The sequence below is a fragment of the Caulobacter sp. CCH9-E1 genome (assembly GCF_001556515.1).
Taxonomy (GTDB): Bacteria; Pseudomonadota; Alphaproteobacteria; order Caulobacterales; family Caulobacteraceae; genus Caulobacter.
On the sequence record NZ_LSJA01000385.1, the window covers coordinates 1 to 55,185 of the forward strand.

Genomic DNA, 55,185 nt, shown 5'->3' on the forward strand with positions numbered 1-55,185 from the left:
GTTAGCCCCCTCAGTCGCTCCGCGACAGCTCCCCCGCATCGCGGGGGAGCATCTTGCCGGCTCTACCCCTCCAGCTCCCGCGCCTCTTCCGGCAGCATGATCGGCACGCCGTCACGGATCGGGTAGGCCAGCTTGGCCGAGCGGCTGATCAGTTCGCCGGCGGCGCGGTCGTATTCCAGCGGGCCGCGGGTCACCGGGCACACCAGCACTTCCAAGAGGCGCGGATCGACATCGACGGGGGGAGGGGCGGCTTGGGTCATGGCGCCTGTCTACTGAATCGAAGTCGGTTCGTCATCGTCGCTTCCGGCCGCGTCGATCTCCAATAACGCCGTAAGGGTCGCCTTGCGCTCGAAGATGGTCTCGGCCTCGAGCAGGGCCTGCTTTTCCATCGGGTCGAAGGGCAGGGCCATGGCCAGGCTGTTGATCAGGGCGTCGGAGGGGGCGCTCTCGGCGTCGCCCCAGTCGATGGCGAGGCCTCGGTGGTCCAGATAGCGCCGCAGCGCGGCCAGCAGCCGGTCGATGTCGGCGGCGGTGCGCTCGCCCGCCCCGTCCTCGCGCAGGTCGGGCTCATAGGGCGAAAAGTCCGCGCGGACCTGGCGATAGGGCGTGCGCACGGGCAGCTCCTCGCCGGCCTTGAAGCGGCAAAGGCCCGTGAGGGTGATCAGGTAGCGGCCGTCGCTGGTCTCGGCGAAGCTGGTCACGCGGCCGGCGCAGCCGACCGGCGCCAGGGCCGGCCTTTGATGATCGCCGCCCGGTCGCGTCTGGATCATGCCGATGATCCGCTCGCCGGACATGGCGTCGTCCAGCATGTTCAGATAGCGCGGCTCGAAGATGTTGAGCGGCAGCTGACCGCCCGGCAGCAGCAGCACGCCGTCCAAGGGAAAGACCGGGATCACCAGGGGTAGGTCGCCAAGCTTTCGGTAGACGGCCGGCATGGACTCTCCGTGGGCTGAAACCTTAGCTGAACAGGATCGAAGACAGTTTTCGCCGCCCTTGCTTGGCGACTTCCGAGGTCGGGCCGGCGGCCTCGAACACGGTCAGCAGCTGCTTGCGGGCCGCCTCGTCGTTCCACGTACGGTCGCGGGCGATGATGGTCAGAAGATGGTCGGCGGCCGCCTGCAGCTGGCCGCCGCCGGCCAAGGCCTTGGCCAGCTCGAAACGGGCCTCGTGGTCGTCGGGATCGGCGGCCAGGCGCTGCTCGAAGGCGGCGGTCTCGGACGGGGCTTCCTGGGCCAGGGCCAGGGCCGCGCGGGCGGCGTCGAGGTCGGGGTCCTTGGCGTCGGCGGGGGCCATGGCGACCACCTCGGCCGCGCCTTCCAGGTCGCCGCCGATCAGATAGGCGCGGGCCATGCCGCCGATGGCCTTGATGTTGGTCGGGTCGACTTGCAGGGCCTGGGCGAAGGCCTGGGCCGCGCCGCCGATGTCGCCGATCTCCAGCGATTCCTTGCCCAGCGCGATCAGCTCGTCGAGCGGGCTCTCGCCGCCCCCGGCCTTGGCCAGCTTCTCGACGAAGGCCTTGACCTGGCTCTCGGGCAGGGCGCCTTGGAAGGCGTCGACCGGGCGGCCGTCGACGAAGGCGTAGACGGTCGGGATCGACTGCACGCGCAGCTGGCCGGCGAAGGCCGGATTGGCGTCGACGTCGATCTTCACCAGCTTCACCGCGCCGTTGGCTGCGCCAACGACCTTCTCAAGAGTGGGAGTCAGCTGACGGCAAGGGCCGCACCACGTCGCCCAGAAGTCGACGATGACCGGCTGGGTCTTCGACGCCTCGATGACGTCGGCCATGAAGGTGGCGTCCGAGCCATCCTTGATGTGTTCGCTCTTGCCCGAGGCGGGGGGCTTTTCGCCGATCAGGGACATCGGGTCTCTCGCATTCGGTATTGGGGCAGGAAACGCTTCAGCCGCCAAGATGGTCCCTGGCGGGCGCGCGCGCAATGATGTGATCGCTTGACGACGGGCGGATCAGACGACGGCCATCGCCTCGAAGTCGACGATCATCGGCTCGATATCGAGAGCGGCCAGGAACTTGCGGAAGCCCGCCTGGCTGACGGCGGTGGTGGCGTCGTTCTTCAGCGGGTGGAAGTTGACCGGGTCGCTGTCCGCCAGGGCCTTGTCCAGCACGAAGCGCACGCGCTTGTCGCTGTCGTTGATCAGGCCGAAGGCGGTGACCGAGCCCGGCGTCACGCCCAGGGTCTCGACCATCATCGCCTCGGGACCGAACGACAGCCGACCCGAGCCGATCACGTGGTGCAGCTTCTTCAGGTCGATTTTCGTCTCGCCCAGGGCCGAGATCAGCCACAGCTGGCCCTTGGCGTCCTTGAGGAACAGGTTCTTGGTGTGGCCGCCGGGCAGGGCGGCCTTGATCTCCAGTCCTTCCTCGACGCGGAACACCGGCGGGTGGTCGAGGGTCTTGTGATCGACCCCGTGGGCGTCGAAGAAGGCGAACAGGTCGGCGCGGGTCTTCATGCGGCTCTACTAGACGGCCTCGGGTCTTGCCCGCTAGACCTGATCCACAAGGGGCAGGAAACCGAGCAAAGGACCGGCATGGAACTGGAGTGCTATCCCACCGAGAACCGTCCGCCGGAGATCGTGCCGGGCCGGCCGCAGCGCGCCTGGATGGACCGGTTCGCCGAGCGCCACCCCTATCGCTGTTTGCCGCTGACCATGGCCAACACCACCGGCTGGGATATCCTCTGTCCCGTCGGCTTCTCGATGACCTGGGACGGCGGCGCGCACCAGGAGTGCATCAAGTTCCAGCCCGACCACCCCTATCCGGGCTTCACCGACTTCGTGAAGTCACACTTCACGCGGGGGGTCGTGACCTTCCACACTGGCTATCTGTTCCGCACGCCGCCGGGCTGGTCGATGATGGCCATGGGGCCGCCCAACCACGTCAAGGACGGCATCCAGCCGCTGGCTGGCGTCATTGAAACCGACTGGCTGCCGTTCCCCTTCACGATGAACTGGATCTTCACCCGCCCCGGCACGGTGCGGTTCGAGAAGGGCGAGACCTTCTGCTTCTTGATGTTGCTGCAGGACAAGGCGATCGAGTCGTTCCAGCCGGTGATCCGCTCGATGAACTCCAATCCCGAGCTGCGCCGCCAGTACGACGTCTGGGCCGAGAAGCGCACCGAGTTCAACAACCTGATCTTCAAGCGCGACCCCGAAGCCACCAAGGAGGCCTGGCAGCGCTTCTACTTCAAGGGCGAGTACCCCGAGGAGATCCAGGCCGAAGCGCCCAGCCACCACGTCAACAAGCGCCGCCTGAAGTCGCCCAAGCTGGGGGTTTAGGCGCCCGCCTGATCCTTCCACCCGAGCGCCAAGCGCCGCCGTGACTTCGTTCGCCTTCCCCCTTAGGGTCGCGACCAAACGCACCTTGAGGGTCTGGGGGAAATCGAATGGATCGTCGGCTGACGGCGCTGGCCGCCTTGTTGCTCATGTCGGGATCGGCCTTGGCTCAGACGGCCGGGACCCAGACCACGCCGGCCGTCGCGGGCGCGGCCAAGCCCGACAAACCCGAGAAGTGGAACGTCAACGCGCCGCCGGGCGTCGCCACCCGCGAGGTGCGCATCGCCGTCGACAACGGCACCTGGATGAACGTTGACGTCTCGCGCGACGGCAAGCTGATCGCCTTCGACATGCTGGGCGACATCTATGTCATGCCGATCGCCGGCGGGACGCCGACGCGGATCGCCGAGGGTCTGGCCTATGACCAGCAGCCGCGCTTCTCGCCGGACGGCAAGCGCATCGCCTTCACCTCGGACCGCGGCGGCGGCGACAACATCTGGGTGATGAACGCCGACGGCAGCGACAAGCGCCAGGTGACCAAGGAGGACTTCCGCCTCCTGAACCAGCCCAGCTGGAGCCCGGACGGCCGCTTCATCGTCGCCAAGAAACACTTCACCACGGGCCGCTCGCTGGGCACCGGCGAGGTCTGGGTCTACCACGTCTCGGGCGGCGGCGGCGTCCAGCTGGTCAAGCGCGCCAGCGAGGCGCTGCAGAAGGAGCTGGGCGAGCCGATCTACGCGGCCGACGGCAAGAGCGTCTTCTATACCCGCAACGTCACGCCCGGGCCGATCTTCGAATACGCCCAGGACTCCAACACCGCCCTGTTCGACATCGAGCGCTACGACCTGGAGACCGGCGAGGTGACGACCGCCGTGTCCGGCCTGGGCGGGTCGGTGCGGCCGACGCCGTCGCCCGACGGCAAGAAGATCGCCTTCGTCCGCCGCGAGCGGACCAAGTCCAAGCTCTATGTGAAGGACCTGACCTCGGGCGAGGAGCGCAAGGTCTATGACGCTCTCGATCAAGACGTGCAGGAGACCTGGGCGGTCACCGGCGTCTATCCGAACATGGCCTGGACGCCCGACGGCGCCAGCGTGGTGTTCTGGGCCGGCGGCAAGATCCGACGCGTGAACGTGGCCGATGGCGCGTCCACCGTGATCCCGTTCAAGATCGACGACACTCGCGTGGTGGTCGACGCGACCCACCCGCAGATCGACGTCGCCCCCGATCGCTTCGCCACCAAGATACCGCGCTGGGCCAGCGTCTCGCCGGACGGCAAGTCGGTGGTGTTCGAAACCCTCGGCAAGCTCTGGATCAAGTCCACGGCGGGCGGCGAGCCACGCCGACTGGTCTCGGGCGACGAGGCCGAGTTCGAGCTCTATCCGTCGTGGTCGCGCGACGGTCGCACGATCGCCTTCGTCGGCTGGACCGACGCGGGCCTGGGCCGTCTGCGCACGGTGGCCGCCAGCGGCGGCGCGGCCAAGGACGTGATCGCCCAGCCGGGCCACTATGGCGCGCCGCGTTTCTCGCCGGATGGCAAGACCATCGTGTTCGAGCGCCGGGGCGGCGGCGGCCTGACCTCGCCCCGCTGGTCGCAGGATCCGGGCGTGTACCGCGTGGCCGCCTCGGGCGGCGTCCCGGTTCGGATCTCGCGCGGCGGAGCCGATCCGCAGTTCGGCGCCGCCAACGACCGCGTGTTCATGCTGATGTCCGAGAAGGACAAGCGCCAGCTGGTCAGCACCGACCTGAACGGCCAGGCCAAGCGCGTCCACGCCAGCGGCGACATGGTCACCGCCTACCAGGTCTCGCCCGACGGCCGGAACGTGGCGTTCCGCCAGAACTACGAGGCCTTCGTCATGCCGCTGATGCCTGGGACCCAGGAGGTCGCGGTCGATCAGAAGGGCGGGCCGCTGCCGGTGACGCGGGTCAGCGCCGAGGGCGCCGACTTCATCAACTGGTCCAAGGACGGCAAGCAGGTCCACTGGAGCATGGGGCCGACCCTGTTCACGGCCGAGACCGACGCGCTCTACGCCAACGCTCCCGCCGCCGAAGGGGTGGGCAAGGACGAGGGCAAGTTCAAGCCGGTCAAGACCGGCCTGTCGCTGTCAATGGAGGCCGTCGCCGACAAGCCGACCGGCGTCGTCGCCCTGACCGGCGCGCGCATCGTCACCATGGTCGACAAGAGCGGCGGGATCATCGACAACGGCGTGATCGTCATCAAGGGCGACCGCATCGTGGCGATCGGTCCGAAGGCCGGCACGCCCGTGCCCGCCGACGCCAAGGTGGTCGATGTCGCGGGCAAGACCATCATCCCCGGCCTCGTCGACGCCCACGCCCACGGACCGCAGGGCGATGACGACCTGGTGCCGCAGCAGAACTGGTCGTCGATGGCCAACCTGGCCATGGGGACGACCACGATCCACGATCCGTCGTCCCGCGCCGCCGAGATCTTCGTCGCCGCCGAGCTGCAGCGCGCGGGCAAGATCCTGGCCCCGCGCACCTTCTCGACGGGCGAGGTCATCTATGGCGCCAAGGCGGCCGGGGTGTATGCTGAGATCAACAGCCTGGACGACGCCCTGGCCCATGTGCGCCGGCTGAAGGCCCAGGGCGCCCACAGCGTCAAGAACTACAACCAGCCGCGCCGCGAGCAGCGCCAGATGGTGGTCGTCGCGGCCCAGAAGGAGGGCATGGAGGTCGTGCCCGAGGGCGGGTCGCTGTACGCCATGGACGTGACCCTGGTTCAGGACGGCAACGCCACCGTCGAGCACAACCTGCCAGTGGATCGCTTCTACGACGACATCGTCAGCCTGTGGTCGCAGACCAAGACCAACTACACCCCAACCCTGGTGGTCGCCTATGGCGGCCTCGCGGGCGACCCCTACTGGCGCCAGCACATGGACGTCTGGGCCCACCCGCTGCTGTCGAAGCACGCGCCGCCGGCCCTGCTGGCGGCCCGCAACGTGCGCCGCCAGGCCGCGCCGGAAGAGGACTATGTCGACGGCGCCACCGCGCGCGAGGCCAAGAAGCTGGCCGATCGCGGCGTGCAGGTGGCCATCGGCGCGCACGGCCAGCAGGCCGGCCTCGGCGCGCACTGGGAGCTGTGGTCCTTCGTGCGGGGCGGCTGGAGCCCGGTCGAGGCTCTGGCGGCGGGGACGATCAACGCGGCCCGCTCGCTGGGCTACGCTAAGGACGTGGGCTCGCTGGAGGCGGGCAAGCTGGCCGACCTGCTGGTGCTGGACGCCGATCCCACCGTCGACATCCGCAACAGCGACAAGCTGTACCGCGTGATGCTGGGCGGGCGGCTCTACGATCCGGCGACCCTGAACGAGACGGTGACCGGCAAGCGCGTCCGCCAGCCCTACTGGTGGGAGCGTTCGGGCGAGACCTGGAGCGGCGGCCAGGGCGGCGCCGATCACACCGACGACGTCGGGTAGGAAGCCGGGGGGGGGGGCGGCCTTCTAGGCCGCCTTCACCGCGCCGGCGATCGACTTGACCACCTTCTTGACCAGGGCCGGGTCGTCGCCCTCGGCCATGATCCGGATCAGGGGCTCGGTGCCGGAGGCGCGGACGACGATGCGGCCCGAGCCGTTCAGTTGGGCCTCGCCGTCGGCGATGGCTTCCTTGACGGTCTTGGCCTCCAGCGGCTTGCCGCCGGCGAAGCGGACGTTTTCCAGGAGCTGCGGCACCGGCTCGAACTGGCGGCTCAGCGCGCTCATCGGCTGGCCGCTCTCGACCATCACCGCCAGCACCTGCAGGGCCGCGATCAGGCCGTCGCCCGTGGTCGAGAAGTCCGACAGGATCAGGTGGCCCGACTGCTCGCCGCCGACATTGAAGCCGCCCTCGCGCATGCGCTGCATGACATAGCGGTCGCCCACGGCGGTGCGCTCCAGCGACATCCCGAGGGCGTTCAGGTGGCGCTCGAGGCCGAGGTTCGACATGACGGTGGCGACCACGCCGCCGCCCTTCAGCGCGCCGTCCTTGGCGAAGGCGCCGGCGATGATGGCCATGATCTGGTCGCCGTCGACGACCACGCCCTTCTCGTCGCAGATCACCAGGCGGTCGGCGTCGCCGTCCAGAGCGATGCCGATGTCGGCGCGGTATTCGCGGACCATCTTGGCCATGGCCTCGGGATGGGTCGAGCCGCACTCCTCGTTGATGTTGGTGCCGTCCGGCGACACGCCCAGCGAGATGACCTCGGCGCCCAGCTCATAAAGGGCGGTCGGGGCGACCCTGTAGGCCGCGCCGTTGGCGCAATCGATGACGATGCGCAGGCCCGAGAGGTTGCGATGGCGCGGGAAGGTCGCCTTGACGATCTCGACATAGCGCGCCTGGGCGTCGTCGATCCGCTTGACCCGCCCCAGTTCGCGCGGAGCGGCCAGACCCTCCTGCAGGCCCTCGTCCATCAGGGCCTCGATCTTCAGCTCCTGCTCGTCGGACAGCTTGTAGCCGTCGGGACCGAACAGCTTGATGCCGTTGTCGGCGAAGCTGTTGTGGCTGGCCGAGATCATGACGCCCAGGTCCGCGCGCATCGAGCGGGTCATCATGGCGACGGCCGGCGTCGGCAGCGGACCGAACAGGCGCACGTCCAGGCCGACGCTGGTCAGGCCCGCGACGAGAGCCGGCTCGATCATGTAGCCCGACAGGCGTGTGTCCTTGCCGATCACCACCAGGTGGCGGCGCTCGTCCTGCGAGCGGAACAGCTTGCCGGCCGCCAGGCCCACCCGCAAAGCGACCTCGGCCGTCATCGGGTGCTTGTTGGCCTGACCGCGGATGCCGTCGGTGCCGAAATAGGCGCGCTTGCTCATGTGATTTCGTCGTCTCTTGGCGAGCGTAAAGTCGTTGGGTCGCTCATTGCCCCAATTCTGAGCCATTCAGAAGGGATTGGCTCGCTGAAATTCGGCTCGCGAAACGATCCGAAATGCAGATTTATCAGAGCCAATCCAGGACGAGTGCTAAACGCGGCTTCGCAAAGCTAGCGCCCGCGCACGATCCGGTGACGCGTTCTACAAGGGATCATGGCCCATGTGCGGCATTATCGGCATCGTCGGCAAGCAACCGGTCGCCGACCGTCTGATCGAGAGCCTCAAGCGCCTGGAGTACCGCGGCTACGATTCGGCGGGGATCGCCGGCGTGGTCGGCGACCACATCGAGCGCCGTCGCGCCCAGGGCAAGATCAAGGCGCTGGAGGCCGTGCTGGCCGAAGAGCCGCTGAACGCCGTCACCGGAATAGGCCACACCCGCTGGGCCACCCACGGCGCGCCGAACGTCAGGAACGCCCACCCGCACACAGCGGGCCGGGTCACTCTGGTCCACAACGGCATCATCGAGAACTTCGCGGAGCTGAAGGCCGAGCTGGCCGCCGCCAGCCGCGCCTTCGAGAGCGACACCGACACCGAGGTGATCGCCCAGCTGATCGACGCCCAACTGGCGACGGGCCTGGCGCCCCTGGACGCTTTCAAGGCCACGCTGGACCGCCTGACCGGCGCCTACGCCCTGGCCGTGCTGATCGAGGGCGAGAAGGACCTGATCCTGGGCGCCCGCCGCGGCAGCCCGCTGGTGGTCGGCGAGGGCCAGGGCGAGATGTTCCTGGGCTCGGACGCCCTGGCCGTCGGCCCCTTCACCAACCGGGTGATCTATCTGGAGGAGGGCGACTACGTGGCCCTCGACCATGACGGCTGCCGCATCTTCGACGCCTCGGGCGCGGAGGTGACGCGCCCCGTCCGCGTGGTGCCGACCTCGTCGGTGATGCTGGAGAAGGGCAACTATCGGCACTTCATGGAGAAAGAGATCCATGACCAGCCCGAGGGTTGCCAGCGCACGATCGCGGCCTATGTCGACACCCTGACCTCGCGCGCCTCGGTCCCCGGAGACATCGACTTCGCCAAGCTGGAGCGCATCCAGGTCGTGGCGTGCGGCACGTCCTATATCGCCGGCGTCGTCGGCAAGTACCTGATCGAGCAGTTGGCCGATCTGCCGGTCGACGTCGAGATCGCCTCGGAGTTCCGCTATCGCACCCCCGCCCTGCGGCCGGGCTCTCTGGTCGTCGCCATGTCGCAGTCGGGCGAGACGGCCGACACCCTGGCGGCCCTGCGCTACTGCAAGGCCAAGGGCATGAAGAGCGCGGTGGTGGTCAACGCCCAGGAGTCCACGATGGCCCGCGAGGTCGACGTGGTCTGGCCGATCCACTGCGGTCCCGAGATCGGCGTGGCCTCGACCAAGGCCTTCACCGCCCAGGTCAGCGTGATGATCGCCCTGGCGATCGCGGCGGCCAAGGCGCGGGGGACGATCGACGCGGCCGAGGAGCAGCGCCTGGTGAAGGTGCTGCTGGAAGCCCCCCGCCTGATCGCCGAGGCCATCGGCCTGGAAGACGCCATCAAGGAAATCGCCGCCGACGTCGCCAAGGCCCGCGACGTGCTCTATCTCGGCCGCGGTCCGATGTCGGCCCTGGCCCTGGAAGGCGCGCTGAAGCTGAAGGAGATCAGCTACATCCACGCCGAGGGCTACGCCGCCGGCGAGCTGAAGCACGGGCCGATCGCCCTGGTCGACGACCAGACGCCAATCGTGATCCTGGCGCCCTACGACAGCTATTTCGAGAAGTCCGCCTCGAACATGAGCGAGGTGATGGCGCGCGGCGGCCAGGTCATCTTCATCACCGACACCGAGGGGGTGAAGCACGCGCCGGCGGGGGCCAAGGTGGTGGTCACGGCCCCGGCCTCGGACCCGCTGGTCTCGACCCTGGTCATGTCGGCCCCGATCCAGCTCCTGGCCTACCACGTCGCCGTGGTGAAGGGCGCGGACGTCGATCAGCCGCGGAACCTGGCCAAGTCGGTGACGGTGGAGTGATCTAGCCGTTCAGGCGCGAGTGCTTGCGCGAATAGCCGAAGTACACCGCGCACGCTCCCGCCACCCAGGCCGCGAACAGCGCCCAGGTGTCCAGCGGCAGGCCGATGATCAGGTAGCCGCAGAAGGCCACGCTGGCGATCGGCAGCAGCGGATAGAGCGGCACGCGGTAGCCGCGCGGCAGGTCCGGCTGGGTCCGGCGCAGGATGATCACGCCCAGCGAGACGATGGCGAAGGCGATCAGCGTGCCCATGCTGGTCAGGTTCACCAGCACGTCGAGCGGCACGAACGCCGCCAGCACGGCGATGAAGGCCGCGACGATATAGGTGTTGAGGTCCGGGCTGCGGGTCCTGGGGTGCAGGCGCTGGAAGACCTTGGGCAGCAGGCCGTCGCGGCTCATGGCGTAGAGGATCCGCGTCTGGCCGTACATGACGACGAGCGTGATCGAGAAGATCGAGACGATCGCGCCCACGCACAGCACCAGCGAGGTCCAGGCTTGGCCCGTCAGGTTGCGCAGGATCACGGCGAGACCGGCTTCCTGGCCCTTGAAGGCGGTCCAGGGCTGGGCGCCGACGGCGGCCAGGGCGACCAGGATGTAGATGGCCGTGACGATCAGCAGGGACAGCACGATGCCCAGCGGCAGGGTTCGGCGCGGGTCCTTGACCTCCTCGCCCGCCGTCGAGACCGCGTCGATGCCGATGTAGGAGAAGAAGATCGACGAGGCGGCCGCGCCGACGCCGGCCACGCCCATCGGCATGAACGGCGTCAGGTTGCGGACGTGGAAGCCGCTGAAGGCGATCACGACGAAGAACAGCAGGACCAGCAGCTTCAGCACCACCAGCACGGCGTTGGCCGTCGCCGACTCCTTAACGCCGCGCAGCAGCAGCACCATGCAGGCGCCGACCAGGACGACGGCGGGCAGGTTGACCACGCCGCCCGCCCCCGGCGGCTTGGCGATCACGTCGGGCAGCCGCCAGCCGACCAGGTCGACCAGCATCTCGTTCAGGTACTGGCCCCACCCCACGGCGATCGCCGAGGCCGAGACGGCGTACTCCAAGAGAAGGCAGGCGCCGACGATGAAAGCCACGAACTCGCCCAGCGTCGCGTAGGCGTAGGAATAGGACGAGCCCGACACCGGAATGGTCGAGGCCAATTCGGCGTAGCACAGGGCGGTCAGGGCGGCGGTGATCCCGGCCAGCACGAACGAGACGATCACGGCGGGACCGGCGGCCGGCACGGCGGTGGTCAGGGCCACGAAGATGCCGGTGCCGATCGTGGCGCCGACGCCCAGCATGGTCAGCTGGAACAGGCCCATCGAGCGGTGCAACGCTTCGGGCGGATGCTCGCCTTCCACCTGGGCGACGGGCTTGCGGCGCAGAAGGTCGGCCGCGCGGAACGGGGCCATGGCGGCTCCTTCACGGAAAATCAGGCGGCGCCTATGAACGCCGCCTGTCTCGCCGTCAACCGCGCGGCTTCAGCAAATAGTCCCGCGTCAGCGGAACGGCGTCGCGCTTCTTGGCCAGCTGGATCTGGAAGACCATGTGGCCGCCGTGCCGGAAGCCCAGCTCCGCGCCCGCCAGATAGAACTCCCACATCCGTCGGAACCGTTCGTCGAACATCTGGGGGATGTCGGGATCGGCCAGGAACCGCTCGCGCCAGATGCGGCAGGTCTCGGCGTAGTGCAGCCGCAGAATCTCGATGTCGGTGATCCAAAGCCCGGCCTTCTCGATCGCCGCGACGATCTCCGAGAGGCCCGGGATATAGCCGCCGGGGAAAATGTACTTCTGGGTGAAGGCGTTGGTCGCGCCGGGCCCGTGCATCTTGCCGATCGAATGCACCAGGGCGACGCCATTCTCGTCGAGCAGGCGGGCGATGGTGTCGAAATAGGTCTGGAAGTTCGGGGCCCCGACGTGTTCGAGCATGCCGACCGAGACGATGCGATCGAACGGTTCGTTCAAGTCGCGATAGTCGGTCAGGCGGAAGTCGATCCGATCGGAAAGGCCCGCCTTCTCCGCGCGTTCCTTCGCCAGCGCCAGCTGTTCGGTCGACAGGGTCACCCCGGTCATCCGCGCGCCGAAATCCTTGGCGAGCGTCATGGAGAGACCACCCCAGCCCGAGCCGATGTCCAGGGTCTTCATGCCCGGTTGGATCAGCAGCTTGCGGCCGATCAGCGCCTTCTTGGCTCCTTGCGCCTCCTCCAGCGTCATGTCCGGACGCTCGAAATAGGCGCACGAGTACTGCATGTCGGCGTCGAGGAAGCGCCGGTAGAGATCGTTGGACAGGTCGTAGTGGTGGGCGACGTTGCGGCGCGAGGCGACGCGGTCGTTGACCTGCTGGATCCGGCGCTTCAGGGCCTTGCGGAACCGGCTGAACGCCGAGCCGCGCTTGGGTTTGCGGCCCCCGCTCTCGCCGACGATGGTCAGGAGGTCCGAGATCGTCCCCTGCTCGAAGACGACGTCGCCTTCCATGTAGCCTTCGCCGAGGCCCAGGCTGGGATTGGCCAGGCGCCGCAGGCCGCGGCTGTTGATCCGGATGACGACGGGCGGGCCCGAGCCGTCCCCCGCCTTGAGGATGCGGCCGCCCGGCAGATGCGCCGTCAGGTCGCCGGTCTTGATCATCTTCGCGAGGAGAGCTTCGATCATCCGAGCAACTTAAGTGGTCCTGGCCCCGCGACAACCTGTCGCACACGAAGGAGAGCGCATGACGATCGAAATGATCCCGATCGGGCGGGTCGAGGGCGGCCGCGACGTTCCCGAGGACGATGACTGGGGCGAGAGCCGCGCCCGGATCGTTCTGGACCCGGCGCGGTTCGACGACGAGGCGCTGATGGGCCTCGACGCCTTCAGCCACGCCGAGATCGTCTATGTCTTCGACAAGGTGACCGACGACCAGATCGTCACCGGCGCGCGCCATCCGCGCGGCAATAAGGCTTGGCCGCGCATCGGCATCTTCGCCCAGCGCGGCAAGAACCGGCCTAACCGCATCGGCGTGACGGTCTGCGAGGTCGTGACCGTCAAGGGGCTGACGCTGGAGGTGAAGGGGCTGGACGCCATCGACGGCACGCCCGTGCTCGACATCAAGCCGGTGATGAGCGGCTTCTCCCCGCGTGGAGAGGTTCGCGAGCCCGACTGGGCTCGGGAGATCATGGCGAAGTACTGGTAGATCGGCCTACATCTTCCGGATTTCAGGACAGGCGTCCGGTTCGGCGGTCCAGCTGATGCTGGCGATCTTCCAGGCGCCGTCGGTCTTGACCAGGGTGAAGACGTCCAGTCCGCAATGGATGCTCTTGCCGTTGATCGACAGCTCGTACGGCGCCGAGACGGTCGCCAGTCCGCCGCGCCGGATGATGACCGGGGACCACATCCATTCCTTGGCGCCAACGGGCGGCTTGGTCCCGAAGGTCTCCTCGAAGCCGAAGCGGCGCAGGACGGTTTCGCCGCCGGGCCGGCTAGTCAGCGACATCAGCTGGGCGTTCGGCAGCAGGGTCGCGCGCATGGCCGCGACGTCGCTCTTATCGAAGCCGTCGAAGAACGCCTGGGCGGTCGCCAGCACCGCCTTGTCCTCAGCGTCGGCGGGCGGGGGCGCGGCGGTCTGAACCGCGGCGGCGATCAGCAGGGCGAGCATGGTCTTTGATCAAGCCTCGTCGGAAAGGCGGCGCAGGAAAGCCTGGGCGGCTTCCTTGTGGCGGGGCTTCAGCGTCCGACCCAGGATCGCCATCAGGGCCGCGAACACCGCCGCGTCGTCGGTGAAGCCGATCACAGGCAGGATGTCGGGCAGGGCGTCGGTGGGCAGGACGAAATAGGCCAGGGCCGCCAGCATCATGCCTTTGGCCGCCGTGGGCGTCTCGGGATCGCGGGCGCACCACCAGACCGACAGGGCGTCGGCGGCGAACGGGACCTTGGCCGCCACCTTGCGGATCTTGGGCAGGAAGCCGCGCTCGACCCGCTCCTCGTTGACGCGCACGGTGGCGGGGACCAGCGCCTTGGCCGGGTCCAGCACGTCGTTGACGTTTACGTCGGGGGACGGTTTGGCGTCGCCGCTCATCGGTCTAAACCTCTGTTCCAAGTTCGATCCTAAACGCGAACCGATCAAACGCGAAGCTAAGGGGAAACGCCCATGAAACTCGACAACACCGTCGCCGCCGTCGTCACCGGCGGCGCTTCGGGCCTCGGCGAGGCCACCGCCCGCGCCCTGGCGGCGCAAGGCGTCAAGGTCGCCATCTTCGACATGAACGAAGCGCGCGGCGAAGAGGTCGCCAAGGAGATCGGCGGCGTCTTCTGCAAGGTCAATGTGACCAGCGACGCCGACGTCGACGCCGGCTTCGAAAAGGCCCGCGCCGCCCACGGCCAGGAGCGCATCCTGGTCAACTGCGCCGGCACCGGCAACGCGGCCAAGACCGCCAGCCGCGACAAGGCCACCGGCGAGACCAAGCACTTCCCGCTCGACGCCTTCGACCGCATCATCCAGATCAACCTGGTCGGCACGTTCCGCTGCATAGCCAAGTCGGCCAAGGGCATGCTGGACCTGGAGCCGCTGCAGGACGGCGAGCGCGGCGCGATCGTCAACACGGCGTCGGTGGCGGCCGAGGACGGCCAGATGGGCCAGGCCGCCTATTCGGCCTCGAAGGGCGGCGTCGTCGGCATGACCCTGCCGATCGCTCGCGACCTGATGGGCGAGGGCATCCGCGTCAACACCATCCTGCCGGGCATCTTCAACACCCCGCTGATGAATGGCGCGCCGGAAGCGGTAAAGGCGGGCCTGGCCGCCTCGGTGCCGTTCCCCAAGCGCCTGGGCAACCCGGAAGAGTACGCCCAGCTGGCCCTGACGATGATCACCTGCGGCTACTTCAACGGCGAGGACGTCCGCCTGGACGGCGGCATCCGCATGGCGCCGCGGTAAGGCAGGCAGTTCCTCCCCCGCTAGCGGGGGAGGTGGCCCAGGGGGCCGGAGGGGGCGAGCGGGGCGCAAACCGCACTAGCCCCCTCAGTCACTCCGTGACAGCTCCCCCGCATCGCGGGGGAGCATCTTGCTTTGTCCTACTTCGGCTCCGGCCGCACGATCGTGCTGGCCAGGTTGGCCATGATCTCGCGGGCGTCGTAGGCGCGCGGGTCGCCCTGCGGCTTCTGGCCCTTGTGCATCACGATCTCGGCGCCGGCCTCGAACTTCTCGACGGTGCGGATCTGGGCGCGGTCGGCGAAGAAGGGGTCGCCCCAGAAGGGATCCCAGGTCCGCCAGCCATAGGACGGGCCATAGTAGCGCCAGGACGGGCGCCAGTAGCCGTACGGACCCCAGCCGAACGCGGGGCGGGCCAGCGGATCAGGCTCGACATAGGTGCGGGCGGTGCGGTCGGTGCGGTGATCGGCGGTCTCGAACCAGTCATAGCCCTGCTGGACGGTCAGCTCGGCCGACCGATAGAGCAGATAGCGCTCGACCGTCTCGCGCGAGGTCAGGCTGTTGCCCGCGAAGCTGACGCGATAGCGGTCGCCTTCCAGCTTCTGTTCGGAGAAGCCGCCGGTGACGGCGCCGGACGTGACTTTCGGCTGATAGGGGGTGGCGGTGGCGCAGGCCGACAAGGTCGCGGCGAGCGCCAATGTCGCGGCGATGGCGACCTTCTTCATGGACATGACTTGCTCCTTCAAGCGGAGTCCTCGGTATTGGACACAACTCTGGCCGGGCTTTGTGGTTTCGCCAAGGCGCAGTTTGCAACCGTTTTGAAATCTAGGGTGTCGGGATCACCCGCGCGAGACGATCAGGATCGCGGCGGTGATCAGCAGCACGCCGACCAGCAGGGCGAAGCCGCGCCGGAAGCCGGGCTCGTTCATGCGGCTGGACAGGGCCGCGCCGCCCAGGCCGTAGCTGGACATGCTGATCAGGTCCATGCCGATGGTCGCGCAGGCGAACATCACGAGCTGCGGGGCTAAAGGTCTTTTGATGTCCAGGAACGGCGGCAGCACGCCGGAGAAGAACAGCAGGATCTTCGGGTTGGCGATCTGGACCATGAAGCCGTCCAGGAAGGCCGAGCGCCCGGCCCGCACGGTGGCCGAGGCGTGGCTCTCGAGGTTCCTGATCCCCGCCCACAGGGACTTCAGCCCCAGCCAGACCAGATAGGCCGCTCCACCCAGGGCCAGCACGTGGAAGGCCTTGGGGAAGGCGATGATCAGGGCGCCGAGGCCCAGGGCCGAGCCGGTGAACCAGACCAGGGTGGCGGCGTTCATGCCGGCCACGCCCAACAGGGCCGCGCCCTTGCCGCGCTCCATGCCGGTGGCGATGGCGAACAGGTTGGCCGGGCCGGGCGTGATGGCCATGACGAACATGGCGACCAGGAAGGCGCCGTAGCGGGCGGGATCGACGGGCAGGTGGTCCATGGCGCGGATATAGGCCGCCGCGCCATGGGGGGCCAAGCGCGCTCTATGCGCCGATCGTGACGTAGACCCAGATCGCCCGGCCCAGGGCGCCGAACACCAGCACCGCCGTCGCCAGCGCCTGGATGACGAAGCCCAGCTCGCGCTTCTTCGGGTCGGCGGCGTAGCCGAGGGCGTAGACGATCCGGCCGATCATCCAGACGACGCCGAGGGTGGCGGCGACAAGGTCGTTCCAGTAGATGGCGAACAGCCACAGAGCCGGCAGGTAGATGACCAACCACTCGACTGTGTTGGCCTGGACGCGGATGTGGCGCTCCAGTTCGGGATCGCCAGTCATGGCTGGGGCGTCGATGCCGGTCCGCCGCCGCGCGCCGGGGATTCGCAGGATCATCCAGACATAGACCAGCAGGGACAGCAGGGTGACGATCGCCACCAAGGCGTGGGACTGATGCATGGTTCGGGTTCCTCCCCGCGGCTTCGCGCCGCTACGCAGCGACACTATTCGTATTCGCCCTGAGTTTGCACGCGGCGATCAAAGGCCTATCAGACGCGCGCACGCCGGGAACCCGGCCGGGTTTCGTTCGCTCCTAGGACTGAACGATCCCCTTCGCGGAGGCTTCGTAAAGCCATGCATGTGGACTCCACGGCGATCCAAGCGATCGACTACTCCCCCGAGCACGGCAAGCTGTTCGTCACCTTTCAGGACGGCGACGAATACGTCTATGTCGGCGTCCCCGAGCGCGTCAGCCGGGCGTTCTTCCGCGCGCCGTCCAAGGGGCGGTTCTTCCAGCGGATGATCCGGGACCGGTATCCGTACAATCGGGTTTAACGCGCCAATCTCCCCTCCCCTCTCCCCCTTGCGGGAGAGGGTGGCCCGCGAAGCGGGTCGGGTGAGGGATTGCGGGGAACATCAGCCGCGACCGCGAGAGACTGGGTGGCGGCCGACAGGACTATCAACCCCTCATCCGGCCCTTCGGGCCACCTTCTCCCGCAAGGGGAGAAGGACAAGAAAAAGGCGCCGCGAGGTTTCCCCCGCGACGCCCTTTGATCGTCTCGCTCTAAACCCGCCCTAGCCGCGCTTGTCGCGCTTGGCCAGGACCCGCAGGCGCAGGGCGTTCAGCTTGATGAAGCCGCCGGCGTCGCGGTGGTCGTAGGCGACCTTGCCTTCCTCGAAGGTGACCAGGTCCTGGTCGTACAGCGAGTAGGGGCTGGTGCGGCCGATGACCGTGACGTTGCCCTTGTAGAGCTTCACGCGCACCTGGCCCGAGACCTTGGTCTGGCTGTAGTCGATGGCGGCCTGCAGCATCTCGCGCTCGGGCGAGAACCAGAAGCCGTTGTAGACCAGGCTGGCGTACTTCGGCATCAGCTCGTCCTTCAGGTGCATCGCGCCGCGGTCCAGCGTGATGCTCTCGATGCCGCGGTGGGCGGCCAGCAGGATGGTGCCGCCGGGGGTCTCGTAGACGCCGCGCGACTTCATGCCGACGAAGCGGTTCTCGACCAGGTCCAGGCGGCCGATACCGTTGTCGCGGCCCAGCTCGTTCAGCTTGGTCAGCAGCGCAGCCGGGCTCATCGCCACGCCGTCGATGGCGACCGGGTCGCCCTTCTCGAAGTCGATGGTGATGATGGTCGGCTGGTCCGGCGCGTCTTCCGGCGCGATCGTGCGCATGTGGACGAACTCGGGGGCCTCGACCGCCGGGTCCTCCAGGACCTTACCTTCCGACGAGGAGTGCAGCAGGTTGGCGTCGACGCTGAACGGCGCCTCGCCGCGCTTGTCCTTGGTGATCTGGATCTGGTGCTTCTCGGCGAAGTCCAGCAGGGCCTCGCGGGACTTGAAGTTCCACTCGCGCCAGGGGGCGATCACGGTGATGTCGGGCTCGAGGCCGTAGTAGCCGAGCTCGAAGCGGACCTGATCGTTGCCCTTGCCCGTCGCGCCGTGGCTGACGGCGTCGGCGCCGGTCTTGCGGGCGATCTCGATCTGCTTCTTGGCGATCAGCGGGCGGGCGATCGAGGTGCCCAGCAGGTACTGGCCCTCATAGACCGTGTTGGCGCGGAACATCGGGAAGACGTAGTCGCGGACGAACTCCTCGCGGACGTCCTCGATGAAGATGTTCTCGGGCTTGACGCCGGCGGCCAGGGCCTTGGCGCGGGCCGGCTCGATCTCCTCGCCTTGGCCGAGGTCGGCCGTGAAGGTCACGACTTCCGCGCCGTACTCGGTCTGCAGCCACTTCAGGATGATCGAGGTGTCGAGGCCGCCCGAATAGGCGAGCACGACCTTCTTCACGGACTTGTCGGCCATGAGGGGTCCTTCCGGAGAAACACAAAGTCGCGCGCCTTCAACGGGATCAGGACGCGCGGGTCAAGCTCAAATGAGCGCCGCTAGAGCTTGCCCTCGTCCTGCAGCGTCCTGATGACGAAGCGCAGGTGGAACAGCTGGCTTAGCGCCAGGCTGGCGGCGATCGTGGCGCGGACCAGGAAGATGATGGTCGCCTGCACCGGATCGGTCGTGAAGGTCGCCTGGGTCAGGGTGAAGGACAGCAGCACGACGATCGATATCAATGGGACCGCCAAGAGGCCGAGCGGCTTGGAAAGGCGCGCGATCGGCTGGCCGTCGGGGCTCCATAGCATCGGAATCGAGACGTCCTTGCCGATCCGCTTCCACGCGCCTTGGGCGGTGGCGGCGATGATCGCCAGGGCGGCGATCGAGAGGCCGTCGCCGAGGACGCGGAGGGTCGTCTCCACGCCCTACACCGTCACCTGGGCGCCCAGCTCGACCACGCGGCCGGGCGGGATCTTGAAGAAGTCCGTCGGGTTGGCGGCGTTCTTCATCAGGTAGATGAACAGGCGGTCCTGCCACAGCGGCATGCCGCTGTTGGCCGACGGCACGATCGAGCGTCTCCCCAAGAAGAAGCTCGTGGCCATGATGTCGAACTTCAGCCCCTGCTTGCGGCACACGGCCAGGGCCTTGGGGATGTTGGGGCTTTCCATGAAGCCGTAGTTGACGATGACCTTCTTGAAGTCGTCGTTGACCTTCTCGATCTTGACCCGGTCCTCTTCGTTGACGCGCGGCGTCTCGGTGGTGCGGACCGTCAGGATGACGTTGCGCTCGTGCAGAACCTTGTTGTGCTTGAGGTTGTGCATCAGGGCGACCGGGGTCATGTCGGGGTCGGAGGTCAGGAAGATCGCCGTGCCCGGCGCGCGGTGCGGGGCGCGGGCGCGCAGGATCTCCATCAGGTCGACCAGGGGCACGCTGTCGCGGCGGGTCTTGGCCGACAGGATCGCCGCCCCGCGGGTCCAGGTCCACATGATCAGCACCAGGAAGCCGCCGAACACCAGGGGCAGCCAGGCGCCGTCGGGGATCTTCAGCATGTTCGAGGCGATGAAGACCATGTCCAGGGCGGCCAGCGGCACCAGCAGCAGGGCGGTCTGGCCCAGGTTCCACTTCCAGACGCGGCGGATGACGACATAGGCCAGCAGGGTGTCGACGAACATCGCGCCGGTGACGGCGATGCCATAGGCGCTGGCGAGCTTGTGCGAGCTCTGGAACGCGAACAGCAGCACCAGGACGCCGATCAGCAGGAACTGATTGACCGCCGGCACGAAGATCTGGCCGGCCTGGGTTTCCGAGGTGCGCTTGATCTCGATGCGCGGCAGCAGGCCCAGTTGCACGGCCTGCTGGGTCATCGAGAAGGCGCCAGTGATCACCGCCTGGCTGGCGATGACGGTGGCGACCGTGGCCATCAGCAGCACGGGCCAATAGGCGAAGCTGGGCACCATCTCCCAGAACGGGTTGTGGCGGGCGGCCGGGTGATCGAGCACCAGGGCGCCTTGACCCAGATAGTTCAGGGCCAGGCACGGGAAGACCAGGCACAGCCATGCGGCCTGGATCGGCCGCTTCCCGAAGTGGCCCATGTCGGCGTAGAGCGCCTCGGCCCCGGTCACCACCAGGAACACGCTGCCCAGGATGACGAAGCCCAGGAAGCCGTTCTCCAGCAGGAAGCGCAGGCCGTACCAGGGATTGAAGGCGCGGAAGATCGACGGGTCGTCGGCCAGATGGAAGGCGCCCAGCGCGCCCAGGATCAGGAACCAGACCGCGGTGATCGGTCCGAACAGCGAGGCCATCCGGTGCGTGCCCTTGGCCTGGACCAGGAACAGGGCGATCAGGATGCCGGCCGAGATCGGAAGAATGTAGGGCGACAGGGCCTTGCCCACGTGCGGCGCGTCCTTCAGGCCCTCGACGGCCGAGAGCACCGAGATGGCGGGCGTGATGATGCCGTCGCCATAGAACAACGCCGCCCCGATCACACCGAGGAAGAACACGGCGACCGAGCGCTTGCGGCCCGCGCCGCCAAGGGCCTTTTGGGCCAGGGCCATCAAGGCCAGCGTACCGCCCTCGCCCTTGTTGTCGGCGCGCATGAAGAAGATGACGTACTTGATCGTCACGAACAGCGTCATGGTCCACAGGACCAGGGACACCACCCCCAGCACCGCGTGCTCCGTCGCGGTGGTGCTGCGCGAGTGCGCCAACGCCTCGCGAAGGGCGTACAGCGGGCTGGTGCCGATGTCGCCGAAGACGACGCCGATCGAGCCCAAGGCCAGGGCCATGAAGCCATGACCCTTCACGTCATGGCCGTGCCCTGACCCATTCGGCGGGCCGCCATCCTGCGATGGAATGTCGGAAGACGCGGGGGCGCAGTCGGAAGCGGGTGCGCCTGAGGCTTCGGAAGCCATTCAATCCCTCCGGGCCGCCCTCGCAAAACGCTGTCGGCCGACCCATATCGATCAAGCGCGGCGCGATACACCCAATTTACGATGGGTTCAATCGTCCCCTAACGTCGCATCGCGTGTCGGCGTCAGGATTAAACAGTTTTCAGTTGAACGCGCCGCCGACAACCTTACGTTCCCGGTAGAGATGTCCGACAGTCAAAAATTCCCCGTGGCGGCGCACGCCCTGGCCTATCTGGCGCACAAGGAGGCGTTTTCCGCCGACCGCGCCGTGGCCAGCGCCGAGCTGGCCGCTTCGGTCCCGACCAATCCGGTCGTGGTCCGCCGGGTCACCGCCATGCTGGGCAAGGCGGGGCTGATCGGCGCGCGCGCCGGCGCCAACGGCGGCGCCTGGCTGCTGAAGCCTGCCGAGACCATCACGCTCGACGTGGTGCTGAAGGCCGTCAACGGCTGCGCCCACCTCGGCGTCGCGCCCAAGGGCGTCAAGGGCTGCCCGGTCGGCGAGAAGATCCCCGACGCGGTCCGGTCGGCCATCGAGGCGGCCGACGCCGCCGCGGCCGCGCGCCTGGGCCAGATCACGGTCGCCGACCTCCTCGCCGACGCGCATTAAGCTTCGCCGGCTAGCCTTTAGCCGGCTTGAAAAACCCCCACAGAAAAATTGCACCAACTTTTGTTGCTGATCCCTCTGGCGGTCGCGCTTGCGCCTATTACGTAATCGCTACCGTTTCAGTTCCCAATCGGAGGGATCAACGGAGGGATCAACCATGACCACCGTCGCCATCGCCTACCATTCCGGCTACGGCCACACCGAGGTCCTCGCCCAGAAGGTCGCCGAGGGCGTCCGTGACGCCGGCCAGACGCCGGTGTTGCTGAAGATCGAGAGCGCGGCCCAGGACTTCGGCCCGTTCATCGAGGAGATCACCAAGGCCGACGCCGTGATCTTCGGCGCGCCGACCTATATGGGCGACGTCTCGGGCGTGTTCAAAGTGTTCGCCGACGCCACCTCGGCGGCGTTCTTCACGGGCGCCTGGAAGGACAAGCTGGCCGCCGGCTTCACCAACTCGCACAGCTTTTCCGGCGACAAGGCCCACGCCCTGGCCAGCCTGACGATCCTGGCGGCTCAGCACGGCATGAACTGGGTCAATCTCGGCATCGCCCCGCCGAACGTGACCGCCGCCGAGCGCGGTCCGGACACGATCAATCGCGTCGGCTCGTTCATCGGCGTCGCGGCGCAGTCGGACAACGTTTCGCCCGAGCTCTCGCCGCCGGCCGGCGATCGCGAGACGGCCCGCCTGCTGGGCGAGCGCGTCGCCAAGGCCGCCGTCCGCTGGGCCGCCGGCGCCGCGGCCGCTGAAGCGATCACGACCAAGGCGGCCTAATCGGTCACGGCCGCGGCCGCTCCCCTCCAGCCGTGGCCAGAAAGGCGCGCGCCGAGCCCGGCGCGCGCCTTTCGGCTTCAGCGGGCATGAGCAAGTCGGGCGTCTGGATTGGGCTAGCGCCCAGACTTTGCGGAAAACCCCCTGCTCAAGCTAAGGTTGGCCGATGACCTCGACCTCCCCCCGCGCTCTGCTCGCCTTCCTAACCTTGCTGCTGGCCGCAGGCGGTTGGCAGCTTTGGAGGGCCGCGCATCCGCCGAAAGGCTTTAGTTGCGCCGAACGTTGGGAGCGCTATCGACGTAATGAATGGGTACCAGGCGATAACCCTCGCAGGCTTGCCTGGGAATGTGGTCGAGCGCTGGGACTACCCAGCGCTCGATAGCGCCGACTATTCCTCTTCGCCGACCGGCTGTTCGTAAGCCGCCATCATGGCCATGTTCAGGATCTTGGACACCGAGGCCGACAGCGGCGCGATCTGCACCGACTTCGACAGGCCCAGCAGCACCGGCCCGATCACGGTAGCGCCGCCCAGCGACTGCACCAGCTTGGTCGAGATCGAGGCGGCGTGGATGGCCGGCATGACCAGGATGTTGGCGCTGTCGGTCAGGCGCATGAACGGATAGTTGGCGCGCTTCTCCGGATCCAAGGCCAGCTCGGGCGGCATCTCGCCCTCGTACTCGAAGTCGACGTCCATCTCGTCGAGCATGGCGACGGCCTCGCGCACCTTCTCCGAGCGCAGGCCCATCGGGTTGCCGAAGGTCGAATAGCTCATGAAGGCCACGCGCGGCTTGAAGCCCAGGCGGCGCACGGCGCGAGCGGCCTCGCAGGCGATCTCGACCAGCTCCTCGGCCTCCGGCAGTTCGGTGACGTTGGTGTCGGCCACGAAGATCGTCCGGCCCTTGGCCAGCACCACCGACATGCCCATGATCCGGCCGCCGGGCGCGGGGTCGACGACGCGCAGCACCTCTTCCAGCGCCTGGTCGAAGCTACGGGTGACGCCGGTGACCATGGCGTCGGCCTCGCCCAGGGTGACCATCGAGGCGGCGAAGCTGTTGCGGTCCTGGTTGATCAGGCGCTGGACGTCGCGCTTCAGATAGCCCTGGCGCTGCAGTCGCGCGTAGAGCGCGTCCACATAGTCGGGATTGCGTTCGGACAGGCGGGCGTTGACGATCTCGAGGCCGGCGGTCTCGGGATCGAGGCCCACCAGCTTCATGTTCTCGTGCACCAGGTTTTCACGGCCGCACAGGATCGACTTGCCGTAGCCGCCGGTCTGGTAGGCGTAGGCGGCGCGGATGACGCTGGGGTCCTCGCCCTCGGCGAACACGATGCGCTTGGGGTTGGCCAGCACCGAGCCCGAGATTTTCTGCAGGAAGCCGGCGGTCGGATCCAGGCGCTGGGCCAGGCTGGCGCGGTAGGTGTCCATGTCGGCGATCGGGCGGCGGGCGACGCCGGTGTCCATGGCGGCCTGGGCCACGAACGGCGGCACGTACCAGATCAAGCGCGGATCAAAGGCCGACGGGATGATGTAGTCGGGACCGAACTTCAGCTGGCGGCCGTGATAGGCGGCGGCCACCTCGTCGGGCACGTCCTCGCGCGCCAGCATGGCCAGGGCCTGGGCGCAGGCGATCTTCATCTCGTGGTTCACGCGGCGGGCCCGCACGTCGAGAGCCCCGCGGAAGATGTAGGGGAAGCCCAGGACGTTGTTGACCTGGTTGGGATAGTCCGACCGGCCCGTGCCCATGATCGCGTCCTTGCGGACCCGCTTGACCTCTTCCGGCGTGATCTCCGGATCGGGATTGGCCATGGCGAAGATGACCGGATTCGGGGCCATCGAGGCGATCATCTCGGGCGTGAAGGCGCCCTTGGCGGAAAGACCCAGCAGGACGTCGGCGCCGACCACGGCTTCGGCGAGCGTGCGCTTGTCGGTCTTGACCGCGTGGGCGCTCTTCCACTGGTTCATGCCCTCGGTGCGGCCCTGGTAAAGCACGCCCTTGGAGTCGACGGCGATGCAGTTCTCGGCTCGCACGCCCATGGCCTTGATCAGCTCCAGCGAGGCGATGCCCGCCGCGCCGGGGCCGTTCAGCACGACCTTCACGTCCTCGATCTTCTTGCCGGTGATGTGGCAGGCGTTGATCAGGCCGGCGGCGCAAATGATCGCCGTGCCGTGCTGGTCGTCGTGGAACACCGGGATGTCGAGCAGCTCCTGCAGTTCGGTCTCGATGCGGAAGCACTCGGGGCTCTTGATGTCTTCCAGATTGATGCCGCCGAAGGTCACCCCGATGTTCTTGACCACCGTGATGATCTCGTCGGGGTCCTTGGAGCTGACCTCGATGTCGATCGAGTCGACGTCGCCGAAGCGCTTGAAGAGGACGCTCTTGCCTTCCATGACCGGCTTGGAGGCCAGGGCCCCCAGGTCGCCCAGGCCCAGGATCGCGGTGCCGTTCGAGATCACCGCCACCAGGTTGCCCTTGGAGGTGTAGTCGTAGGCCGCGTCGGGATCGGCGGCGATGGCGTGGACGGGGACGGCGACGCCGGGCGAATAGGCCAGCGACAGGTCGCGCTGGGTCGCCATCGGCTTGGTGGGTGCGATGGCGATCTTGCCGGGGGTCGGATAGCGGTGGAAGGCTAGCGCCTCCGCATCCGTGAAGGTCTTGCGTTCCGCGTCGCTCATCCGGCGTTTCCCATTCCTGCTGCCCAAGTCGATGAAGGGACGCGCCGATCGATGCGAACGCGTCCTTATGCGGCTCAGCGTAGCGACCGGAACCCGGTGTCACAACAGGGCTGACGCCCGAAAAGTCCAGCAAACGCTTGTTGGAATTGGCGTTGCGTCAACCTGGATGACCTTTCGTCACTCGGGCCGAGGTTGACCTCGAGGGGGCGGATGGGCGATCAGCAAGGCGAAGAGCGTAAGAGGAAAGCCGTTGACCCAGCCCGTGAAGATCGCCGTCGCCGGCGCCCTCGGCCGCATGGGCCAGGCCGTGATCCAGACGCTGGAGGGCCGCCATGACGTGGTGCTGGCCGCGCGCTTCGACCGACCCGAGGCGGAAGGCGAACTGCTGGTCAGCGCCGACGCGGCCCTGGCCGCCGCCGACGCCGTGATCGACTTCACCCTGCCGGAGGCCTCGGCCCAGCTGGCCGAAGCCGCCGCCGCCCGCGCCGTCCACCACGCCCACGCGCCGGCCCTGGTCATCGGCTCGACCGGCTTTTCGCCCGAACAGCTGGCCCGGATCGAGGCCGCCGCCGAAAAGGTCGTGATCGTCCGCTCGGGCAATTATTCGCTGGGCGTCAACATGCTGATGGGCCTGGTGCGCCAGGCCGCCGCCGCCCTGCCGGCCTCCGACTGGGACATCGAGGTCTTCGAGGCGCACCACAAGCGCAAGATCGACGCCCCCTCGGGCACGGCCCTGATGCTGGGCGAGGCCGCCGCCGAGGGCCGGGGCGTCGGCCTCGGCCAGGTCGCCGACCGCGGCCGCGACGGCGTCACTGGCCCGCGCAAGGAAGGCGCGATCGGCTTTTCGGTGGTGCGCGGCGGCGGGATCGTCGGCGAGCACAGCGTGATCTTCGCGGGCGAGTCCGAGACCCTGACCCTGTCGCACTCGGCCATCGACCGGGGCCTGTTCGCCCGAGGCGCCGTGGCCGCCGCGGCCTGGACAAAGGGCAAGGCGCCGGGGCTCTATGACATGCAAGACGTGCTCGGCTTTAAGAAGTAGGGATCCAAAGCTGAGCCGGGGGGCTTCTTAGGAACCAGACTTCAGGATCTGATGGCCGAACCCTCCACCGCCGCCGAGCCGAAACAGCCGTCCCGCAAGACGTGGGGGCGCGAGCGGCTGGTCGATCTCGGCCTCGAGGCCGTGTCGCTGTCGATGCTGGCCTTCATCGCCACCGGCCTCGTGGTCTGGTCGGGCCGGCGCGAGATCAGCCGCGAACTGGCGGTCAGCTGGCTGCGCGACCACGGGATCGAGGCCGCCGTCGAGATCGACGACCTCGACGCCACGGGCTTTTCCGGCCGGGTGCGTCTGGGATCGCGCGCCAACCCCGTCTTCGCCGCTGACCGGCTGGAGGTCGCCTACGATCTGGCCGCGCCCTGGACCGGCGAGCGGTTCGGCATCCAGACCAAGGCGGTGCGCCTGGTCCGTCCCAGGGTCTTGGCCAGTGTCGATGAGAAGGGTCGCGTCCGATTCGGCGCGCTTCAGCCCCTGATCGACGAGGCCCTGAAGTCCCCCCGGAAACCCAACGTCCCCGGGCCAGCGATCCTGATCGAGGACGCGCGGCTGGACCTGGCCACGCCAGGCGGCCGCGTCCGCGTCACCGGCGACGCCAGCCTCGACGACGGCCAACTTCTGCGGCTGGACGGACGCCTGGCGCCGCTGCGCTACGCTGTCCCGGACCTGGCGCTGGCCGCCAAGGGCGCGACGGTCTCGGCCCGCAAGCGCGGCGACCGCCTGACGGTCGAGGTGTCCCTGGCGATCGACAGCCTGGAGGCCAAGGATGCGGATTTGGCCGGCGCGGCGGCTAAATTGTCCGCGGACCTGCCCTATCCCGATCTGGCGGCGATGAAGGCGAGCGGTCCCCTGGAGGCGCGGCTGGCGCTGACGGCCCGCAATGGCCGGATCGCCGAGACCCAGGGGAGCGATCTCGCCGTCGACCTGAGCTTGGCCGGGCGCTTCGATGGCGGGCTCGACGCCTTCGCCTTCCTCGGCCGGTCGCGTGGCGCGGTGCGGGGCGATCGCCTGTCGGCGCCCGCCTTGGACGCCCGCGCGGCCAGTCTCTCGCTGAATGCCTCGCGGATCACGATTGGCCGCCGCGATGGGCGCACCTCCTTGCGCGGCGGTGTTCAAACCACGCTTGTCGCGGACCAGGCCTTGGCCGGCGGAATGGCGCTGCGGGGCCTGAAGGCTTCGGCGGATTCGGCCAATCTGGGGCTGGCGCTGGACAGTCAGGGCTTCGTCGTCAACGGCCCGCTGGCGATCGATGCGAGCGCCCAGCGCCTCGCCAACGGCGGCCTGGCGCTCGGCGACGCGCGGCTGGAGGCGACAGGCAAGATCGACCAAGGCCCGGGCGGCCTGACCCTGGCCCTGAATGGCTCGGCCGCAGGCCGCAGCGGCGTCTCCGGCCCTGACGCCGAACGTCTGGCCGGGCTGATCCCCAATCCCGCCTATGGCAAGCCCCTGTCCCGCGCGCTGCGGACGTTCGAGCTGGCCGCGCCCAGCCTCGGGCTGGACATCAAGGCCGGACGGACGCGCGCGACCCTCGCCCAGGGCGCGACCCTGTCGGCTCCGAACGGCGTGAAGGTCGCGGTCGCCGCGCCGAAGGGGCTGCTGCTCGACGCGGGACCGGAGGGCGCGCGCGGCGCGCTGCAGGTGTCGCTGACGGGTGGCGGACTGCCGACGGTCAAGGCGCTGGCGCCGCAGTGGCGGATGGCCGGCGGCGTCCTGACCTCGCCGCTGTCGATCGCCGTCGAGAACTTCGACCTGCCGCCGGTCGAGGGCGTCACCGGCCAGGTGGACGGCCAGGCGCGGCTGGCGGGCGGCCGTTTCACCCTGACGACGTCCAAGTGCTCGCCGCTGACGGCCAAGGCCTATGCGCTGGGCGACAATCCGGTCACCGACATCAAGGCCAGGCTCTGCCCGACCAAGGCGCCGCTGCTCCTGGCGGGCGCGAACGGCTGGAGCGCGGCGCTGAGGTTCGAGGACGGCGAGGGCGCCCTGGCCGTCGCCCAGGCCAAGCTTCAAGGGATCAAGGGCGAGGCCAGTCTCGGCGGGGCCGGCGGCTTCGACCGGGCCAGCGTTCGGGTCGATAGCGCGGCGGTCGCCGACGTCGCCCCCGAGCGGCGCTTCAATCCGATCCTGGCCCAGGGCCAGTTGGCGCTCACGGGCGGCGTCTGGGGCGGGACCTTCCAGGGCGCGACGCCCACGGGCGCCCCGCTGGGCGAAATCCGCCTGCGGCATGTGGTGGCGACCGGCAAGGGCCAGGCCGATATCGACGCCTCCAAGCTGGTCTTCGCCAAGGACGGCCTGCAGCCCGGCGACCTGTCGCCAATGGCCGGCTTCGCGCGCGAGGCCAAGGGACCGGCCAGCTTCACCGGCGTCTTCGCCTGGGATGACCAGGGCGCGATCAGCCGCGGCCGGCTCGTGGCCGACCGCATCGACTTCACCAGCCCGATCGGCTTCGTCGCCACGCTGGACGGCGCCGTCGACTTCGACAGCCTCGCGCCCCTGACCACGCGGCCGGGTCAGTCCTTGCAGGTCGTGCGCATCGATTCCCTGGTGCCGCTGACAGCGGTGGAGTCGGTGTTCCAGCTCGGCGCCGACGCCCTGCACATCTCCAAGGCGACGTTCGAGGCGGCCAAGGGGCGGATTTCGATCGAGCCGACCGACGTGCCCCTGGCGGCCGACAAGACCATCAAGGGCGTGATCGTGGTCGAGCATCTGGACCTGGGCGAACTGATCGCCGCCTCGTCCCTGGCCGAGAAGGTCAAGGTCCAGGCGGTGGTCGACGGCCGCCTGCCGTTCACCTTCGGACCCGAGGGGCTGCGCTTCCAGGAGGGCAAGATCAGCGCCATCCAGCCGGGTCGGCTGGAGATCTCGCGGGCGGCCCTGTCCAATGTCGCCGCCAGCCCGGCCGACGCGCCCGGCGCGCCGCCCGCCCAGCCGGCCCAGGTCAACGCCATCCAGGACTTCGCCTACCAGGCCATGGAGAACCTGGCCTTCGACCAGCTGGAGGCTGGGGTGAACAGCACCGACAAGGGGCGGCTGGGGATCCTGTTCCACATCAAGGGCCAGCATGATCCGAAGGTCCCGGAAAAGGCGCGGGTGGGCATTCTCGACCTGATCCGGGGCCGCGCGTTCGACAAGCGCATCGCCCTGCCGGCCAAGACGCCGGTCGATCTCACCCTCGACACGTCGCTGAACTTCGACGAGCTTCTGGCGGACTGGCGTAGCTGGTTCGAGCGCCAGGGGTCGGACAGCCCGCCTCGTTCAGGTCCGGTTCAACCGTGACCGGTCATTCTGAAGACGAACTGGAGACTAGACGCATGAGAAAGCGCGCCCTGTTGCTGGGCCTGGCCATGACGGGGGCGTTGGCCGCCGCCTGCACGCCCACCGTTCGGGTCAAGGTTGATCCGATCAACATCTACGCCAAGCTGGACGCCGATGTGCGCGTGCGGCTGGACAAGGAAGTCCAGTCGCTGATCCAGCAGAACCCGAACCTGTTCTAAGCAAGGAGGACCGACATGATCCGCAAGACGATGACGGTTCTGGCGCTGGGCCTGGCGATGACCGCCGCCGGCGCGAACCTGGCGCTGGCCCAATCGGCCGCCGCGAAGGCCGCCGTGGACTCCGCCAAGGCCGCCGGCACGGTCGGCGAGCAGGCCGACGGCTATCTGGGCATCGTGTCCGGCGGCGACGCGGCCCTGCGCGCGGCCGTGGCCGAGATCAACACCGGCCGCGCCGCCGCCTACAAGGACATCGCCGCCAAGACCGGCGTGACGCCCGAGGCCGCGGGCCAGGCCACCGCCAAGCAGCTCTATGGCCGCCTGGCGCCTGGCCAGTACTGGAAGCCCCTGGATGGCGGCTGGGTGAAGAAGTAATCGCGTAACGTCATCCCGCGTCTCAGGCGCGGGATGACGGCCGGCCATCGGGGCCCTAAACAGCCTTCATGTCCGCCTCGCGCCAGCGCCTGCTTCCCTACGCCGCCCTGATGGCCGCGATCGTTGTCCTGTGCGTGGGGACGTCCTTCGCCAAGGGCCTGTTCCCGCTGGTCGGCGCCCAAGGCACGACGGCCTATCGCGTCGGCTTCTCGGCCCTGATCCTGCTGCTGGTCTGGCGGCCCTGGCGTCATCCGCTATCGCGCGCGGACCTGGGCCGCATCGCCGCCTATGGCGCGGTGATGGGCTTGATGAACCTCTGCTTCTACATGGCGATCCGCACCGTGCCGCTGGGCCTGGCGATCGCGATCGAGTTCATGGGGCCGCTCGCCGTGGCGGTGGCCAGCTCGCGCAAGCTGATCCATTTCCTTTGGATCGGCCTGGCGGTCCTGGGTCTTGCCCTGCTGCTGCCGATCGATCCCGGCGCCAAGCCCCTCGATCCGGCCGGCGTCGGCTTCGCCTGCGCGGCGGCGGTGATGTGGGCCCTGTACATCATCCTGGGCAAGCGGACCGGACACCTGCACGCGGGACGCTCGGTGGCCCTGGGCATGACGACGGCGGCCCTGATCGTCGCGCCGATCGGCGTCATCTCGGCCGGCGCCAGCCTGTTCCACCCGAAGGTGGTGCTGCTGGGACTGGTCGTCGCCGTGCTGTCCAGCGCCATCCCCTATTCGCTGGAGATGATCGCCCTGCGCGGCATCCCCAAGCGCAGCTTCGGCGTCGTGCTGAGCGCCGAACCGGCCGTCGGTGCGCTGGCGGGGCTCATCATCCTGGGCGAGCATCTCGCCGCCTCGCAATGGCTGGCCATCGGGGCGATCATTTGCGCCTCGGCGGGCGCGATCCTGACCACGCCCGCCGAGGCCGTGGCCGAGGAGATCGCGCCTTAGGCAAGTTCGCCGGACCGCTCTTCCCGCGACATCATGACTCTTGAGCGACTCGCTCAGTGGACTGAAGCTTCGATCACGTCCGCTTGGAGCGTTGTCATGACGATCAGTGCGTTCGAGAAACAGCTTATGGGTTACGGCCTGACCACGGCCGAGATTCACTACCACCTGCCCGACCATCCCCACCTGCTGCAGCTCTATGTCTGGCAGGACTATGACCTGGCCCCGAAATTCCCGACCCTGAAGGGTTTTCTGGACTTTTGGGCCAAGGAGCTGGACGGGGTGCTGCACTCGGTCCGGGTAGCCCACAACAAGCTGATCGGCCCCCGCGAGTGGCGGGCCGTGAACGGGGTCTTCACGCTGCAATAGTTTCGCTGGGCTTGCTTCGGACGCCCGCCGACCGTAACTCCCGGGCGATGAGCGCTGGAGCCAAGATCTGCGGACTGTCGACGCCCGAGACGGTCAAGGCCGCCTTTGACGGCGGCGCGGCCTTCCTGGGCTTCGTCTTCTTCGCGAAGAGCCCCCGTAACCTCACGCCCGAAGCCGCCGCGCGGCTGGTCGAACCGGTCCGCGGCCGGGGCGTGAAGACGGTGGCGGTCACCGTCGATCCCGATGATGCTTTGATCGACCGCCTGATGGCGACGATGCGGCCCGACCTGATCCAGGTCCACGGCAAGGAGACGCCCTCGCGCGTCCGCGAGATCGCCGCCCGCGCCGGGGTCGGGGTGATCAAGGCGTTTTCCGTCTCGACGACGGCGGATGTCGACCAGGCGGCCGCCTTCGACGGCGTCGCCGAGCACCTGATGTTCGACGCCAAGCCCGTGGAAGGCTCGGCCTTGCCGGGCGGAACGGGCGCGCGGTTTGACTGGGGCCTGCTGTCCGGCCGCCGGTTTTCGCGCCCGCATTTCCTGGCCGGAGGCCTGGATCCGTGGAACGTGGCCGAGGCGATCACGGTGTCGGGAACCCCGTTCGTGGACGTTTCCTCTGGCGTGGAGCGCGGTCCCGGCCTAAAGGACCCCGCTCTGATCTCGGCGTTCCTGGACGCCGTCAAACGCGCCTGACTGCTGGAAAGCTCTCGTGAACGCTCCCGCGAAACCCAACGATTACTCGGCCTATCCGGACGCGAACGGCCGGTTCGGCGACTTCGGCGGCCGCTATGTGGCCGAGACGCTGATGCCGCTGGTGCTGGATCTCGGCAAGGCCTATGCCGAGGCCAAGGCCGATCCGGAATTCCAGGCTCAGCTGACGAGCTACAACACCCATTACGCCGGCCGGCCCAGCCCGCTCTATTTCGCCGAGCGCCTGACCGAGCACTTCGGCGGGGCCAAGATCTATTTCAAGCGCGACGAGCTGAACCACACCGGCTCGCACAAGATCAACAACGCCCTGGGCCAGATCCTGCTGGCCATGCGCATGGGCAAGACCCGGATCATCGCCGAGACGGGCGCGGGCCAGCACGGCGTGGCCACCGCCACCGTCTGCGCGCGCTTTGGCCTGCCGTGCGTCGTCTACATGGGCGCCACCGACGTCGAGCGTCAGAAGCCGAACGTCTTCCGCATGAACCTGCTCGGGGCCGAAGTGCGTCCGGTGACCTCGGGCACCGGCACCTTGAAGGACGCCATGAACGAGGCGATGCGCGATTGGGTCACCAATGTGCACGACACCTACTATCTGATCGGCACGGCCGCCGGCCCGCACCCCTATCCAGTGATGGTCCGCGACTTCCAGAGCGTGATCGGCGCAGAGGCGCGCGAGCAGATCCTGGAGATGGAAGGCCGCCTGCCCGACGCGGTGGTCGCCTGCATCGGCGGGGGCTCCAACGCCATCGGCCTGTTCCACCCGTTCCTGAACGACTCCGGCGTGCGGCTGATCGGCGTCGAGGCGGCCGGCCACGGCGTCTCCACCGACAAGCACGCCGCGTCGCTGACGGGCGGGCGTCCGGGCGTGCTGCACGGCAACAAGACCTATCTGCTGCAGGACGACGACGGCCAGATCATCGACGCCCACTCGATCTCGGCGGGTCTCGACTATCCCGGCATCGGCCCCGAGCACTCGTTCCTGCACGAGGTCGGCCGCGCCGAATATGTCTCGAGCACCGACGAGGAGGCCCTAGCGGCGTTCCAGCTGTGCTCGACCCTCGAAGGCATCATCCCGGCGCTGGAGCCGGCCCACGCCCTGGCCCGCGTCGGCGAGATCGCCCAGGAGCTGGGCAAGGACAAGATCGTGGTGATGAATCTCTGCGGTCGCGGCGACAAGGACATCTTCACGGTGGCCGAAGCGCTCGGACGCAAGATCTAGGACCGACCCCGCGTGACCAAAGACCGTATCGACCGCCGCTTCGCGGATCTGAAGGCTCAGAACCGCGCCGGCTTCGTGACCTATGTGATGGCCGGCGATCCTGACGCGGCCACGACGCTTAGCGTGCTGAAGGGCCTGCCGGCCGCCGGCGCCGATTTGATCGAGCTGGGTTTCCCCTTCTCCGATCCGATGGCCGAGGGGCCGACCATCCAGCGCGCCGCCCAGCGTGGCCTGAAGTCCGGCATGACCCTGCAGGGGACGCTGAACCTCGTCGCCGCCTTCCGCGAGGGCGACCAGGACACGCCGATCATCCTGATGGGCTATCTCAATCCGGTCCTGCACCGGGGCTTCGAGAGCTTCGCCGCCGCCGCCGCCAAGGCCGGGGTCGACGGCCTGATCATCGTCGACTGCCCGCCCGAGGAAGCCGACCCGCTATCGGACGCGTTGGAAGCCGAGGGCATCGCCCTGATCCGCCTGGCTGCCCCGACCACCGATGACGCGCGCCTGCCGATGGTCGTGCGCCGCACCTCGGGCTTCGTCTATTACGTGTCGGTCGCCGGGGTGACCGGCGTGAAGTCGGCCGACGCGGCCGAGGTCGCGCCCGCCGTCGAACGCCTTCGTAAGGCTTCGGGCCTGCCGGTGGCGGTGGGCTTTGGCATCCGCACCCCGAATCAGGCCGCCGCCGTGGCCAAGGTGGCCGACGCGGCCGTCGTGGGCTCTGCTCTTGTGGATGAAATCGAATCCGCGGCTCGGTTGAACGAAAACGTGACCGAGAAGGTTCTTCTAAAAGCGTCGGAGCTGGCTAAGGCTGTGCGTTCGGCGCGAGTCGGGACGAAGTGAGGCTCTAAGGCTATGGCTATGGCTGAACCCCAGGACCCGAAGAAGGGCGACAAGAAAGCAGCGAGCGACCGCCGAGGCGGCGGCTGGCTGTCGCGGATCGCGCCCGGCGTGCGCGGCGCGTTCTCCAAGCGCGAGACGCCCGAGAACCTTTGGGTCAAGTGCCCGGACACGGGCGAGATGATCTTCCGCTCCGACCTGGAGGCGGCCCTGTGGGTCACGCCGGCCGGTCGCCACATGCGGATCGGGCCGGAAGCCCGCTTCAAGTTCACCTTCGACGACGGCCAGTACGAGGCCCTGCCGACTCCGTCGGTCGTCGAGGACCCGCTGCACTTCTCCGACGGCAAGCCCTACAAGGACCGCCTGGCCGCCGCCCGCAAGGCGACGGGCGAGCCCGACGCCATGGCCATCGGCTATGGCAAGGTCGGCGGCGTCGACGCCGTGGTGTTGGTCCAGGACTTCGCCTTCATGGGCGGTTCGCTGGGCATGGCCGCCGGCGAGGGCTTCATCGCCGCCGCCAAGGCCGCGCTTGAGCGAGAAGTCCCGCTGATCGCCTTCACCGCCGCCGGCGGCGCGCGGATGCAGGAAGGCGCGCTGTCGCTGATGCAGATGGCCCGCACGACCCTGGCCATCAACGAGCTGAAGGACGCGGCCCTGCCTTACGTCGTGGTCCTCACCGACCCGACCACGGGCGGCGTCACCGCCTCCTACGCCATGCTGGGCGACGTCCATCTGGCCGAGCCGGGCGCCCTGATCGGCTTCGCCGGTCCGCGCGTTATCGAGCAGACCATCCGCGAGACCCTGCCCCCCGGCTTCCAGCGCTCGGAATATCTGGTCGAGAAGGGCATGGTCGACCGCGTCACGCACCGCAAGGAGCTGCCGCAGGTCCTGGGCTCGATCCTGGGCACCCTGATGATGGGCCGCGCCCGCAAGGCCGCGTAAGGCGGCCTTGGCCGAGCACCTCCGCGCCCACGACGCCGCCCTGGAGCGGCTGAAGGCGCTGCATCCCAAGCTGATCGACCTGTCGCTGGACCGGATGCGGCGGCTTTGCGCCGCCTTGGGCGATCCGCAGGACCGTCTGCCGCCGGTGATCCACGTCGCCGGCACCAACGGCAAGGGCTCGACGGTCGCCTATCTGCGCGCCATGGCCGAGGCGGCGGGCCTCAAGGTCCACGTCTTCACCTCGCCGCATCTGGTGCGCTTTTCCGAGCGGATCCGCTTGGCCGGAGCCCTGATCACCGACGAGCATCTGGCCGACGTGCTGGACCGGGTCGAGGCGGCCAACGCCGGTCACGAGATCACCTTCTTCGAGATCACCACGGCCGCGGCCTTCGTCGCCTTCGCCGAGGTTCCGGCCGACCTCTGCATCGTCGAGGTGGGGCTGGGCGGCATTCTCGACGCCACCAACGTCATCCAGCGGCCGGCGGTCAGCGTCATCGCCCCGGTCGACATCGACCACCGGGAGTTCCTGGGCGACACCATCGGCAAGATCGCCGTGGAGAAAGCTGGAATCATCAAGCCCGACGCGCCGGCCGTCTCGGCGCGCCAGGATCCCGAGGCCGAGGACGTGCTGGACACGACCGCCGCCCTGGCCGGCGTCGAGCTGACCCTGATGGGCCGCGACTTCGACGCCTGGAACGAGCGCGGTCGGCTGCTGGTGCAGATGCAGGACCGCCTGCTGGACCTGCCCGCGCCCTCGCTGCCCGGCGAGCATCAGTTCGCCAACGCCGGTCTCGCCGTAGCCGCCTTGCTCGCCCTGGGCGATTCTCGCATCGACGAGGCCGCGATGGGGAAAGGGATCGCCGGCGCGGTGTGGCCGGCCCGCTTCCAACGCCTGATCGCGGGCCCTCTGGCCGAGCGCGCCAAGGCGGCCGGCGCAGACCTCTGGCTGGACGGCGGTCACAATCCGCACGCCGGCCGGGCCGTGTCGCGCGCCGTCGCCGACCTCGCCGCCCGCGACGGTCGGCCCGTGGCGCTGATCTCCGGTCTGCTGGCCAACAAGGACGCGACGGGCTTCTTCACGCCGTTCCGGGGCGTGGCGGCCAAGGTTTTCACCGTGACCTTCGAAGGCCACGCCGCCGCCAGCGCGGCCGAGACCGCCGCCGCCGCCGAGCTGGCCGGCCTGCGCGCCGCCGCCTGCGACGGCGTCGAGGACGCGCTGAGCCGCGCGCTTCAGCTGGAGCCGACGCCGCACGTGCTGATCTGCGGTTCGCTGTACCTGGCCGGCGAGGTGCTGGCGATGAGTCCCGAGACCTGGCCGACTTAAGGGCGTAAGGCTGGGGGACGCCGATAGGGCGGCACGGCCCGCCGGACATCCTCGGCGAGCGCGCCCGCCCTGGCAGGAACCGCCGATGGCCAAGGGTCAGAAGAAGTCGAACAAGGAAATCCGCAAACCGAAGGCCGAGAAGAAGACCCCGCCGCCGGCGGTTTCGCCGTTCATCGTGACGCCCAAGAAATAGGGACCACGAAAAACGCCCGCCCCGGAAGCCGGAGCGGGCGTCTTCAATTCAGCGGCGGAAGGCGCTTAGGCCGCCTGGACGCCGGCTTCGTTGAGCCATTCCAGGATCTTCTGCTTGGGCATGGCGCCGACCTTCATCGAGGTCATCTGGCCGTCGCGGAACAGCATCATGGTCGGGATGCCGCGAACGCCATAGCGCGACGGGGTCGTCGGGCTGTCCTCGATATTGACCTTGGCGATGGTCACCACGTCGGCCAGCTCTTCGGAGAGCTGCTCCAGCGCCGGGGCGATCTGCTTACAGGGACCGCACCACTCGGCCCAGAAGTCGACCAGCACGGGCTTGCTGGCCTTCAGGACGTCGGCTTCGAAGGTGGCGTCGGTCACCGCAACGGTGCTCATGGCTTGCTCCAGTCTGGCGTCGCGCGGCGGTTTCCGGCGCGGAGGACGCGATCAAATTCTAAATTACCCGGAGTCGCTCCGGGCGGTTGTCCAAAGATGTAGGGGGCCAGGGCGCGTCCGGCAACGGGATTAAGCCAGCCTGGCCAGCGCCTCGGCCATCACCTTTTCTGGAACCGGCATCAGCTTCGGACCATCCGTCCACACCAGCGCCGCCTCGATCGCGCGGCCCGGGAACACCTCGCGCAGCACCGCCGCATAGACCGCCATCTGGGCCAGATAGGCCGGATCGGCGTCCTCGATGCGGTCGGGCGAGGGGCGGTTGGTCTTGTAGTCGATAACGAGGACGCGGCCCTCGTCCACCACCAGCCGGTCGACGCGGCCCGAGACGGCCAGGCCCTTGGGCAGATGGACGCTGGTTCCGGCCAGCGCCACCTCGGCGCGGGAGCCGGGGCCGAACACGGCGGCGAAGCGCGCGTCGTCCAGCACCCCGAAGGCCGCCGCCGCCATCTCCTCGCGCTGATCCTCGGTCAGGTCGCGCTCGGCCGCCAGCAGCCGCCGCGCGGCGCTCGCCCGCTGGTCGGGCGCTAGATCCGGTAGGATCTGCAGCAGCTTGTGCACCAGCTCGCCCCGCCGATAGCGGCCCAAGCCCGCGACGCGGGCCAGAGGCGAGGGGGCGGGGACGCGGGCGTTGTCCTCGATCCGCGACGGCGCCGCATAGCGGGCCGCCGCCGGCTCTGGCGGGGCGGCATGAGTCATCCAGGCGGGCGCGGCGGCGGGGACGCGGACATCCTCCTCGGCGCGTGGCGCGGGCTCGGGGTCCGGGCCGTAACGGAGGAAGGCGGTCTCGTCCTCGCCGATCGTCCGAACGTGCGGCGCGATGTCCGAGTGTGCGAAGGCGCTCCGGACGGCCGCGTACCAGCCGCCGACCTTGTCGTCCTTGGTGCGGGCGTCGATACGGCCGCACAGGATCAGCCGGTCCCGCGCACGGGTCAGGGCGACATACAGCAGGCGCAGCGCCTCCTGGCTTTCCTTGTCGTCGCGCAGGCGGCGGGCCTTGGCCGAGGCCTCGCAGTCGCCCTTGCTGGAGCCGCACCAGAGCAACGCCCCGTCCTCGGTCACCAGCAGCGGCGAGCCGCCGGCCCCGCGCTTCACCGTGGTCTCGGGCAGGAAGACGATCGGCGCTTCCAGGCCCTTGGAGCCGTGGGCGGTCATCACCCGCACCTCGCGCCGCGCGCCCTCCATCTCGCGCTTGACGATGATGTCCAGGGCCGCGAAGTCGGCGACCAGGGCCTCGAGGTCGCGCACCCCGCGCTGCTCGGCCTCCATCACCTGGGCCAGGAACTCGTCGAGCGCTTCTTCGGCCTCGGCGCCCAGGCGGGTCAGCACCTTGGCGCGGTGCGAGCGTCCGCCCTCGTCTGTCAGGCCCAGCCAGGCGGCGTAGAACTCGAACGGTTGCCGGCGGCGACCCTCGATCAGGGCCCAATCGAGTACGGCGTGCGCGGCCGCCCATTCGGCGTGCTCCCCGGACCGCCGCTGGAGCTCGGTCCAGAGGGTGGCGCGCCGTCCCTTGGCGAGCGCGTAGATATCGTCATCGGAAAGGCCGCAGAACGGCGCCTTCAGCAGCGCCGCCAACGTGAGATCATCGTCCGGGAACAGGACGAAGCGGCCCAGGGCCAGCAGGTCCTCGAAGGCGATGTGGCTGGACAGCGACAGGCGGTCGGCGCCGGCCACCGGCACGCCGCGCCGCTTGAGGGCGCGGATGATCTCCTCGAACAGCACCTTGCGGCGGCGGACCAGGACGAGGATATCGCCGGCATGGGCGGCGCGGTGGCGGCCCAGCTCCTTGTCGAACACCGCGTCGCCGCGCTTGAGAATGGCGGCGGTCTCGGCGGCGATAGCCTCGGCCAGGCGCCGGTTGGCGCTGCGCTCGCCCTCCGCGTCCAGCGGCGCCTCCCAGGCCTCGCGCTCCTCGCCGGGCAGCTCGCGGGTGAGCGGCCAGAGATCGACACAGCCCGGATGGCCGTAGCGGAACAGTTCATGGCGAACCAAGTCCTGGCCGACCGGCGGCGGCACGCCCTCGCGGGTCTCGGGATCGGAGAACAGGGCGTCGACGAAGCTCAGCACCTCGCGGGTCGAGCGGTACGACACGGTCAGCGGCACGCCCTTGCCCACCGCTCCCACCGCCTCGATCCGGGCGATGTAGCCTTGGGTCTCTTCCAGCAGGCGCGTGGGGTCGGCGCCCTGGAACGAATAGATCGACTGCTTCTCGTCGCCGACGATGAACAGGGTCCGCTCGGCCCGGCGGCCGCTCCAGCCCTCGGACGTCGCGCCCGCGAAGAAGTCGGCGGTCAGGGCGCGCAGGATCTCCCACTGCTCGGGGGCGGTGTCCTGGGCCTCGTCCAACAGGATGTGATCAACGCCGCCGTCTAGCTTGTAGAGCACCCAGGCGGCTTCGACCTTCTCGGTCAGCAGGACGCGGGTCTTGTCGATCAGGTCGGTGAAGTCGAGCGCCCCTCGCGCGTCCTTCTCGGCCATGTGGCGCTCGATATAGAGGCCGGCCAGCAGCAGGGCGTTCTGGGTGTCCTCGGCCACCTTGGCGGCGCGGACCTGTTCGCGGGCGGCCTCCAGCTTGGCCTGTTCCAGCAGCAGGGCCTCGCGCAGGTCCTCGCGGCTCTTGAGGCCCGAGGTCTTGGCCGGCCAGGTCGCCGGCGTGCCCTCGCCGCCCTCGGTGAACAGCGCGCGAAGGGCCAACTCCAGCGTCGCGTCCGGATCGCGGGCCACGGCGGCCAGGGCCTCGGCATATTTGGCGTCCTGCTTGCCGCCGCCGTCGAACAGCACCGTGGCCGCCGCGCGCCAGGCGCCGAGATCGAGGCGCGCCATGGCCTTGGCGGCCAGCGCTTCGGCCGAGGTCGGCGCGTCGAAGCCGCAGCGCGTCCAGGCGTCGGCGATCGCTTCGGCGAGGCCGCCGCAGCGCTGGACATAGGCCACGATCTGGCCGCGCCGCGCCTCGAAGCCGGCGAACATCGCCTCGAAGCTCTGGAAATCCAGCGCCACCGAGAAGCGGGCGTAGGCTTCCGCGAACGCGTCGTCATGGGTGTCGACCCAGGCGGCCACCGACCGGCGGGCGGCGCGGGCGATGGCGGCGCCGGCCTGGTCGTCCATCACCGTGAAGCCCGGCGAGACGCCGGCCTCCAGCGGGAAGCGCCGCAGCAGCTTCTCGCAGAAGGCGTGGATGGTCTGGATCTTCAGGCCGCCGGGCGTCTCCAGCGCCTGGGCGAACAGGGCGCGGGCCTCGGACAGGCGGCGCGCGTCGTAGACCTCGTCGCCTTCGCCGACCAGCTTGGCCAGTTCGGCGCGGAGGTCGGCGTCGCTGGTCACCGACCATTTGCCCAGGCGCTCGAACAGGCGTCGCTGCATCTCGGCGGCGGCGGCCTTGGTGTAGGTGACGCACAGGATCGCCTCGGGCGGCACCTTGGCCAGCAGCAGGCGCGCGACCCGGTCGATCAGGGTCTTGGTCTTGCCCGAGCCGGCGTTAGCCGTGACGAAGGCCGAGATCGCCGGATCGGCGGCGATGCGCTGAGGATCATGCGTCATCAGAAAGATGCTCCCCTGCGTTGCGGGGGAGCTGTCGCGGAGCGACTGAGGGGGCTAATGCGGCCTGCGTCCAGCTTGCCCCCTCCGGCCCTCTGGGCCACCTCCCCCGCAGCGCGGGGGAGGATCTGGAAGACGAGCGGCCTCATTCGCCCTCTCCGTCGTCGCCGCTGGTCGACCATTCGAACACCCGCGCTAGGTGGGCGTAGTCGCCGGGATGTTCTTTCACGAACTGTGGGGCGACCCGCGAGCGGTAGGGCTCGTCGGGATCGTCGTAGCGGGCGATCAGCTTGACCAGGCCGTCCATCGCCTTGCGCGCGGCCTCCTCGCTCTCGCCGTTGGCCAGGGCGCGGACCTGCTCTTCGCCGGCGGGCCGCCGTCCGGTGACGCGGACATAGGTCAGCTCGCCGGGCGTGGGGCTGCCCAGGTCGGGGAAGCCGCCGTTCATCAGGATCGCCGCCGTCAGGGTCAGCTGCGGCGAGAAGCCGGTGTCGACCTGCTTCTGCGACGGCGCGGCCCCGGTCTTGTAGTCGAGGATATGCGCCGTCCCGTCCGGCGACGGCTCGATCCGGTCGGCCTTGGCGGTCAGGGTGAAGGGGCGGCCGTTGATCGAGAGCTCCAGCTTGCCCTCGGCCTCGACCACGATCTTGCGCGCGCCGGCGCGGCGATGGCGCTCCCAGTCGGCGACCCACTGGGCGGCCTCGCGGGCCAGGGCCTTCTCGCGGGTTAGCGCCGTCGGCGGCATGCCGGCGCCGACCAGGGCCTCGATATAGAAGCGCTCGAACACGGCGGCCGCGTCGGCCGGCACGGCGTCGGGATAGGTCTCGGCGAACTTTTCGAAGGCCGCGTGGATGGCCGTGCCGCGCGCGCGCGCCTCGACCGGCTCGTCGGGGCGCTCCAGCGGGTAGAGCTTCAGAATATCGCGCGCCCAGACGGCGTAGGGATCGCGGGTCAGGGCCTCGACGCGCGTGACGGCCATCTTGCGCGGACGATCCTCGACCGGCGGGCGCGGTTCGGGGCGCTTGATCGGCGCATAGGGCTCGGGCGCGTCGAGGGTGCGAACCCAGTCCAGCACGTCGTCGCGGCGGGGCAGAGAAAGACCCGCCCCGGCCGCCAGGGTCTTCAAGCGCCACAGCCAGCGCGACTCCACGGCCGGCGCGCCGCCGCGCCGCTCGCAATGGACCAGCACGACGTCGGGGGCGCTGGCGGCCTGGGCGAAGTCGTGGGCGGTCAGGCCCACCCGGCGCTCGGGCGGCGGCAGGCCCAGGCGCGAACGCATCGGCCGCGACAGGAACGGATCGATCGGCGCGCCTTGGGGCCAGACGCCTTCCTCCAGCCCCGCCAGCACCAGGCGGTCGGCGCGGACCAGTCGGGCCTCGATCGCGCCCAGGATGCGCAGGCGCGGGTGGGTGGCGCCGCCGACCCGGACGGTCTCCTCGTTGACCAGGCGGTCGAGAATGTCGGCGAAGGCCTGGGGCGAGGCGTCGGGCAGGGGCTCGCCGTCCTGGATCAGGGCGGCCATCAGCGCGCCCAGGCATTCGCCCGCGCCGCCGGCCCACAGGCGCGCGGGCGCGATCAAGCCTTCCAGCGCCTCGACCAGGGCCTTGGCCGCGTGGCAGGGGCGGGCGAAGCCGTCGGCATAGGGGCTGGCGGCGTGGTCGACGGCGGCCAGCACGCGGTCGCACAGCGCCAGGGCCTCGGGGGCGTCCTTGAGCCGCGCGCGCAGTCCCTCGGCCGAGCCCGGCGCGGCGCCGCGCAGGCCCTTGCGTTCCAGCAGGGCGGCGGCCGGCGCCTCGTCCTCGCCCAGCACCAGCGGGTGCTTGGCCACGGCCAGCAGGCGCACGGGGTTCAGCGGCTCCTCGACCAGGCGCGCGAAGTGCAGGGCCAGGATCGCCGAGCCGGCGGCGGCCAGCGGCGCGCCGGCCGAGCTGTCGGGGATCACGCCCCAGCGCTGCAGGCGCGTCATCACCCGGCGGGCCAGGGTCTGGTCGGGGGTCACCAGGGCGGCGGTCTTGTCCGGCGTCTCCAGCGCCTCGCGCAGCAGCAGCGCGCATGCGCCGGCGGCCTCTTCCTCGGCGCGGGCGGCGATGACGGAAAAGCCCGTCAGCCCCTCGGCGATGGGGTCGAGGTCCGGGGCCTCGGCGCGCAGGGCGGCGATCTGGGCCAGCCAGTCGGCGGTGGCTTCGGCCGGGCGCAGGGCCTCGTTGACGATCCGCCGCCGCCAGCGGCCCCGACTGTCGGCGTCCGGGACCCAGGCGCGGACGTCGCCTCGGCTGACGCCGGCCCGGTCCAGCAGGCGCTTCATGGCGCCCTGCGGGTGCTGCTCGCCCTGGCTGCCCTCGATCCGATCCCAGGCGCTGTCGGCGAGATCCTCGTCGAGGCCGGGCAGGACCACCGCGCCCTTGGGCGCGGCGGCGACGACGCGCAGCAGGTCGGCGGTGGCGGGAGCAGTGCCGGTGGAGCCGGCGGCGACCAGCACCTCGGTCGGCGGATTCTCCGACCACTGTTTCTCCAACGCGCGCAGCAGACGAACCCGGCGTTCGGACACGTCGATCAGGCCGAGATCCTTCAGCCGCTCGGGCCAGGCGCGCAGCACCGCCTTCAGGAACCTTGCCGAGACCTGCCAGTGCTGGGCCAGATCGCCCTCGGCCAGGCCGTCCAGCCTGTCCTGGAAGGCGATCTCCTCGATCTGGCAGCTGTCGAGGAAGTCCGACAGGGCCTTGGCCAGCTCCAGGGCCTGGACTGGGCCGGGCTTGAACGACAGCAGGCTTCCGTGATCGACCACCAGCCGCGCCAGCTCGAAGCGGCGGCGGCGCGAGGCGATGGCCGGCGGCAGGTCGATGGCCAGTTCGCCCGGCTCGAACGGCGGTTCGCCTTCGTCCAGATCGCCCAGCGGCCGGATCTGCGGCAGCAGCAAAGCCCGCCCACCGCCGACCGCCAGGAAGGCGTCGGCCAGGGCGCGGGCGCCGCGGCGGGTGGGGGTCAGGACCGTGGCGCGGGGCAGGGCTTCCGGCCCCAGCGGCTCGAGGGCGTTCAGCAGGCCGCGCGCCAGGTCGTCGACGAACGGCCGGTGCGCGGGGATCGAGAACCAGCGCGGCCCCTCACGTTCGAAGAAGGGGGCCGGCGCGCTCATGCCTGGGAGAGCCTCGCCTGGGCCGCCTCGCGGGCGACCGGATCGCCGACGTGCATCCAGAGACCCTCGGGCGCCACGCCGTGGACGCGGCCCTGGGCGGCGAGCGTCTTCCAGAGCGGGGTCAAGGAGAACGGGCCCTCGGGACCGTCCTTGACGATGGCGGGGTCACAGATGTGGACGCCGACATAGACGAAGGGACCGGTCTCGCCGGGCCCCTTGAAGCGCACCGCGCCGTCGGCCTCCAGGAACACGTCGCCGCTGTCGTGGAAGCCCAGCGAGGTGGCGGTCGGCGCCAGCATCAGGCAGACGTCCATGCTGGACGGGTCCCAGGCGGCGACCATGGCGTCGAGGGCCGGAGCGCCGGCCTCGATCCACACCGAGTCGATATTGGCGACCCAGACCGGGCCTTCGCCCAGCAGCGGCAGGGCGTGCTTGAGGCCGCCGCCGGTCTCCAGCGCCTGCGGGCGTTCGTCCGAGATGACGATCCGGGGCGCGAGGCCCTTGGCGGCGCGGTCCTTCAGGTGCGCCTCCAGCCGATCGGCGAAGGCGTGGACATTGACGACGGCGGTCTCGACCCCGGCGGCGGCCAGGCGATCCAGCATGTGGTCGATCAGGGCCTTGCCGCCGACCTCGACCAGGGCCTTGGGGCGGTCGTTGGTCAAGGGTCGCATGCGGGTGCCGAGGCCGGCGGCCAGCACCATGGCGACTTTCGGCCCGCTCATCGGCGCGTCTCCACGGGGACGTAGCGGTCGAACCAGGCTTTGAGGTCGGCGAGGGCTGGATCGGCGAAGCAGGCGTCCAGATAGACCCACAGGCGGGGGATGAAATCGGCGTAGCGGGGCTTGCCGTCGCGGGTCACCAGGCGCGCGAAGATGCCCAGGATCCGGATGATGTTGAGCGCGCCCAGCGCGTGGTAGTCGGCCAGGAAGGCGGTGCGGTCCAGCTCCGGCCGCGCCGCCAGGTAGCGATCGAGGCACGCGGCCTCGCGCTCGGGCGAGACGGTGCGGCGGGCGTCGTGCAGCAGCATGGAGAGATCCCAGGCCGGGTGGGCCAGGACCGCGTCCTGGAAGTCCAGCATGCCGACCCGCGCCGCGCCCTGGCGCTCCGGCAGCCAGATCAGGTTCTCGGCGTGATAGTCGCGGTGGCAGAAGACGGTGGCTTCGGCCTCGGCCTTGGCGCGGATCGGGGCCCAGAACGCTTCCCACTCGGCCAAAGCAGCGGCGTCGAACGTGACATCCCGGAACCTCGGCTGCCACTCGATGAAGATGTCGTGCGCCGTCTTCAGGGCCAGATCGTCATAGGTCAGCAGCGGCCAGGTCGAACCGTCGTAGTCCAGCACCTTCGGCGTCGGCGAGGCGTGGATCGCCAGCAAGCCGTCGATCGCGGCGTCGTAAAGCGGCGCTTCGTCGGTCCCGGCCTCGATCAGGCGGGCGTAGAGGTCATCGCCAAGGTCCTCCAGCACGGCGAGGCCGGCGCCGGCGTCGGCCGCCAGCACCTTGGGGGCGGATAGCCCCTGGGCGTTCAGCCAGCCGGCGCAGGCCACGAAGGCGTCCACGCGCCCGGCGGCCAGGCGCGCCAGGGCGTTGTAGCCCAGCGCGGCGCGCTCCTGAGGCGTGGCGTCCGGCGGGCAGGGCGCGGTCTCCAGCGACGGCGGCTGGTCCATGAAGATGAAGCTCTGGTCCCCGCGATGCAGACGCTCGTAGCTCCGCGTCGAGGCGTCGCCGCCCAGCGCTTGGCGGCGAACGTCGCCGAAGCCGTGGGCTTCCAGGAACGCGGCCTTCGCCGTCTCGCGTTCAGAACTCAAGGGAACGTCCTTCGAAACTACCGTGCGCCGTGATGGCGGCGCGTCGCGCGTCGCCGTCCAGGGCGATGTCTATATCGAGCCGATTCGGCGGCAAACGCCCTTCCAGTCGCTGCGGCCACTCGATCAGGGCCACGCCGCCATCCAGGGCCTCGTCCAGGCCGATCTCATAGGCCTCGTCGGGATCGGTCAGGCGATAGAGGTCGAAGTGCGCCAGTGGGAAGGCCTGGGTTTCGTAGAATTGCACCAGGGTGAAGGTGGGGCTCGGCACCTCTTCGTCCGGCGTCGTCAGGGCGCGGATCAGGGCGCGGGCCAGGGTCGACTTGCCGGCGCCCAGCGGGCCGGTCAGGCAGATCGCGTCGCCCGGCCGCAGCGCGGTCGCGAGCTGACGGCCCAGCGCCTGGGTGGCGGCCTCGTCGGGCAGGGGGAGGGTGCTCATGTCCACCCCATAGCGCGTCGCTCCGGCGATGTTGAGGGCGCAAAGCCCTTTCCTCCGCGCCGCCCGCGCGCTAACCGCAATGCCCGATGCCGACATCCCTCCGCACCGCCTATCGCGAGCGCCTGGCCCAGGGCGAGATCCGGCCCGACGCCGCCCAAGCCGCCGCCGTCGAGGCCCTGTCCCGTCTGGAGGCCGACCTGGACGGCGCCGGCGAGCCGAACTTCTCGTTCTTCGGCCGCAAGCCCAAGAGCCAGCGCGGCGTCTACCTGTGGGGACCGGTCGGGCGGGGGAAGTCCATGCTGATGGACCTCTTTTTCGACAGCGCCCCGGTCGCCAAGAAACGGCGCATCCACTTCCACGCCTTCATGGCCGAGGTCCACGCCGACATCGACGCCTGGCGCAAGGGCGACGCGGCGGCGCGCAAGGCGCGCTTCGGCCAGTCGAAGGGCGATGATCCGATCGCGCCGACCGCCGAGCTGATCGCCCAGAACGCTCGCCTGCTGTGCTTCGACGAGTTGCAGGTCACCGACATCGCCGACGCCATGATCCTGGGCCGGCTGTTCGAGGCGCTGTTCGCGCGCGGCGTGACCCTGGTGGCGACCTCGAACCGGCCGCCCGAGGACCTCTACAAGGACGGGCTCAACCGCCAGCTCTTCCTGCCCTTCATCGACATGCTGAAGCAGGCCTTGGACATCGTCGCCGTGCGCGGGCCGGTCGACTTCCGGCTGGATCGCCTGCGCGCCGCGCGCACCTGGCTCTCGCCCATCGACAAGACGACCCAGGCCGAGTTCGAGCAACTGTGGACGGACATGCTGGACGGCGCGCCGGAGACGGGCGCGACGCTGGAGGTGCTTGGGCGAAAGATGCGCCTGCCGCGCGCCTGCGGCGGCCTGGTCCGCGCCTCGTTCGCCAGTCTCTGCCAGCAGGCGCTGGGACCGCAGGACTATCTGGCTCTCGCCGAGCGCTTCCATACGATCTTCCTCGAGGACGTGCCCTGCCTGACGCCGGCGCGGCGCGACGCGGCCAAGCGGTTCAACACATTGATCGACGCCCTCTACGAAGCCGACGCCAAGCTCGTGGCCCTGGCCGAGGCCGAGCCGGAGGCGCTGTATCCCGAGGGCGACGGCGCCTTCGAATTCGAGCGCACCGTCTCGCGCCTGCAGGAGATGCGTTCGGCTGACTATGTTTCGCGCGTCCGCGACTAGGAGACCTCAATGTCCGTCAAAGACCGCGTCCGCGTCCGCGAAACCAAGCTGCTGTCTGACAACTGGTATATCCTGAAGACCACGACCTTCGACTGGAAGCGGCGCGACGGGACATGGCAGACCCAGAGCCGCGAGCATTACGACCGCGGCAACGGCGCGGTGCTGCTGCCCTACAACCTGGCCAACCGGACCGTGCTGCTGGTCAAGCAGTTCCGCTATCCGGCCTTCGTCAACGGCTACGACGACCTCTTGATCGAGGCGGCGGCGGGGCTGCTCGACGACGCCGAGCCCGAGGTCCGCATCCGCGCCGAGGTCGAGGAGGAGCTGGGCTATCGCCTCGGCGAGGTGCGCAAGGTGTTCGAGGCCTTCATGAGCCCCGGCTCGGTGACCGAGATTCTGCACTTCTTCGTGGCCGAGTACGACGCCACGATGCGGATCGGCGACGGCGGCGGCCATGCCGATGAGGGCGAGGACATCGAGGTGCTGGAGCCGACGATCGACGAAGCCCTGGCCATGATCGCCGACGGCCGCATCCGCGACGCCAAGACCATCATGCTGCTGCAGCACCTGGCCCTGACGGCGTTCGCGAAGGCCTAGTCCAGATCGCGCGCCAGCGGCGTGTCGAAGCGCACCACCAGGCCAGTCTCAGCGTAGTCGAAGGCGATGTGGCCGCGCAGCTCGCCGGCGATGCTGCGCTCCATCAGGCGTGAGCCGAAACCACGCCGCGTCGGTTGTGCGACGGGCGGTCCGCCGGTCTCGCGCCATTCGAAGACCAGGCTGGCGTCGCCGGTCACCGACCAGGTCAGCAGCAGGCGGCCCGCCGTGGACAGCGCGCCGTACTTGGCGGCGTTGGTGGCCAGTTCGTGGAACACCATGCCCAGCGACAAGGCCACGCGCGCGGGTAGATGGACGTCCTCACCCTCCATCACGACGCGCTCGGCTCCGTAGGGGTCCAGCTCCTGGCCGAGGATCTGCCGCAGGCCCGCGCCGGCCCATCGGCTCTCGGTCAGGGCGTTGTGGGTCTGGGACAGCGCCAGCAGGCGCGATTCGAAGGCCTCCGCGAACGCCGCGGGATCTTGCGCGCCGCGCAGCGTCTGCTGGGCGATCGCCTGAACTGCCGCCAGGGTGTTCTTGACCCGATGGTTCAGCTCGTCGAGCAGGAGGCGCTGCCGCTCGTCCGCCTGGACCTGGTCGGTCATGTCGACGCCTTCGACGAACACGCCCAAGGCCGTTCCATCCGACTCGATGATCGGCTGATAGACGAAGTCCAGGTAGCGCTCCTCTAGCGGCGCGCCAGTCTCGCGCTGCAGAGCGACCTTCACGCGGCGACCGACGAAGGCCTCGCGGCTGGCCATCACGCGGTCGAGAAGATCAACGAAGCCCTGCTCGGCGACCTCGGGCAGGGCGGCGGCCAGAGGTAGGCCGGTCACCTCGCGATGACCGATCAATTGGGCGTAGGCGTTGTTGGCAAGGTCGAAGACGTGATCGGGGCCGCGCAGCACGGCCATGAAGCTGGGCGCCTGCATGAACAGGTTGCGAAGCTGGCGGCTTTGCGATTGCACCGTCTCGGCTCGGCGGAGCACGTCGTCGCCCAGCATGGTCGCCGAGCGCGAGCCGAAGGCGGCCTCTTTCAGGCGCTGAATGGCGGTGACGTCCTGGGTGTGCTGCAGGATGTAGCGGGTCGCGCCAGTTTCGTCGGGGATCGGCGTGTGGGTCGCGCTCCAGATCCGGTCCTCGAACCCGCCGCCGAGATGGGCGGGCCGTTCGATCGCATAGTGGATCAGCGGAAGTTCGGTTACCTCGCCCTTGTCGCGCGCCTGCGCCAGCGAGGCCTCCAGGCTGGCTCGGCTCTCGCCCTCAGAGGGGAAGGCGTCGAAAATATATTGGCCTTCAATATCTTCCCATCGCCTTTGGAGCGTATTCAGATAGGCGGCGTTTGCCGCGACGTACCGATAGTCGCGGTCCAGCAGCATGTAGGGCGAGGGGATGCGATCGAATATGTCGCGAAAGTCGATCGGACCATTCATCTGATGCGCCGCCTGCCCCGTAACCCGTCGGGAGCAACGCAAGCTGCGCCTTGCGGTTCCTTCAAGATACCGTCGTTGGGTTTGCGAACGTTTCTCAAGAGGGCGTCGTTTAATTGACAGCTAAGTCCCCAAGCTTAAAAGCGTCCCGCAACGCACAAAGGCTATTGAGGTTGGACCTCCCATGACCGACACGAGCCGGGGGCTGCCCGAGCGCCCGATGTCACCGTACACGCAGGTGTGGCGCTGGCATATTACGATGGCCTGCTCGATCCTTCACCGCGGCTGCCTGGTTGCGCTCTATGTGGGCGCCGCCATCCTGGCCGGTTGGGCCGCGGCCCTGGCCGCTGGGCCGAGCGTCTACGCCGGCTATCTGAGCATCCTGGGCTCGCCGATCGGCAAGCTGGTGCTGCTGGGCGAGACCTTCGCGGTCTTCTACACCGTCGCCTATGTCATCCGACAGTCCTTCTGGGATGTGGGCAAGGGCTTCGCGCCGCGCACCGCCGACATGACGGGCGCGATGTCGATCGCCTTCGCCGTCGTGGCGACGATCGTCACCTGGGTCCTGGCCGGCGCCAACGGAGCGTTCTGATCATGAGCAAGAACGACATCTATCAGCCCCAGCAGTTCCGCACGCCGCTGTCGCGCGCTCGCGGTCTCGGCGCCGCCCGCCATGGCGTCCACCATTTCATCACCGAGCGCGTCTCGGGCCTGGCCCTGGTTCCGCTGCTGCTGTGGGGCGCCTACGCCGCCCTGCGCCTGATCGGCGCCGACCAGCACACCGTCGCCCTGTGGCTGGGCCAGCCGCTGAACGCGGTGCTGTCGAGCCTGCTGCTGCTCGTCGCCCTCGTGCACCTCCAAGGCGCGATGCAGGTGGTGATCGAGGATTACATCCATCGCTTCACGACCAAGACCGCCCTGGTGATCGGAAACCTGTTCGTCTGCGTGATCGCCGGCGCCGTCGGGATCTTCTCGATCCTGAAGGTGGCCCTGACCGTGACCGGAGCCCATTGATGTCGGCCTACAAGTTCATCGACCACAAGTTCGACGTCGTCGTCGTCGGCGCCGGCGGCTCGGGCCTTCGCGCCGCGCTGGGCGCCGCCCAGGCCGGTCTGAAGACCGCCTGCATCACCAAGGTGTTCCCGACCCGCAGCCACACCGTGGCGGCGCAGGGCGGCATCTCGGCCTCGCTGGGCAACATGGGCCAGGACGACTGGCGCTGGCACATGTTCGACACCGTCAAGGGCTCGGACTGGCTGGGCGACCAGGACGCCATCGAGTACCTGACCCGCAACGCCCCGGCGGCGGTCTATGAGCTCGAGCACTGGGGCGTGCCCTTCTCGCGCACGGCCGACGGCAAGATCTATCAGCGCGCTTTCGGCGGCATGACCAAGAACTACGGCGAAGGCCCGATCCAGCGCACCTGCGCCGCGGCCGACCGCACCGGTCACGCCATGCTGCACACCATGTACGGCCAGTCGCTGGCCCACGACACCGAGTTCTTCATCGAGTACTTCGCCCTCGACCTGATCATGGACGATGGCGTCTGCCGCGGCGTGACCGCGTGGAAGCTCGACGACGGCACCCTGCACCGCTTCCAGGCCCAGATGGTGGTCCTGGCCACCGGCGGTTATGGCCGCGCCTACTTCTCGGCGACCTCGGCCCACACCTGCACGGGCGACGGCAACGCCATGGCCCTGCGCGCCGGCCTGCCGCTGCAGGACATGGAGTTCGTGCAGTTCCACCCCACCGGCATCTACGGCGCCGGCTGCCTGATCACCGAAGGCGCCCGCGGCGAAGGCGGCTACCTGACCAACTCGGAAGGCGAGCGCTTCATGGAGCGCTACGCCCCGTCGGTGAAGGACCTGGCGCCCCGCGACATGGTCAGCCGCGCGATGACCATCGAGATCCGCGAGGGTCGCGGCGTGGGTCCGAACAAGGACCACATCTTCCTGCACCTCGACCACCTGGATCCGAAGATCCTGCACGAGCGCCTGCCCGGCATCTCGGAAACCGCCAAGGTGTTCGCCGGCGTCGACGTCACCAAGGCGCCGATCCCCGTGCTGCCGACCGTCCACTACAACATGGGCGGCATCCCGACGAACTATCACGGCGAGGTCGTCACCAAGAACGGCGACAATCCCGACCAGGTGATCCCGGGCCTGATGGCCGTGGGCGAGGCCGCCTGCGTGTCGGTGCACGGCGCCAACCGCCTGGGCTCCAACTCGCTGATCGACCTGGTGGTGTTCGGTCGCGCCGCGGCCCTGCGCTGCGCCGAGATCCTCAAGCCCGGCGCCAAGCAGCCGGAACTGAAGGACGCCCAGACCGAAGCCCACCTGGCGCGCTTCGATCGCTTCCGCAACGCCTCGGGTTCGACCCCGACCGCCTCGCTGCGCCTCGAGATGCAGAAGGCCATGCAGGAAGACGCCGCCGTGTTCCGCACCGGCGAGAGCCTGGACAGCGGCGTGAAGCGCCTGCAGGCCGTCTGGGACAAGAAGGACGACATCAAGGTTTCCGACCGCGGCCTCGTGTGGAACACGGACCTGATGGAAACCCTGGAGTTCGACAATCTGATCGGCCAGGCGGTGGTCACGGTGAACGGCGCGGTCAACCGCACCGAAAGCCGCGGCGCCCACGCCCGCGAGGACTTCGCCGACCGCAACGACACCGATTGGATGAAGCACACCCTGGCTTGGCTGGATAACCAGTCGGGCAAGGTGAAGATCGATTACCGCCCGGTGCACAGCTACACGATGTCCGAGGACATCGCCTACATCCCGCCGAAGCAACGGGTCTACTGAGGGTCCGATGGTCGAACTCGCTCTCCCCAAGAACTCGCAGATCAAGTCGGGCAAGCATTGGCCGGCTCCCGCGGGCGCCAAGAAGGTCAAGACCTTCAAGATCTATCGCTACGATCCGGAAACGGGCGGCAACCCGCGCTGGGACACCTACGACGTCGACATGGACGCCGTGGGGCCGATGGTCCTGGACGCGCTGCTGTACATCAAGAACACCATCGACCCGACCCTGGCCTTCCGCCGGTCGTGCCGGGAGGGCGTCTGCGGCTCGTGCTCGATGAACATCGGCGGCCGCAACACCCTGGCCTGCACCCACGGCTGGGCCGAGGTCCCGGGCAAGGCCGTCCAGATCAGCCCGCTGCCGCACATGCCGGTGGTCAAGGACCTGATCCCGGACCTGACGCTGTTCTACGCTCAGTACGCCTCGATCGAGCCCTGGCTGCACACCGACACGCCCGAGCCGCAGACCGAATGGAAGCAGTCGCCGGAAGACCGCGAGAAGCTCGACGGTCTCTACGAGTGCATCCTGTGCGCCTGCTGCTCGACCTCGTGCCCCAGCTACTGGTGGAACGGCGACAAGTATCTGGGCCCGGCGGCCCTGCTGCACGCCTATCGCTGGCTGATCGACAGCCGCGACGAGGCCACCGGCGACCGCCTCGACGCGCTTGAGGATCCCTTCAAGCTCTATCGCTGCCACACGATCATGAACTGCGCCCAGGTCTGCCCCAAGGGGCTGAACCCAGCCAAGGCCATCGCCGAGATCAAGAAGATGATGGTCGAGCGCGTCGTCTGACGGGCCTTCCAGGAAGACAAGCGTAGGGCGGCTTCGGAGACGAGCCGCCCTATTCTATATCCGCGCTATCGAAGGCGCTTGCCAATAGGTGACGCCGCCGTCATTTTTGACGAAAGGGAGGGCGTCATTGAGCGCTGAAGCCAATCAGAACGCATGCGTCGTCATCGTCGGCGCGGGTCACGCGGGCGGTTCGGCCGCGGCGTTCCTGCGTCAGTATGGTCACGAAGGCCGGATCGTCCTGATCGGCGACGAGCCGCTTTTGCCCTATCAACGCCCGCCGCTGTCCAAGGCTTGGCTGAAGGGCGAGGCCGACGCCGATTCCTTGGCCCTCAAGCCAGCTGACTGGTACGGCGAGAACAATGTCTTCCTGCGCCTGTCGGGCGTGGCCGAACGGATCAATCGCGCGGCCAAGACCGTCACCCTCGCCTCGGGCGAGGCCATTTCCTACGACTTCCTGATCCTGGCCACCGGCGCCCGCGCCCGTCAGCTGCCGATTCCGGGCGCGGATCTCGCTGGCGTCCTGGCGCTGCGCACCGCCGCCGACGCCGAGCTGCTCAAGCACGCCCTTGGTCTCGGCAAGCGCCTGGCGGTGATCGGCGGGGGCTATGTCGGCCTTGAAGCCGCCGCCTCGGCCCGAGCGCTCGGCGCGGAGGTCGTGGTGGTCGAGCGCGAGAGCCGGGTCCTGGCCCGCGTCGCCTGCGAGACCCTGTCGACCTTCTTCCAGGACTATCACCGCGCCCGGGGCGTGGCCTTCGAGCTGAACGCCGGCGTCGAGGCTTTCGAGGGCGCGGACAACCATATCCGCGGCGTGCGCCTGTCCGATGGGCGTCTTCTGCCGTGCGACGTCGCCCTGGTGGGGGTCGGCGCGATTCCCAATGACGAGCTGGCCAAGGACGCGGGTCTGGCCACGGCCAATGGCGTGGTGGTCGGCCTCGACGCGCGGACGGACGATCCGGCGATCTTCGCGATCGGCGACGTCGCGCACCGTCCGCTGCCGCTCTATGAGCGTCAGTTCCGGCTGGAGAGCGTGCCCAACGCCCTGGAGCAGGCCAAGCAGGCGGCGTCGGCGATTCTCGGCCGACCTGGTCCCGCGCCGGAAGTGCCGTGGTTCTGGTCCGACCAGTACGACCTGAAGCTCCAGATCGCCGGCCTGCCGTTCGAGGCCGACCGCCAGGTGGTGCGCGGCGACGTCGCCGCCGCCAAGTTCGCGGTCTTCCATCTGAAGGGCGACCTGCTGCAGGCGGTCGAAGCGGTCAATGCGCCGCCGGAATTCATGGCCGGCAAGCAGCTGATCGCCAAACGCACACCGGTGAACGCGGAAAAGCTAGCCGACACCTCGGTGTCCATGAAGGAAGTGGCGGCCTAAAGCCGCTCTAAGGATAACGGGAGCCCCATGGCCAAGATCACCTACATCGAACACGACGGGACCGAGCACGCTCTGGACGTCAAGCCGGGCCTGACGGTCATGGAAGGCGCGGTGAAGAACAACGTGCCGGGCATCGACGCCGATTGCGGCGGAGCCTGCGCGTGCGCGACCTGCCACGTCTATGTCGACGAAGCCTGGCTGGCCAAGACCGGCGACAAGTCGGCCATGGAAGAGTCGATGCTGGACTTCGCCGAGAACGTCGAGCCCAATAGCCGCCTGTCGTGCCAGATCAAGGTGACCGACGCCCTGGACGGCCTGGTCGTGCGCCTGCCGGAAAGCCAGCACTAGGAAGCGCTCAGAAGGCGGACAGAGCGGCTGGTTCCCGCCTTCTTCAAAAGAGCGTCGTTATATTGTCGCGAGGGGGTTGCCAGAGCGCGGGGCGGGGACTAGATCAACGCCTCGCTCGGAACGGCTTCGCGACCGGACGACGCGGCCCCCGCAAGGGAGCTTGCATCGCTCAAGACGCTTGGCTAGATACCGCGCTCCAATCGACTCGATGATGGATCCGCAGGGGCGGCTTCGGCAGCCCTGAGGGTCTTCTTTTTGTCTCTCCGCTATCCGGTTCCCGGTGATGCGAAAAAGTCGAAAAGAGTTGGTTGACTTCGGAATGTCGCCTCATTAGAAGCGCCGCTCCGATCATCGCCGCCAAGACTTCGCAAGAATTCAGCGGCGCGATGAAGGGTTAGTTAAGTAGAGATTTTGAGATCTTCTCGAAATAACTTCTTGACTGGCTTGGTTGGCTTCTCTACAAGCTCGCCACTCTGGCGCTTCCTGGATTTCCAGGGTTCGCCGGTCCGGTTCAAAAAGTTTGAAAAAACGATTTGACACGGAATTCGAGGTTGGATAGATAGCCGCCTCCGCCGACACCG

The 55,185-nt window shown here is 68.8% G+C and carries 52 protein-coding genes; 28 read left to right on the forward strand and 24 right to left on the reverse strand.

Features of this window, described 5'->3' with window-relative positions:
• Positions 1–62 precede the first annotated feature (62 nt).
• The 4 genes from AX690_RS21450 to AX690_RS21465 all read right to left on the reverse strand — a co-directional run bounded on the left by AX690_RS21450 (position 63) and on the right by AX690_RS21465 (position 2,466).
• Positions 63–260 (reverse strand): Trm112 family protein, encoded by a 198-nt coding sequence (locus AX690_RS21450; RefSeq protein ID WP_066687387.1) that lies wholly within the window; start codon positions 258–260, stop codon positions 63–65.
• Positions 261–269: 9 nt separating this feature from the next.
• On the reverse strand, positions 270–935 hold the full coding sequence (locus AX690_RS21455; protein ID WP_066687390.1) for an LON peptidase substrate-binding domain-containing protein: 666 nt from the start codon (positions 933–935) through the stop codon (positions 270–272).
• A gap of 22 nt (positions 936–957) precedes the next feature.
• Positions 958–1,860 (reverse strand): co-chaperone YbbN, encoded by a 903-nt coding sequence (locus tag AX690_RS21460; protein ID WP_066687392.1) that lies wholly within the window; start codon positions 1,858–1,860, stop codon positions 958–960.
• Positions 1,861–1,962: 102 nt separating this feature from the next.
• Positions 1,963–2,466 (reverse strand): prolyl-tRNA synthetase associated domain-containing protein, encoded by a 504-nt coding sequence (locus AX690_RS21465; RefSeq protein WP_066687394.1) that lies wholly within the window; start codon positions 2,464–2,466, stop codon positions 1,963–1,965.
• Between the two features lie 78 nt (positions 2,467–2,544).
• Here AX690_RS21465 and AX690_RS21470 point away from each other — a divergent pair, with 78 nt between their 5' ends.
• Together AX690_RS21470 and AX690_RS21475 are read left to right on the forward strand one after the other, a co-directional pair.
• Complete coding sequence (locus AX690_RS21470; protein WP_066687395.1) at positions 2,545–3,291, forward strand: DUF6065 family protein; 747 nt, start codon at positions 2,545–2,547, stop codon at positions 3,289–3,291.
• A gap of 107 nt (positions 3,292–3,398) precedes the next feature.
• A complete protein-coding gene (locus AX690_RS21475) occupies positions 3,399–6,719 on the forward strand; it encodes an amidohydrolase family protein (protein ID WP_066687400.1) in 3,321 nt (1,106 codons plus the stop codon).
• A 24-nt stretch (positions 6,720–6,743) separates the two neighbouring features.
• On the opposite strand, the gene glmM is transcribed toward AX690_RS21475, so the two are convergent.
• Positions 6,744–8,090 carry a phosphoglucosamine mutase gene (glmM, locus tag AX690_RS21480; protein WP_066687402.1) on the reverse strand — a complete coding sequence of 449 codons (1,347 nt, stop codon included), beginning with the start codon at positions 8,088–8,090 and terminating at the stop codon, positions 6,744–6,746.
• Positions 8,091–8,307: 217 nt separating this feature from the next.
• Here glmM and glmS point away from each other — a divergent pair, with 217 nt between their 5' ends.
• Positions 8,308–10,128 carry a glutamine--fructose-6-phosphate transaminase (isomerizing) gene (glmS, locus tag AX690_RS21485; protein ID WP_066687406.1) on the forward strand — a complete coding sequence of 607 codons (1,821 nt, stop codon included), beginning with the start codon at positions 8,308–8,310 and terminating at the stop codon, positions 10,126–10,128.
• 1 nt (position 10,129) lies between these two features.
• Here the strand turns inward: glmS and AX690_RS21490 are convergent, their stop codons facing one another.
• A complete protein-coding gene (locus AX690_RS21490; protein WP_066687409.1) occupies positions 10,130–11,530 on the reverse strand; it encodes an amino acid permease in 1,401 nt (466 codons plus the stop codon).
• A gap of 55 nt (positions 11,531–11,585) precedes the next feature.
• Positions 11,586–12,767, reverse strand: coding sequence for a cyclopropane-fatty-acyl-phospholipid synthase family protein (locus tag AX690_RS21495; protein WP_066687412.1), 1,182 nt, complete (start codon positions 12,765–12,767; stop codon positions 11,586–11,588).
• Between the two features lie 58 nt (positions 12,768–12,825).
• Here AX690_RS21495 and AX690_RS21500 point away from each other — a divergent pair, with 58 nt between their 5' ends.
• On the forward strand, positions 12,826–13,287 hold the full coding sequence (locus AX690_RS21500) for an SAM-dependent methyltransferase (RefSeq protein ID WP_066687414.1): 462 nt from the start codon (positions 12,826–12,828) through the stop codon (positions 13,285–13,287).
• A 6-nt stretch (positions 13,288–13,293) separates the two neighbouring features.
• Here the strand turns inward: AX690_RS21500 and AX690_RS21505 are convergent, their stop codons facing one another.
• Together AX690_RS21505 and AX690_RS21510 are read right to left on the reverse strand one after the other, a co-directional pair.
• Positions 13,294–13,749, reverse strand: coding sequence for a nuclear transport factor 2 family protein (locus tag AX690_RS21505; RefSeq protein ID WP_066687423.1), 456 nt, complete (start codon positions 13,747–13,749; stop codon positions 13,294–13,296).
• 9 nt (positions 13,750–13,758) lie between these two features.
• A complete protein-coding gene (locus AX690_RS21510) occupies positions 13,759–14,169 on the reverse strand; it encodes a YkvA family protein (RefSeq protein ID WP_066687431.1) in 411 nt (136 codons plus the stop codon).
• A gap of 72 nt (positions 14,170–14,241) precedes the next feature.
• Here AX690_RS21510 and AX690_RS21515 point away from each other — a divergent pair, with 72 nt between their 5' ends.
• On the forward strand, positions 14,242–15,024 hold the full coding sequence (locus tag AX690_RS21515; protein ID WP_066687434.1) for an SDR family NAD(P)-dependent oxidoreductase: 783 nt from the start codon (positions 14,242–14,244) through the stop codon (positions 15,022–15,024).
• Positions 15,025–15,161: 137 nt separating this feature from the next.
• Here AX690_RS21515 and AX690_RS21520 read toward each other — a convergent pair whose 3' ends face one another.
• The 3 genes from AX690_RS21520 to AX690_RS21530 form a co-directional block, all read right to left on the reverse strand.
• Entirely contained in the window at positions 15,162–15,749 is a 588-nt protein-coding gene (locus AX690_RS21520) for a hypothetical protein (RefSeq protein ID WP_066686048.1), read from the reverse strand.
• Between the two features lie 108 nt (positions 15,750–15,857).
• A complete protein-coding gene (locus AX690_RS21525; RefSeq protein ID WP_156449756.1) occupies positions 15,858–16,526 on the reverse strand; it encodes a LysE family translocator in 669 nt (222 codons plus the stop codon).
• A 7-nt stretch (positions 16,527–16,533) separates the two neighbouring features.
• On the reverse strand, positions 16,534–16,941 hold the full coding sequence (locus tag AX690_RS21530; protein ID WP_066686046.1) for an MAPEG family protein: 408 nt from the start codon (positions 16,939–16,941) through the stop codon (positions 16,534–16,536).
• A gap of 174 nt (positions 16,942–17,115) precedes the next feature.
• Here AX690_RS21530 and AX690_RS21535 point away from each other — a divergent pair, with 174 nt between their 5' ends.
• The gene (locus tag AX690_RS21535; RefSeq protein WP_013077327.1) at positions 17,116–17,316 is read left to right on the forward strand and encodes a KTSC domain-containing protein; all 201 of its coding nucleotides are present in this window, start codon (positions 17,116–17,118) and stop codon (positions 17,314–17,316) included.
• A 240-nt stretch (positions 17,317–17,556) separates the two neighbouring features.
• Here AX690_RS21535 and AX690_RS21540 read toward each other — a convergent pair whose 3' ends face one another.
• The 3 genes from AX690_RS21540 to AX690_RS21550 all read right to left on the reverse strand — a co-directional run bounded on the left by AX690_RS21540 (position 17,557) and on the right by AX690_RS21550 (position 21,215).
• The gene (locus AX690_RS21540; RefSeq protein WP_066686044.1) at positions 17,557–18,783 is read right to left on the reverse strand and encodes an argininosuccinate synthase; all 1,227 of its coding nucleotides are present in this window, start codon (positions 18,781–18,783) and stop codon (positions 17,557–17,559) included.
• 80 nt (positions 18,784–18,863) lie between these two features.
• On the reverse strand, positions 18,864–19,226 hold the full coding sequence (locus AX690_RS21545) for a hypothetical protein (protein ID WP_066686043.1): 363 nt from the start codon (positions 19,224–19,226) through the stop codon (positions 18,864–18,866).
• Positions 19,227–19,229: 3 nt separating this feature from the next.
• Entirely contained in the window at positions 19,230–21,215 is a 1,986-nt protein-coding gene (locus tag AX690_RS21550) for a potassium transporter Kup (RefSeq protein WP_066686042.1), read from the reverse strand.
• A gap of 181 nt (positions 21,216–21,396) precedes the next feature.
• On the opposite strand from AX690_RS21550, the gene AX690_RS21555 reads away from it, so the two are divergent.
• Both AX690_RS21555 and AX690_RS21560 read left to right on the forward strand, forming a co-directional pair.
• Positions 21,397–21,819 carry an Rrf2 family transcriptional regulator gene (locus AX690_RS21555; protein ID WP_066686040.1) on the forward strand — a complete coding sequence of 141 codons (423 nt, stop codon included), beginning with the start codon at positions 21,397–21,399 and terminating at the stop codon, positions 21,817–21,819.
• 154 nt (positions 21,820–21,973) lie between these two features.
• Positions 21,974–22,588, forward strand: coding sequence for a flavodoxin family protein (locus AX690_RS21560; protein ID WP_066686039.1), 615 nt, complete (start codon positions 21,974–21,976; stop codon positions 22,586–22,588).
• 385 nt (positions 22,589–22,973) lie between these two features.
• Here AX690_RS21560 and AX690_RS21565 read toward each other — a convergent pair whose 3' ends face one another.
• Positions 22,974–25,256, reverse strand: coding sequence for an NADP-dependent malic enzyme (locus AX690_RS21565; RefSeq protein WP_066686038.1), 2,283 nt, complete (start codon positions 25,254–25,256; stop codon positions 22,974–22,976).
• Between the two features lie 250 nt (positions 25,257–25,506).
• Here AX690_RS21565 and dapB point away from each other — a divergent pair, with 250 nt between their 5' ends.
• The 12 genes from dapB (at position 25,507) to AX690_RS22540 (ending at position 36,708) form a co-directional block, all read left to right on the forward strand.
• On the forward strand, positions 25,507–26,295 hold the full coding sequence (dapB, locus tag AX690_RS21570; protein ID WP_066686035.1) for a 4-hydroxy-tetrahydrodipicolinate reductase: 789 nt from the start codon (positions 25,507–25,509) through the stop codon (positions 26,293–26,295).
• 51 nt (positions 26,296–26,346) lie between these two features.
• Entirely contained in the window at positions 26,347–29,583 is a 3,237-nt protein-coding gene (locus AX690_RS21575) for a YdbH domain-containing protein (RefSeq protein WP_082769806.1), read from the forward strand.
• A gap of 35 nt (positions 29,584–29,618) precedes the next feature.
• The gene (locus tag AX690_RS21580) at positions 29,619–29,801 is read left to right on the forward strand and encodes a YnbE family lipoprotein (protein WP_013077335.1); all 183 of its coding nucleotides are present in this window, start codon (positions 29,619–29,621) and stop codon (positions 29,799–29,801) included.
• Positions 29,802–29,816: 15 nt separating this feature from the next.
• Complete coding sequence (locus tag AX690_RS21585) at positions 29,817–30,173, forward strand: YdbL family protein (protein ID WP_066686033.1); 357 nt, start codon at positions 29,817–29,819, stop codon at positions 30,171–30,173.
• A 68-nt stretch (positions 30,174–30,241) separates the two neighbouring features.
• A complete protein-coding gene (locus tag AX690_RS21590; protein ID WP_066686032.1) occupies positions 30,242–31,117 on the forward strand; it encodes a DMT family transporter in 876 nt (291 codons plus the stop codon).
• Positions 31,118–31,213: 96 nt separating this feature from the next.
• Complete coding sequence (locus AX690_RS21595) at positions 31,214–31,483, forward strand: usg protein (RefSeq protein ID WP_066686031.1); 270 nt, start codon at positions 31,214–31,216, stop codon at positions 31,481–31,483.
• A 47-nt stretch (positions 31,484–31,530) separates the two neighbouring features.
• Complete coding sequence (locus AX690_RS21600; RefSeq protein WP_066686030.1) at positions 31,531–32,175, forward strand: phosphoribosylanthranilate isomerase; 645 nt, start codon at positions 31,531–31,533, stop codon at positions 32,173–32,175.
• Positions 32,176–32,191: 16 nt separating this feature from the next.
• Positions 32,192–33,412 carry a tryptophan synthase subunit beta gene (gene trpB / locus AX690_RS21605; protein WP_066686028.1) on the forward strand — a complete coding sequence of 407 codons (1,221 nt, stop codon included), beginning with the start codon at positions 32,192–32,194 and terminating at the stop codon, positions 33,410–33,412.
• 12 nt (positions 33,413–33,424) lie between these two features.
• Positions 33,425–34,252 (forward strand): tryptophan synthase subunit alpha, encoded by an 828-nt coding sequence (trpA, locus tag AX690_RS21610; protein ID WP_066686027.1) that lies wholly within the window; start codon positions 33,425–33,427, stop codon positions 34,250–34,252.
• A gap of 12 nt (positions 34,253–34,264) precedes the next feature.
• Entirely contained in the window at positions 34,265–35,191 is a 927-nt protein-coding gene (locus AX690_RS21615) for an acetyl-CoA carboxylase carboxyltransferase subunit beta (protein ID WP_066686026.1), read from the forward strand.
• Positions 35,192–35,198: 7 nt separating this feature from the next.
• Positions 35,199–36,515, forward strand: coding sequence for a folylpolyglutamate synthase/dihydrofolate synthase family protein (locus tag AX690_RS21620; protein WP_066686025.1), 1,317 nt, complete (start codon positions 35,199–35,201; stop codon positions 36,513–36,515).
• 85 nt (positions 36,516–36,600) lie between these two features.
• On the forward strand, positions 36,601–36,708 hold the full coding sequence (locus tag AX690_RS22540; protein WP_082769807.1) for a hypothetical protein: 108 nt from the start codon (positions 36,601–36,603) through the stop codon (positions 36,706–36,708).
• 65 nt (positions 36,709–36,773) lie between these two features.
• Here the strand turns inward: AX690_RS22540 and trxA are convergent, their stop codons facing one another.
• The 6 genes from trxA to tsaE all read right to left on the reverse strand — a co-directional run bounded on the left by trxA (position 36,774) and on the right by tsaE (position 46,070).
• A complete protein-coding gene (gene trxA / locus AX690_RS21625) occupies positions 36,774–37,106 on the reverse strand; it encodes a thioredoxin (protein WP_066686019.1) in 333 nt (110 codons plus the stop codon).
• Positions 37,107–37,235: 129 nt separating this feature from the next.
• Complete coding sequence (gene addA, locus AX690_RS21630) at positions 37,236–40,700, reverse strand: double-strand break repair helicase AddA (protein WP_066686017.1); 3,465 nt, start codon at positions 40,698–40,700, stop codon at positions 37,236–37,238.
• Positions 40,701–40,842: 142 nt separating this feature from the next.
• Positions 40,843–43,830: a double-strand break repair protein AddB gene (gene addB, locus AX690_RS21635; protein ID WP_066730549.1), complete on the reverse strand. Its 2,988-nt coding sequence runs from the start codon at positions 43,828–43,830 to the stop codon at positions 40,843–40,845.
• The gene (murU, locus tag AX690_RS21640) at positions 43,827–44,552 is read right to left on the reverse strand and encodes an N-acetylmuramate alpha-1-phosphate uridylyltransferase MurU (protein WP_066680339.1); all 726 of its coding nucleotides are present in this window, start codon (positions 44,550–44,552) and stop codon (positions 43,827–43,829) included. The genes addB and murU overlap by 4 nt, the downstream gene beginning before the upstream one ends.
• Complete coding sequence (gene amgK, locus AX690_RS21645; RefSeq protein ID WP_066680337.1) at positions 44,549–45,634, reverse strand: N-acetylmuramate/N-acetylglucosamine kinase AmgK; 1,086 nt, start codon at positions 45,632–45,634, stop codon at positions 44,549–44,551. Before amgK ends, murU begins: the two co-directional genes overlap by 4 nt.
• Positions 45,624–46,070, reverse strand: coding sequence for a tRNA (adenosine(37)-N6)-threonylcarbamoyltransferase complex ATPase subunit type 1 TsaE (gene tsaE / locus AX690_RS21650; protein ID WP_066680335.1), 447 nt, complete (start codon positions 46,068–46,070; stop codon positions 45,624–45,626). Before tsaE ends, amgK begins: the two co-directional genes overlap by 11 nt.
• Positions 46,071–46,156: 86 nt before the next feature.
• On the opposite strand from tsaE, the gene zapE reads away from it, so the two are divergent.
• Together zapE and AX690_RS21660 are read left to right on the forward strand one after the other, a co-directional pair.
• The gene (zapE, locus tag AX690_RS21655; protein WP_066680333.1) at positions 46,157–47,275 is read left to right on the forward strand and encodes a cell division protein ZapE; all 1,119 of its coding nucleotides are present in this window, start codon (positions 46,157–46,159) and stop codon (positions 47,273–47,275) included.
• 9 nt (positions 47,276–47,284) lie between these two features.
• Entirely contained in the window at positions 47,285–47,872 is a 588-nt protein-coding gene (locus AX690_RS21660) for an NUDIX domain-containing protein (protein ID WP_066680331.1), read from the forward strand.
• Here AX690_RS21660 and AX690_RS21665 read toward each other — a convergent pair.
• Complete coding sequence (locus tag AX690_RS21665; RefSeq protein WP_066680329.1) at positions 47,869–49,302, reverse strand: sensor histidine kinase; 1,434 nt, start codon at positions 49,300–49,302, stop codon at positions 47,869–47,871. The genes AX690_RS21660 and AX690_RS21665 overlap by 4 nt on opposite strands.
• Before the next feature lie 181 nt (positions 49,303–49,483).
• On the opposite strand from AX690_RS21665, the gene sdhC reads away from it, so the two are divergent.
• The 6 genes from sdhC (at position 49,484) to AX690_RS21695 (ending at position 54,604) form a co-directional block, all read left to right on the forward strand.
• Entirely contained in the window at positions 49,484–49,891 is a 408-nt protein-coding gene (sdhC, locus tag AX690_RS21670) for a succinate dehydrogenase, cytochrome b556 subunit (protein WP_066680327.1), read from the forward strand.
• Complete coding sequence (gene sdhD, locus AX690_RS21675) at positions 49,858–50,313, forward strand: succinate dehydrogenase, hydrophobic membrane anchor protein (RefSeq protein ID WP_197426937.1); 456 nt, start codon at positions 49,858–49,860, stop codon at positions 50,311–50,313. The genes sdhC and sdhD overlap by 34 nt, the downstream gene beginning before the upstream one ends.
• Positions 50,313–52,100: a succinate dehydrogenase flavoprotein subunit gene (gene sdhA, locus AX690_RS21680; protein WP_066680324.1), complete on the forward strand. Its 1,788-nt coding sequence runs from the start codon at positions 50,313–50,315 to the stop codon at positions 52,098–52,100. Before sdhD ends, sdhA begins: the two co-directional genes overlap by 1 nt.
• Positions 52,101–52,107: 7 nt before the next feature.
• Positions 52,108–52,890 carry a succinate dehydrogenase iron-sulfur subunit gene (locus AX690_RS21685; RefSeq protein WP_066680323.1) on the forward strand — a complete coding sequence of 261 codons (783 nt, stop codon included), beginning with the start codon at positions 52,108–52,110 and terminating at the stop codon, positions 52,888–52,890.
• A 127-nt stretch (positions 52,891–53,017) separates the two neighbouring features.
• On the forward strand, positions 53,018–54,256 hold the full coding sequence (locus tag AX690_RS21690) for an NAD(P)/FAD-dependent oxidoreductase (RefSeq protein ID WP_066680322.1): 1,239 nt from the start codon (positions 53,018–53,020) through the stop codon (positions 54,254–54,256).
• A 27-nt stretch (positions 54,257–54,283) separates the two neighbouring features.
• Entirely contained in the window at positions 54,284–54,604 is a 321-nt protein-coding gene (locus AX690_RS21695; RefSeq protein ID WP_066680320.1) for a 2Fe-2S iron-sulfur cluster-binding protein, read from the forward strand.
• A gap of 375 nt (positions 54,605–54,979) precedes the next feature.
• On the opposite strand, the gene AX690_RS23815 is transcribed toward AX690_RS21695, so the two are convergent.
• A partial coding sequence (locus AX690_RS23815; RefSeq protein WP_231732271.1) for a hypothetical protein occupies positions 54,980–55,185 on the reverse strand: 206 nt, incomplete at its 5' end.

Excerpts from the sequence above, each read along its gene's own strand:
- AX690_RS21450 (WP_066687387.1), bottom strand. The coding sequence starts at position 260 with ATGACCCAAGCCGCCCCTCCCCCCGTCGATGTCGATCCGCGCCTCTTG.
- AX690_RS21455 (WP_066687390.1), bottom strand. The coding sequence starts at position 935 with ATGCCGGCCGTCTACCGAAAGCTTGGCGACCTACCCCTGGTGATCCCG.
- AX690_RS21460 (WP_066687392.1), bottom strand. The coding sequence starts at position 1,860 with ATGTCCCTGATCGGCGAAAAGCCCCCCGCCTCGGGCAAGAGCGAACAC.
- AX690_RS21465 (WP_066687394.1), bottom strand. The coding sequence starts at position 2,466 with ATGAAGACCCGCGCCGACCTGTTCGCCTTCTTCGACGCCCACGGGGTC.
- AX690_RS21470 (WP_066687395.1), top strand. The coding sequence starts at position 2,545 with ATGGAACTGGAGTGCTATCCCACCGAGAACCGTCCGCCGGAGATCGTG.
- AX690_RS21475 (WP_066687400.1), top strand. The coding sequence starts at position 3,399 with ATGGATCGTCGGCTGACGGCGCTGGCCGCCTTGTTGCTCATGTCGGGA.
- glmM (WP_066687402.1), bottom strand. The coding sequence starts at position 8,090 with ATGAGCAAGCGCGCCTATTTCGGCACCGACGGCATCCGCGGTCAGGCC.
- glmS (WP_066687406.1), top strand. The coding sequence starts at position 8,308 with ATGTGCGGCATTATCGGCATCGTCGGCAAGCAACCGGTCGCCGACCGT.
- AX690_RS21490 (WP_066687409.1), bottom strand. The coding sequence starts at position 11,530 with ATGGCCCCGTTCCGCGCGGCCGACCTTCTGCGCCGCAAGCCCGTCGCC.
- AX690_RS21495 (WP_066687412.1), bottom strand. The coding sequence starts at position 12,767 with ATGATCGAAGCTCTCCTCGCGAAGATGATCAAGACCGGCGACCTGACG.
- AX690_RS21500 (WP_066687414.1), top strand. The coding sequence starts at position 12,826 with ATGACGATCGAAATGATCCCGATCGGGCGGGTCGAGGGCGGCCGCGAC.
- AX690_RS21505 (WP_066687423.1), bottom strand. The coding sequence starts at position 13,749 with ATGCTCGCCCTGCTGATCGCCGCCGCGGTTCAGACCGCCGCGCCCCCG.
- AX690_RS21510 (WP_066687431.1), bottom strand. The coding sequence starts at position 14,169 with ATGAGCGGCGACGCCAAACCGTCCCCCGACGTAAACGTCAACGACGTG.
- AX690_RS21515 (WP_066687434.1), top strand. The coding sequence starts at position 14,242 with ATGAAACTCGACAACACCGTCGCCGCCGTCGTCACCGGCGGCGCTTCG.
- AX690_RS21520 (WP_066686048.1), bottom strand. The coding sequence starts at position 15,749 with ATGTCCATGAAGAAGGTCGCCATCGCCGCGACATTGGCGCTCGCCGCG.
- AX690_RS21530 (WP_066686046.1), bottom strand. The coding sequence starts at position 16,941 with ATGCATCAGTCCCACGCCTTGGTGGCGATCGTCACCCTGCTGTCCCTG.
- AX690_RS21535 (WP_013077327.1), top strand. The coding sequence starts at position 17,116 with ATGCATGTGGACTCCACGGCGATCCAAGCGATCGACTACTCCCCCGAG.
- AX690_RS21540 (WP_066686044.1), bottom strand. The coding sequence starts at position 18,783 with ATGGCCGACAAGTCCGTGAAGAAGGTCGTGCTCGCCTATTCGGGCGGC.
- AX690_RS21550 (WP_066686042.1), bottom strand. The coding sequence starts at position 21,215 with ATGGCTTCCGAAGCCTCAGGCGCACCCGCTTCCGACTGCGCCCCCGCG.
- AX690_RS21555 (WP_066686040.1), top strand. The coding sequence starts at position 21,397 with ATGTCCGACAGTCAAAAATTCCCCGTGGCGGCGCACGCCCTGGCCTAT.
- AX690_RS21560 (WP_066686039.1), top strand. The coding sequence starts at position 21,974 with ATGACCACCGTCGCCATCGCCTACCATTCCGGCTACGGCCACACCGAG.
- AX690_RS21565 (WP_066686038.1), bottom strand. The coding sequence starts at position 25,256 with ATGAGCGACGCGGAACGCAAGACCTTCACGGATGCGGAGGCGCTAGCC.
- AX690_RS21575 (WP_082769806.1), top strand. The coding sequence starts at position 26,347 with ATGGCCGAACCCTCCACCGCCGCCGAGCCGAAACAGCCGTCCCGCAAG.
- AX690_RS21580 (WP_013077335.1), top strand. The coding sequence starts at position 29,619 with ATGAGAAAGCGCGCCCTGTTGCTGGGCCTGGCCATGACGGGGGCGTTG.
- AX690_RS21585 (WP_066686033.1), top strand. The coding sequence starts at position 29,817 with ATGATCCGCAAGACGATGACGGTTCTGGCGCTGGGCCTGGCGATGACC.
- AX690_RS21590 (WP_066686032.1), top strand. The coding sequence starts at position 30,242 with ATGTCCGCCTCGCGCCAGCGCCTGCTTCCCTACGCCGCCCTGATGGCC.
- AX690_RS21595 (WP_066686031.1), top strand. The coding sequence starts at position 31,214 with ATGACGATCAGTGCGTTCGAGAAACAGCTTATGGGTTACGGCCTGACC.
- AX690_RS21600 (WP_066686030.1), top strand. The coding sequence starts at position 31,531 with ATGAGCGCTGGAGCCAAGATCTGCGGACTGTCGACGCCCGAGACGGTC.
- AX690_RS21615 (WP_066686026.1), top strand. The coding sequence starts at position 34,265 with ATGGCTATGGCTGAACCCCAGGACCCGAAGAAGGGCGACAAGAAAGCA.
- AX690_RS22540 (WP_082769807.1), top strand. The coding sequence starts at position 36,601 with ATGGCCAAGGGTCAGAAGAAGTCGAACAAGGAAATCCGCAAACCGAAG.
- trxA (WP_066686019.1), bottom strand. The coding sequence starts at position 37,106 with ATGAGCACCGTTGCGGTGACCGACGCCACCTTCGAAGCCGACGTCCTG.
- addA (WP_066686017.1), bottom strand. The coding sequence starts at position 40,700 with ATGACGCATGATCCTCAGCGCATCGCCGCCGATCCGGCGATCTCGGCC.
- addB (WP_066730549.1), bottom strand. The coding sequence starts at position 43,830 with ATGAGCGCGCCGGCCCCCTTCTTCGAACGTGAGGGGCCGCGCTGGTTC.
- murU (WP_066680339.1), bottom strand. The coding sequence starts at position 44,552 with ATGAGCGGGCCGAAAGTCGCCATGGTGCTGGCCGCCGGCCTCGGCACC.
- tsaE (WP_066680335.1), bottom strand. The coding sequence starts at position 46,070 with ATGAGCACCCTCCCCCTGCCCGACGAGGCCGCCACCCAGGCGCTGGGC.
- zapE (WP_066680333.1), top strand. The coding sequence starts at position 46,157 with ATGCCGACATCCCTCCGCACCGCCTATCGCGAGCGCCTGGCCCAGGGC.
- AX690_RS21660 (WP_066680331.1), top strand. The coding sequence starts at position 47,285 with ATGTCCGTCAAAGACCGCGTCCGCGTCCGCGAAACCAAGCTGCTGTCT.
- AX690_RS21665 (WP_066680329.1), bottom strand. The coding sequence starts at position 49,302 with ATGAATGGTCCGATCGACTTTCGCGACATATTCGATCGCATCCCCTCG.
- sdhC (WP_066680327.1), top strand. The coding sequence starts at position 49,484 with ATGACCGACACGAGCCGGGGGCTGCCCGAGCGCCCGATGTCACCGTAC.
- sdhA (WP_066680324.1), top strand. The coding sequence starts at position 50,313 with ATGTCGGCCTACAAGTTCATCGACCACAAGTTCGACGTCGTCGTCGTC.
- AX690_RS21685 (WP_066680323.1), top strand. The coding sequence starts at position 52,108 with ATGGTCGAACTCGCTCTCCCCAAGAACTCGCAGATCAAGTCGGGCAAG.
- AX690_RS21695 (WP_066680320.1), top strand. The coding sequence starts at position 54,284 with ATGGCCAAGATCACCTACATCGAACACGACGGGACCGAGCACGCTCTG.